Here is a 56,390-nt window from a genome sequence, read left to right on the forward strand (position 1 = left end):
GCCTGCGAGAGCGCCGAGGAGCTGGCCCGGGGCATCAACGCGGTCGAGGCGCGGATCCGCCGCGAGGTGCCGATCGCCCGGGTGATCTACCTGGAGCCCGACATCTACAGCGCCGCGGCGGAGCGGGCGGGCACCGGGCAGGCGGCCGACACGGCCGTGCCGGAGGCCGCGACCACCGACGCGCCGGCGGCCGACGAGGTGGCCGGGCGTTCCGGGGGCTGACCGATGGAGTTGTTGCAGGGGCGGATCCGGGACTACGCCTGGGGCTCGCGGACCGCGATCGCCGCGTTGCAGGGGCGACCGGTGCCGAGCGACGGGCCGGAGGCCGAGCTGTGGCTGGGCGCCCACCCGGGCGCCCCGGCCACGGTGGACCGGGACGGCCGTCCGGTCAGCCTGACCGAGCTACTGGTCGCCGAGCCGGGGCACTGGCTCGGTGAGCGGCTGGTCGGCCGGTTCGGCACCCGGCTGCCGTTCCTGTTGAAGGTGCTGGCCGCGGACGCGCCGCTGAGCCTGCAGGCCCATCCGGATGCCGAGCAGGCGCGGGCCGGGCACGCGGCCGACGTGGGGCGGGTCAACTACGTCGACCCCTACCACAAGCCGGAGCTGCTGGTCGCGCTCTCGGAGTTCGAGGCGCTCTGTGGCTTCCGTGACCCGGCCGAGTCGGCGGCGGCGATCGCCGCGTTCGGCGTACCCGCGCTGGAGCCGGTGGCGGCCGCGCTGCGCACCGGGCCGGCGGGCCTGCGGGAGGCCGTACGCGCGCTGCTGAGCTGGCCGGACGCGGAGCGCGCCGGGCTGGTGGCGGCCGTGTCGGCGGCGGCCGCCGGCTCGACCTCGCCGGACGCGGCGCTGGTGCGGGCGCTGGCCGTCGGCTATCCGGCCGACCCGGGCGTGGTGGTGGCGTTGCTGCTGCACCACGTCCGGCTGGCGCCGGGCGAGGCGATCTGGATGCCGGCCGGCAACCTGCACGCCTACCTGCGCGGCACCGGTGTGGAGATCATGGCGGCCAGCGACAACGTGCTGCGCGGCGGGCTGACCCCGAAGCGGGTCGACGTGGACGAGCTGGTGCGGGTGCTGCGGTTCGAGGTGCTGGCCGACCCGGTGGTGCGGCCGGAGCCGGTCGCGCCCGGCGTGCTGACCTGGCCGGTGCCGGTGGAGGATTTCGCCCTGCACCGGGTGGAGGTGGCCGCCGGGTCGCCGGGGGTGCGGCTGACGCTGCCCGGCCCCCGGGTGGTGCTCTGCCGGTCCGGCAAGCTGACCGTGGACGACGGGGTCGGTGTGGTGACGCTCGGCGCGGGCCAGGCGGCGGTCGGTACGGCCGCGGGCGGCCCGTTGGCGCTCGGCGGGGACGGCGAGGCGTTCGTGGCCACCTGCGGCCTGCGCTGACTGGAGCAAGTCCGACTTTCCCGAAACGCTTGACGGGGCTGTTGCTCAGTGTGACTCTATGGGTACGCAGCGTTGTCGCGACGAAGGTCCGGGGACGCGCGGGGAACCAAACCGGGGGGATGCACGGGGCGGCCGGGCCGTGGGCGGAAAGTCCGCTCACGACCGACCGCCCCGTGCGCTGTCCGCCGCCCGCCCGCCGTCCCCGTGCGCCAACCGGCACCGGGTGAGCGGGCCCACGCGCGTAAGGTGGAAGGCTGCGCAGCACTTCCTTCGACAGGAGCTTCCATGACCAGCACCCTTCCGGCGGCCACCAGCGGCTCGTCGTCCGGCGCCCGGCCGAGCACCCTCGCCGAGGGCGACTACAAGGTGGCGGATCTGTCGCTCGCCGCGTTCGGGCGTAAGGAGATCCGGCTCGCGGAGCACGAGATGCCCGGCCTGATGGCGATCCGGCGCGAGTTCGCCGACGCCCAGCCGCTCGCCGGCGCCCGCATCACCGGCTCGCTGCACATGACCGTCCAGACCGCCGTCCTGATCGAGACCCTGGTCGCGCTCGGCGCGCAGGTCCGGTGGGCGTCCTGCAACATCTTCTCCACTCAGGACCACGCCGCCGCGGCGATCGTGGTCGGCCCCGAGGGCACCCCCGAGGCACCGGCCGGCGTGCCGGTCTACGCCTGGAAGGGCGAGACCCTGCCGGAATACTGGTGGTGCACCGAGCAGGTGCTCGCCTGGCCGGACGGGCAGGGCCCGAACATGATCCTCGACGACGGTGGCGACGCCACCCTGCTCGTGCACAAGGGCGCCGAGTTCGAGAAGGCCGGTGTCGTGCCGCCGGTCGAGTCCGCCGACTCCGAGGAGTACGCCGTCATCCTCGAGCTGCTGCACCGCTCGCTCGGCGAGGACAACCAGCGCTGGACCCGGATCGCCGCCGGCATCAAGGGCGTCACCGAGGAGACCACCACCGGTGTGCACCGGCTCTACGAGATGCACCGCGCCGGCACGCTGCTCTTCCCGGCGATCAACGTCAACGACTCGGTGACCAAGAGCAAGTTCGACAACAAGTACGGCTGCCGCCACTCGCTCATCGACGGCATCAACCGCGCCACCGACGTGCTGATCGGCGGCAAGATGGCCGTGGTCATGGGCTACGGCGACGTGGGCAAGGGCTGTGCCGAGTCGCTGCGTGGCCAGGGCGCCCGCGTCGTGGTGACCGAGGTCGACCCGATCTGCGCGCTCCAGGCGGCGATGGACGGCTACCAGGTCGCCACGCTGGACGACGTGGTCGAGCAGGCGGACATCTTCATCACCGCGACCGGTTGCTTCGACGTCATCACCAACGAGCACATGGCCCGGATGAAGCACCAGGCCATCGTCGGCAACATCGGCCACTTCGACAACGAGATCGACATGGCCGGCCTGGCGAAGCGCAGCGACGTCACCCGGGAGAACATCAAGCCGCAGGTCGACGTGTGGCGCTTCGACGACGGCCACGCGATCATCGTGCTCTCCGAGGGCCGCCTGCTGAACCTGGGCAACGCCACCGGCCACCCGAGCTTCGTGATGTCGAACTCGTTCGCCAACCAGACGATCGCCCAGATCGAGCTGTTCACCAAGACCGACGAATACCCGATCGGTGTCTACGTGCTCCCCAAGCACCTGGACGAGAAGGTCGCCCGGCTGCACCTGGACGCGCTCGGCGCCAAGCTGACCACGCTCACCAAGGAGCAGGCCTCCTACCTGGGCGTCTCGCCGGAGGGCCCGTTCAAGTCGGACCACTACCGCTACTGAGTCCCACTCCCGGAGGGGACCGGGGTCGGCCGTCGCGCGGCCGTCCCGGTCCCTTTCGCGTACGCGGGTGGTCCGGCGGGTGTCGGGCATCGGTCGACCGGGGTGACGTTGTCCTGAACAACTTGACGTCACCCCTGGATCAGGAGGAAGGTATGGCTGCCCTAAGTTAACTGAGGCATGCCTGACCGACTACGGAGTAACCGATGTTCGCCACGTACCTGATCGGCCTGCGGGAGGGCCTGGAAGCGACCCTGGTGGTCAGCATCCTGGTCGCCTTCCTGGTGAAGTCGCAGCGGCGTGACCGTCTGCCCCAGGTCTGGGCCGGTGTCGGCGCGGCCGTGGCGCTCTCCGTCGTCTTCGGCTCGCTGATCCAGTACACCTCCACCTCGCTGCTGCGCACCTCCGAGTCGCGGGAGTTCTTCGAGGCGGTCACCTCGGTCGCGGCCGTGGTCTTCGTGACCTGGATGATCTTCTGGATGCGCAAGGCCGCCCGCTCGATCGCCGGTGAGCTGCGCGGCAAGCTGACCGAGGCGCTGGCCGTCGGATCGCTGGCGGTGGCCGGCATGGCGTTCCTCGCGGTGGTCCGGGAAGGGCTGGAGACCGCGCTGATCTTCTACGCCGCCGCCGAGAGCGTGGCCGGCGGCACCGGCGCCGGCTCGCTGCTCGCCCTGGTCGGCGGCATCGTCACCGCCGTGGTGATCGGCTTCGGGCTCTACCGCAGCGCCCTGAAGATCAACCTGAGCCGGTTCTTCACCTGGACCGGCGCGCTGCTGATCCTGGTCGCCGCCGGCATCCTCAAGTATGGCGTGCACGACTTCCAGGAGGCCGGCGTGCTGCCCGGCCTGAACGACCAGGCCTTCGACATCTCCGCCACGCTGGACCCGAACGCCTGGTACGGCGCGCTGCTCGCCGGCATGTTCAACATCACCGCCGCGCCGACCGTGCTGGAACTGGTCGCCTGGGTGGCGTACGCCGTGCCGGTCCTCGTGCTCTTCCTGCGCAAGCCCACCCAGCCGCCGAAGCCGGCCGCCCAGCCCGTGCGGCCCACCCAGCCGGCTCAGCCCGTCGAGCCGGCCGAGCCCGCCGCGACCCCGGCCGAGCCCGCGCCGGCCGACGCCGCCGTTCCGTCCCCGCGCGCCTGACCGGCCCGTTTCCGAGGAGACCCCGCACCGATGCGTACCACTCGATTCGTCGCGCCCGCCGCCGCCGGGCTGCTCGCCGTCGCCGGACTGGCCGGCTGCGGCGGCGGTGACGACACCGACGCCACGGCCGGTGGGCCGATCGCGGTCAAGGCCACCGACACCGCCTGCGAGGTCGGCAGCACGGAGATCGACGCCGGCCAGGTGACGTTCAGGGTGACCAACACCGGCTCCAAGGTCAACGAGTTCTACGTCTACGCCGCGGGTGACCGGGTCATGGGCGAGGTGGAGAACATCGCGCCGGGGCTCAGCCGCGAGCTGCGGGTCGAACTGCCCGCCGGCACGTACGAGACCGCCTGCAAGCCGGGCATGAGCGGCCGGGGCATCCGGGGCGCGCTGAAGGTCAGCGGCACCGCCGCGAGCGTCGCCCCCGACGCCGCGCTGACCCAGGCCACCGCCAGCTACCAGCGCTACGTGCAGAGCCAGACCGCCGCGCTGCTGACGAAGACCGAGGAGTTCGTGGCCGCGGTCAAGGCCAACGACGTGGCGAAGGCGAAGGCGCTCTACCCGGTGGCCCGCACCTACTGGGAGCGGATCGAACCGGTGGCGGAGAGCTTCGGCGACCTCGACCCGAAGATCGACGGCCGCGAGGAGGTCGTCGAGGAGGGCATGGAGTTCACCGGCTTCCACCGGATCGAGAAGGACCTCTGGACCAGCGGTGACGTGAGCAAGGACGGCCCGATCGCCGACCAGCTCCTGGTCGACGTCAAGGCGATCGTGGCCAGGGCCAACGCCGAGAAGCTCACCCCGCTCCAGCTCGCCAACGGCGCCAAGGCCCTCCTCGACGAGGTCGCCAGCGGCAAGATCACCGGCGAGGAGGAGCGCTACTCGCACACCGACCTGTGGGACTTCAACGCCAACCTGGAGGGCTCGAAGGCGGCCGTCGCCGCGCTCCGCCCCGCCTTGGAGCAGCGCGCGCCCGACCTGGTCAAGCAGCTCGACAGCGAGTTCGCCAACGTCGAGGCGGCGCTCGGCAAGCACCGCGCCGGCGACGGGTGGAAGCTGCACACCCAGCTCAGCAAGGCGGAGCTGAAGGAGCTGTCGGACAGCATCAACGCGCTGGCCGAGCCGGTCAGCAAGGTCGCGGCGGCCGTCGCCCGATGACCACGCCGACCGGTGGCGACGCGACGCGCGAGCCGAACAGCCAGCAGGCCGCTCGGGGGGTCTCCCGTCGACGGGCGATGACCCTGGCCGGTGTCGGGGTGGCCGGCGTCGCCGGTGCGGCCGCCGGCGCCGGCGCGCTGCTCGCCGGTGGCGACCGGGCGTCGGCCACCGAGACGGCGGCCGGGGCGGTCCCGTTCCAGGGCGAGCACCAGGCCGGGATCACCACCCCGGCGCAGGACCGGCTGCACTTCGTCGCGTTCGACGTGGTCACCAAGGACCGGGACCGGTTGGTCGCGATGCTCCAGGAGTGGACCGCCGCCGCGGCCCGGATGACCGCCGGCAAGGACGCCGGGCTGATCGGCGCCGTCGGTGGCATGCCGGAGGCCCCGCCCGACGACACCGGCGAGGCGCTCGGGTTGCCCCCGTCCCAGCTGACCGTCACCGTCGGCTTCGGCGCGTCACTGTTCCGGGACGCCCAGGGCCGGGACCGGTTCGGCATCGCCGACCGGCGGCCCGCCGCACTGGCCGAGCTGCCGCACTTCGCCGGTGACGCGCTCAAGCCGGAGCTGTCCGGCGGCGACATCTGCGTCCAGGCCTGCGCCAACGATCCGCAGGTGGCGGTGCACGCCATCCGCAACCTGGCCCGGATCGGCATGGGCGTGGTCAGCGTCCGCTGGTCGCAGCTCGGCTTCGGGCGAACCTCGTCGACCTCACGGGACCAGGCGACGCCGCGCAACCTGTTCGGGTTCAAGGACGGCACCGCCAACCTCAAGGCCGAGGACGCCGGCCTGCTGCGCGAGCAGCTCTGGGTGCAGCCCGGCGACGGCCCGGACTGGATGGCCGGCGGGTCCTACCTGGTCACCCGCAAGATCCGGATGCTGATCGAGACCTGGGACCGCAGCCCGCTGGCCGAGCAGGAGATGATCACCGGCCGGACCAAGGGCAGCGGCGCGCCGCTGGGCAAGCGCGACGAGTTCGACGAGCCGGACTTCGCCGCGAAGGGCGACGACGGTCAACCGGTCATCGCGGAGAACGCCCACGTGCGGCTCGCCCACCCCGACCAGAACGACGGCGCCCGGCTGCTGCGGCGCGGCTACAACTTCGTGGACGGCTCCGACGGGCTGGGCCGGCTCGACGCCGGGCTGTTCTTCATCGCCTACCAGCGGGACCCGCGCAAGCAGTTCGTGCCGATCCAGACCCGGCTGGCCCGCAACGACGCGATGAACGAATACCTGCGGCACGTCTCCAGCGGCCTGTTCGCCTGCCCGCCGGGCGTGCGCGACGCGGCCGACTGGTGGGGGCGCGCGCTGTTCTCCTGAGCCGGCTCAGCGGCGTACCGGAGAGGGCCCGGCGGGTTCCGGGGCGGCGCGCCGCAGTGCGGCCGGAGGCGGCGTGGCCGGTGCCGGGGCCAGCTCCGGCCAGAGCGTCGCGGTCACCGCGCGGGCGCGACCCAGCCGGTACGCCGACCGGCGCGCCCGCTCGGCCAGCACGGCGGTCAGGTACGCCCACTCCGGCGCGGCCCACGGCGGCGGCGGCGACGTCACCGCGGCGACCTCCGCCCACAGCTCCCGGCCCAGCCGGACCCGGTCCGGCGCGGCGAGCTGGTGCAGCCGGTCCAGGTACTGCCGGACGGCCAGCGCCAGCGCGTCGTCCACCCGGGTCAGGTCGAGCGTGCCCGCCCAGCCGATCAGCGGCGGCGCGGCCGGCGGCAGCGGCCGCCACACCCCGGTGGCCCGGGTGTGCACCACCAGCGTGCCGGCCACCAGGTCACCCAGTCGCCGGCCGCGCGGGTCGGTGAGCATCACCGTCACGCTCGCCGCCCAGCTCAGCAACGGCAGCACCAGGCCGGGCCACTCCACCGCGACCCCGACCAGGGCCCGGGTCAGCGACTGTCCCACCCCGACCGGGCCGCCGTCGGCGCGGACCACCCGCAGGCCCACCGCCAGCTTGCCCACCGTCCGGCCGCCGACGAACCGCTCCATCACCACCGGATAGCCGACCAGCACCAGCACCACGAGCACGACCTGGAGCCCGCCGGCCAGGGCGGCGTCCACCACGTCCCGGGGGAGGGTGAGCACCAGCAGCGACAGCGCCGCACCGAGCACCAGCGCGAGGCCGACCTGGACGACCAGGTCGATCAGCAGGGCGAGCACCCGCGAGCCCAGCCGGGCCACCCGGACGTCCAGCTCCACCGCCTCGCCGCTGACCAGACCGGCGTCGGCCCACCGGGGCGGTGGGGGAGGTTGCGCGCGCACCCCGACAGTGAACACCATGGACGCCTCACGGGGGAGGACGAGTGGATCTCGACGCGTACGTGGCGGAGCACGGCGCCGAGTGGCGGCGGCTGGAGCAGTTGACCGGCCGGCGTCGCCTGGACGCCGCCGAGGTCGACGAGCTGGTCGGGCTCTACCAGCGCACCGCCACCCACCTCTCCGCGGTCCGCAGCCGGGCCCCCGAGCCGGCGCTGGTGGGGCGCCTGTCCCACCTGGTCCTCGCGGCCCGCGCCCGGATCACCGGCCGCCCCCGGCCCTCCTGGGCGGCGCTGCGCCGGTTCCTGCTGGCCGACCTGCCGGCCGCGCTCTACCGGGCCTGGCCCTGGTGGTGCGGCGTCGCCACCGGGTTCAGCGCGCTGACCGTCTTCCTCATCTGGTTCGTCGCCGGCCACCCGGACACCGCCGCCGCGTTCGTCGGCGCCGAGTCGGCCCGGCAGCTCGTCGACTCCGGCTTCGCCGGCTACTACACCGAGTTCGCCGCGCCGACGTTCGCGTTCCACCTGTGGACGCACAACGCCTGGCTGGCCGCCCAGTGCCTGGCCGCCGGCGTGCTGGTGGTGCCGGTGTTCTGGCTGCTGTGGCAGAACGCGCTGAACATCGGCGTGGTGGGCGGTGTGATGGTCGCCTACGGCCGGGCGGACGTCTTCTTCGGGATGATCACACCGCACGGGTTGCTGGAGCTGACCGGCATCTACGTCGCCGCCGGGGTCGGGCTGCGGACCGCCTGGGCCTGGATCGCCCCGCCCGCGCACCTCGGGCGCGGCCGGGCGGTCACCGAGGCGGGCCGGGCCGCCATCGTGGTCGCCGCCGGGCTGGTCGGGCTCTTCGCCGTCTCCGCGCTGCTGGAGGCGTTCGTCACCCCGGCGCCGCTGCCGATGCCGGTCCGGGTGGCGGTCGGCGCCGCGGTGTGGGCGGCGTTCCTGGCGTACGCGCTGGTGCTGGGGCGGCGGGCGGTCAGAGCTGGCCGAGGGACTTGAGCCGCAGGTAGGTGTCGGCGACGGTGGGGGCGAGCCGGTCGGCGGCCACGTCCACCACGGTCACCCCGTGCCGGGACAGGGCGGCGCGCACCCGGTCCCGTTCGGCGAGCGCGCGCCAGGCCGCAGCGGCCGTGTACGGGTCGTCCGGGCCGGTCGGGGTGGCCGTGGTGAGCCCGGTCAGCACCGGGTCGTGGGTGGCCGCCAGCACCACCCGGTGCCGGGCGGCCAGCCGGGGCAGCACCGGGAGCAGTCCCTCCCGCAGCGCCCCCGCGTCCAGCGCGGTGAAGAGCACCACCAGGCTGCGCTGCCGTTCCCGGCGCAGCACCTCCGCGGCGATCAGCTCGAAGTCGGTCTCGACCAGCGCCGGCTGGAGCGGCGCCATCGCCTCGACCAGCCGGGGGAGCAGCGCCGGTCGGCCGCTGCCGGTCACCCGGGCGCGCACCGCGGTGTCCACGGCGAGCAGGTCCACCCGGTCGCCGGCCCGGGCGGCCAGCGCGGTCAGCAGCAGCGCCGCGTCGATCGCGGTGTCCAGCCGGGGCTCGTCGCCGAGCCGGACCGCCGAGGTGCGGCCGGTGTCCAGCACGCAGACCAGCCGCCGGTCGCGCTCCGGTCGCCAGGTGCGGACGAGCACGTCGGCGCGGCGGGCGCTGGCCCGCCAGTCGATCGACCGCACGTCGTCGCCGACGGCGTACTCGCGCAGGGTGTCGAACTCGGTGCCGTGCCCGCGCCCCCGGGTCACCTGGACGCCGTCGATGATCCGGAGCCGGGCCAGCTTCTCCGGCAGGTGCTTGCGGGAGTCGAACCGGGGCAGCACCCGCAGCGTCCACGGCGGCGTGGCGGGACGTTCGGCGCGCTGCCGGAAGCCCAGGCGCATCGGCCCGAGCGAGCGTACGGTCAGCGCCACCGCCGGCCGGTCGCCGCGCCGGGTCGGGGTGAGGCGGACCGGCAGCGTGGCCGTGGCGCCCGGCGCGACGGTGAGCACCCGGCCCGGGGACAGCTCGGGCCGCGCCCCGGCGGAGGGCACCCACGCGTCGCGTACCTGGGCGTGCACCGCCGCGTCGGTGGGGTTGGTCAGGTGCAGGGTGACCGTGGCGGTGCCGCCGAGCCGGACGGTCCGGTCGCCGGTGCGGGTCACGGTGAGGGCGTGCGGCGAGGCCGCGAGGAGCCGGTCGACGGCGACCAGCAGCAGCACCGCCGCGGTCAGCACGGCGACGCCGAGGAACGGGGCCGGCCAGACCGGCAGCGTCGCCGCGCCCGCGGCGAGCAGCAGACCCGCCCGCCAGGTCATCGCGGGGTCGGCACGGTGGCCAGCACCGAGTCCAGCACGGCGTCCACGGTGACGCCCTCCAGCTCCACCTCCGGGCGCGGGCGCAGCCGGTGCCGCAGCGTGGGCCGGGCCACCGCCTTCACGTCGTCCGGCGTGACGTGGTCCCGTCCGGCCAGCCAGGACCACGCCTTCGCGGTGGCGAGCAGCGCGGTGGCGCCCCGGGGCGAGGCGCCCAGCTCCAGGGCCGGGGCGACCCGGGTGGCGCGGCAGAGGTCCACGATGTAGCCGAGGACCGGCTCGGCCACGTGCACGGCGTGCGCCTCCGCCCGGGCGGCGGCCAGGTCGGCCGCGCCGGCAACCGGGCGTACGCCGGCCGCACGCAGGTCGCGCGGGTCGAAGCCGGCGTGGTGCGCGCGCAGCACGCCCAGTTCCTCGTCCCGTTCCGGCAGCGGCACGGTCAGCTTGAGCAGGAAGCGGTCGAGTTGCGCCTCGGGCAGCGGGTAGGTGCCCTCGTACTCGACCGGGTTCTGGGTCGCCGCCACGATGAACGGCTCGGGCAGCGGGCGGCGCCCGCCCTCGACCGAGACCTGCCGCTCCTCCATCACCTCCAGCAGCGCCGACTGCGTCTTGGGCGGGGTGCGGTTGATCTCGTCGGCGAGGAGCAGGTTGGTGAAGACCGGCCCCTCCCGGAACGTGAACGCGGCGGTACGCGGGTCGAAGATCAGCGAGCCGGTGACGTCGCCGGGCATCAGGTCGGGGGTGAACTGCACCCGCTTGGAGTCCAGGTCGAGCGCGGTGGCCAGGGTGCGCACCAGCAGCGTCTTGGCCACGCCCGGCACGCCCTCCAGCAGCACGTGCCCCCGGCACAGCAGCGCGATCACCAGGCCGGTCACCACGGCGTCCTGGCCGACGACGGCCTTGGCCACCTCGGCGCGCAGCCGGTGCAGGGCGGCCCGCGCCTCGGACGGGGCGGTGGGCGACGCGGCGGCGATGACGGGTCCGGTCACCGGGGTTCTCCTTCGCTCGGATGCGGGGCCAGGGTACGGGTGAGCGTGTCCAGGTCGCGGCTCAGCGCCAGCAGCTCCCGGTCGTCGCCCGGCTCGGGGCCGTACAGCAGGTCGGTCACGTTCTCCGGGTCGCCGCCGACGGCGGTGGCGATCCGGGTCGCCACCTCGTCGTCCGGCGTGTCGGGCGGCAGGTTGAGCCGGGGCATGAGGCGGTCCAGGGCGGCCCGGCGCAGCGTTGCGGCGACGGTGTCCCGGGCGCCCGCCCGGCGGTAGAGCCGGGCCCGGCCGCGCACGGTCTCGGCGGACCGGACGGTCACCGGCAGCGGCTCGGCCACCGGCGGCCCGAGCCGGCGGGCCCGCCAGATCACCACCAGCAGTCCGGCCACCGCGAGCTGCACCAGGATTGCCCAGAACCACTGCGGGAAGGCGCCCCAGAGCGGGTTGTCGCGATGCGGCGGGTCGGCCCGGTCGGGACGCTGGGTCCGCTCGGGGCCGCCACCGGTCGGTGGCGCGCCGGTCTCACGCTCCCCGGGCACGCGCGACCGCGCCGGCGCCGGCGCCGGGCCGGGCAGGTCCAGCCAGACCAGCGGGCGACCGCCGCCGAGCAGGCCGGTGGCGAGGTCCTCGTTGCCCCACTCGGCGATCCGGTCGTTGCGGAACGGGTCGCTGGCCCCCACCAGCACCACCTCGGTGCCGCTGGGGATCCGGAGGAGCGCGCCGCCGTAGCAGCGGTCGGCGCTCTCCGGCCCGGCGTACCGCTGATGGTCGACGGCGGCGGTGCCGGCGCGGAGCGCCTCGGGCAGCCGGCAGGTCTCGTCGTCGCCGTCCGGCGGCACCGCGCGGGTGGCCCAGCGGCGGGTGGTCGGCTCGGCCGGGGCGTGCAGCTCGACCAGGACCCGGCGGGACGGATCGACCAGCACCAGCCGGCTGCCGGGGGGCAGCGCGGTCAGGCCGGCGAGCGTGTCCGGGTGGACCAGGTCCGGGGCGGGCACGAACAGCGTGCCGGGCGCCGCGCGGGCGGTGCGCAGCGCGGCCTCGACGTCGGTCTCCCGGCGCACCGGCACCCCCTGCGCGCGCAGCGCCTCGGCGAGCCGGCTGCCGCCGTCGTCGCCGGTGGCGACGGGGGAGAGGAAGCCGCGCTCGTCCGGGTCGGGTTGGTCCACCGCGTGCAGCACCAGGGTGGCGACGATCAGCAGGACGGCCAGCCCGAGCGGGACGAGGAGGCGGTGCCGCCGGCGTGGCGGCGCGGTCGGGGCGGTGGGCCGTTCCGGGGCCCGGGTGTCGGTCACCGCTCCTCCTCGCCGGTCAGCTCGCGGCGCAGGTCCGCGGCGAGGTCGCGCATCCGGTGGTCGTGGGTGGCGGTGGCCGGGCGCTGGGCGTACCAGAGGTCGGAGAAGATCGTGCCGGCGGCGTGCAGGGTGGGCCGGACCGTCGGCCGGACCCGGGCCGCGGCCTCGGTCAGCTCGGTGACGGTCAGCCCGGCCTGTGGCTCCACCAGCCGTCGGGTGATCAGGAGCCGGACCATCTCCCGCAGCCGTTCCCGGACCGCCTCGGCGTACCGGCCCTCGGCGGCCAGCCGGTCGGCCAGCCCGGCGTCGGCGGCCGGCGCGGGTGGCGCGGCCCGGGGGGTGGGCACGCGCGCCGCCGGCAGGTCCGGCCGGCGGCGGGCGCGGCGGCGCGGGCGGACCCGGCGGAGTCGGGGCAGCCGGAGCCGCCACCGCAGCCGGGGCAGCCGGAACCGGGGCACTGTCGGCCGGGGCAGCCGGCGGGGCACCCAGGTCGGGAAGTAGTACCAGGCCAGCGCCGCCACCAGCGCGGCGGCCAGCAGGATCAGCACGACCAGCGGCAGGGCGACGACGTCACCGAGCGCGGCGACCGCCTCGGTCCACCACCGGCTCACCGCGGGGCCGCCAGCAGCACGGGCTCGGGTACGCCGGCCGGCGCCCGGGAGAGCCGGATGTCCAGCCCCTCGGTGCGCATCCGGGTCTCCAGGTGCAGCACCGCGTCCAGGCAGGCCAGCGCCGGGTAGGCGAGCGCGTTCACCGCGACCTGGGCGGCCACGGCCAGTGGCAGCGCCCACGCCGACACGTCGAACAGGCCCAGCAGACCGAGCCCGTACGGGACGCCCAGCCCGATGCCGACGCGGACCAGCCACCAGCCGAGGTAGCCGAGCAACCGGATGCCGGCGGCGCGCCCGCCGAGCCGCCCGGCCAGCCGGACCGCCCGCCCCGCCGCCCGGTGCGCCGGCACCCCGTCCAGCACCAGCGCCGGCACCACCAGACCGAGCAGCCCGTAGGCCACGAACCAGGCCGGTCCGGCCAGCCCGGCGGCGCCGACGGCGAGCCCGACCGCGGCCGCCGCCAGCAGGGTCGCGCCCGGACGGGCCGCGCGGAGCACCTCGGCCGGGCCGGGGCGACGGCCCAGCAGCGCGGCCGCCCCGCCGCGCGCGGCCGGGTTGCCCAGCAGCGCGACGATCGCCGCCTCGGTGCCGGCGCCGACCGCGAGCAGCAGCCAGTACCAGCCGAGGCGTTGCTGGTCGGTGGGCCACCAGCCGGGCGGGTGGACGTCGGCCAGCGTCCGCAACGGGTACAGCAGGGCCTGCTCGGCCAGGGCCAGCGCCACGGCGAGCGGGAGCAGCACCCGGGCCTGGTCGCGCAGCAGCAGCACGGCGGCGTCGAGCAGCTCGCCGACGGTCAGCGGGCGGCGCGGGAGCACCGCGATCGGGCCGGCGTCGGGCACGCGTACTCCTGGGCGGGCAGGGTAGAGGTGGCGGGCGACGCGGCGCCCGGGGGATCATGGTTGCACGACGGGTCGGCATCCGGTTGACCCGTCCGCCGCGGCACGCCACGCGGGGCGGCCACGCCGTCGGCTGTGGTGCGCGGGCCCGCTCGGCGCTACCGTGCCGGTGAAGACGCCGAACCCTCCGAACGAACGGGGATGGAACGATAAACCCCATGAGAGCCCGGGTACTCGTGGTCGACGACGACCCCGCCCTCGCCGAGATGCTCGGCATCGTGCTGCGCAGCGAGGGCTTCGTGCCGTCCTTCGTCGCGGACGGAGAACGGGCACTGGCCGCGTTCCGCGACAGCCGGCCCGACATCGTCCTGCTCGACCTGATGCTGCCCGGCATGAGCGGCATCGACGTGGCCCGCGCGATCCGGTCCGAGTCCGGCGTGCCCATCGTGATGCTGACCGCCAAGAGCGACACCGTCGACGTGGTGCTGGGGCTGGAGTCCGGCGCCGACGACTACGTGGTCAAGCCGTTCAAGCCCAAGGAGCTGGTGGCCCGGATGCGGGCCCGGCTGCGCCGCGGCGAGGACGTCGCGCCGGAGCTGCTGACCATCGGGCCGCCGGGCAACCAGATCACCATCGACGTGCCGGCCCACACGGTCAGCCGGGACGGCGAGGAGGTGAAGCTGACGCCGCTGGAGTTCGACCTGCTGGTCGCGCTCGCCCGCAAGCCGCGCCAGGTCTTCACCCGCGAGGTGCTGCTGGAGCAGGTGTGGGGCTACCGGCACGCGGCCGACACCCGCCTGGTCAACGTGCACGTGCAGCGGCTCCGGGCCAAGATCGAGCCGGATCCGGAGCGACCCGAAATCATCCTGACCGTCCGGGGCGTGGGCTACAAGGCGGGCACCGGATAGCCTGGTCAGCACTGTGGTGACCACCCCGCTGCCCGACCCGCCGACCGCGCCCCGCCGGCCATCCGCCGCGTGGGCGCTGTGGCGCGTCGTGGCCGGCCGGTCGACGCGGTTCGCCGCCGGTGTGCACCAGGCCTGGCGGCGGTCGCTCCAGGTCCGCGTGGTCACCATCACACTCGTGGCGTCGAGTCTGCTGGTGGGCGGTTTCGCCTACCTGATCGCCGACAAGATCACCAACATCCTGCTGGAGAACGCCGAGACCGACGTGCGGGCCCGGCTGAGCAACGGCAGCGAATACGCGGCGAAGCAGTTCAACCTCTACAGCCAGCCGCAGGAGGCGCAGCTCCAGGACAGCATCGATGGCACGGTCAACTACCTGGCCGGCGGTGACCCGGCGCAGACCAGCGGGGTGGTGGTGGCGATCACCGCCGACAACTTCGCCGAGTTCATCGAGCCGCGCACCTCACCGGACGTGCCGGTGCGCGCGTTGATCAGCGACGAGCTGCGCGCCACCGTGGCGTCGTCCGGCAAGGTCGCCCACCAGATCCGCACCGGCACGCTCGGCGGCGAGCGGACGAAATACCTGGTCTACGGCTCCCCGGTGCCGACCCGGTTCGGGCAGGTCGAGCTCTACTACCTCGTACCGCTGGCCCGGCAGGACAGCACGGCGGCCGACGCCCGGGCCACGGTGGTCGCCACCGGGGTCGCGCTGGTGCTCCTGCTCGGCCTGCTGGCGGCCCTGGTCACCCGCCTGGTGGTGACCCCGGTCCGGGTGGCCGCGCGCACCGCCCAGCGCCTCTCCGCCGGCCTGCTCGACCAGCGCATGGTGGTCTCCGGCGAGGACGACCTGGCCCTGCTCGCCGCCTCGTTCAACCAGATGGCGACCAACCTGCAACGGCAGATCCTCCGGCTGGAGGAGATGTCGCGGCTGCAACGCCGGTTCACCTCGGACGTCTCGCACGAGCTGCGCACCCCGTTGACCACGGTCCGGATGGCGGCCGATTTGATCTTCGCGGAGCGGGACGAGTTCGACCCGGCGGTGGCGCGCAGCGCCGAGCTGCTCCAGGCCGAGCTGGACCGGTTCGAGGAGCTGCTCACCGACCTGCTGGAGATCAGCCGGTTCGACGCCGGCTTCGCGGTGCTGGACAGCGAGCCGACCGACCTGGTGCCGGTGGTGCACCGGGTGACCGAGCGGCTGGCCGGGCTGGCCGAGCGGGTGGGGGTGACCATCGAGCTGGAGCTGCCGGACACGCCGGTGATCGCCGAGGTCGACCCGCGCCGGGTCGAGCGGGTGCTGCGCAACCTGGTCGGCAACGCGGTCGAGCACGGCGAGGCCAAGCCGGTGCGGATCACCCTGGGCATGGACCAGAGCGCGGTGGCGATCACGGTCCGGGACCACGGCGTCGGCCTCAAGCCGGGCGAGGAGAAGCTGGTCTTCAACCGGTTCTGGCGCGCCGACCCGTCCCGGGCCCGGCAGACCGGGGGCACCGGCCTGGGCCTGTCGATCAGCCTGGAGGACGCCCGGCTGCACGGCGGCTGGCTGGAGGCGTGGGGCGCGCCGGGGCAGGGCGCGCAGTTCCGCCTCACCCTGCCGGCCCGGGCCGGGGACCGGCTCACCACCTCACCGCTGCGGCTGGTGCCGGCCGACGTCACCCTGCCGTTCGGCGGCCCGCGCGACGGTGGCCTGCTCGCCATCGGCCCGGGCAGTGGCGCCGGGGCGTTGGCCATCGGCCCCGCCGACGCCGACCGAGCAGAGGTGAACCCGTGAGAAGCAAGTTCTCCCTCAGACGGCGGGTGCTGGCTCTGCTGCTGGGTGGCGTGCTGCTGCCGGCCGGGCTGACCGGCTGCGGGATCCCGAACGAGACCGAGGTCCAGGTCGACGGCTCGGGTCCGGCCGCCGAGGCGGGCGCCTCCAACGGCAGCCCTGCGCGGCCGCCCAGCCCCGAAGACAGCGACGAGCCCGGTCCGTTCATCGAGAACTACCTGCGAGCGGCCGCCGCCGGCGAGCGTGAGCAGGCGTACGCCCGGGCCAAGGAGTTCATCGCCCAGGAGGCGAAGAGCCTGCTCCCGGAGAAGCAGAAGAGCAGCGAGATCGGCCTGACCGTGGTGCGACTCCGCGAGAAGCTCGAGGTCACCCCGCCGAACAACCAGGGCACCAGCGTGGTGACCGTCAAGGTGCAGCAGGTCGGCGTGCTGCGGGCCAACGGCGTCCTGGCGCCGCCGGAGGCCAGCGAGACCGAGTACGTGTTCCAGCTTCGCCGGGCCGATCCGACCGGGTCCGGGCTGCTGCTCACCGCCGTACCGAACGTGCTGCTGGTCAGCGACAGTGCGCTGGGGAAGTACTACCTGCCGCACACCATCTACTTCTGGAACGCGGACCAGTCCCGGCTGGTGCCCGATCTGCGTTACCTGCCCTCGTCGGTGCCGACCGAGCGGTTGGTCACCGAGGTGGTGAGATGGCTGACCGGCGACCCGTCCGACTGGCTGGAGACCGGCGTGACCGGGTTGCCCGACGGCACCCGTCCGATCAACAACGCCACCGGCGCCGACGGGCGCTGGGAGGTCAACCTCACGATGCCGGGGGCCGACGACAAGAAACTCGGCCTGCTCGCCACCCAGCTCGCCTGGTCGCTGCCCGATCTGAGTGGGCAGCTCGACTTGAAGATCCAGAACCAGAAGCGGCGCACCGTCGACCTCCAGCAGGAGCGGACGGCGCACGCCGCGTACCCGGCCGGCGGCGTCCCGGCGCGCTTCAGTGTGTACGACGGCGCGATCCGCCCGCTGGCCATCGGCAACGAGCCGCGGGCCGCCGTCCCGCTGGCACCCGCGGACAACCGGAACGTGGCCTCCGCGGCGCTCGCGTACGCCGGCGACGGGACGCGGGCCGCGCTGGTGGTCACCGGTGCGGACCGGCGGCAGCGGCTGCGGGTCGGCTTCGGCGCGGCCCCGGTCACCGGGCTGGCCACCAGCGCCCGGTCCTACCGTGCCATCAGCCGGCCCACCTGGCTCCGCTCGTCGGATCAGAACCGCCCGTCCGGCCTGGTGGCCGCGGACGGCAAGCTCTACCGCTTCGACGGTGCGGCCGCGATGAGCGAGGTTCCCCTGGCCGTCCCCGGTCCGGTGGTGGCGGTCGCCGGGTCCCTCGACGGTCACCGGATCGCCCTCGTCAGCGGGGGCGCCCTCTACGTGGCCGCGGTGAGCGTCGACGGCGGCGTGGTGGTGGGCCAGCCGCGTCCGTTGGCGACCGAGCTCACCGGCGTCACGGCGGTGGACTGGCTGCTGGAGAACGACCTGGTCCTGGCCGGTAACGAGCCGGACCTCCGGCCGGCGATCCACCAGCTCAGTGTCGACGGCGGCCGGGAGATCGCACTCAAGCGGGACATCGGCGCCGAGGTGTCCCAGTTGGCCGCGTACCCGGGCGCGTCAACGGGCGGACCACCGTCGCAGTCGTACATGTACGAGGCGAACCGGGCGGCCTTCCGGAACAACCCGTTCGACATCATCAAGCCGGAACAGGTGCTGGACGTGCCGGCGGGCAGCCGGGCGACCAACCCCACGGCGCCCTTCTTCCTCTACTGAGGGCTACCGGTGCCGGACGTGGGCGGGCTCTGGGCGGACCTGACCGACCTGGTGCTGCCCGCCGGGTGCGCCGGCTGCGCGGCGCGCTCCCCGGGGCTGCGACAGGGCTTCTGCCCGCGCTGTGTGGACGAGTTGGAGTCGTTGCGTCCCGCGCCGACCCGCCCCGATCCGGCCCCACCGGACCTGCCGCCCTGTGTCGCCCTCGGGCCGTACGGCGGCGCGTTGCGCGAGGGGCTGCTGGCGTACAAGGAACGGGGTCGGCACGGGCTGGCCCGGCCGCTGGGGGCGTTGCTGGCCGAGGTGGTCGCCGAGGCCGTGGGGCCGCCCGGCCCGGTGACGCTGGTGGCGGTGCCGGACACCGCCCGCGCGGCCCGGGCCCGCTACGGCGACCACCTGGAGCGGCTGGCCCGCCCGGCGGCCGCCCGGCTCCGCGCGGCCGGCTGGCCGGTCCGGGTGCTGCGGCCGTTGCGGGCGCTGCCGCGCCCGGACTCGGTGGCGCTGGACAGCGCCGGTCGGGCGGCCGCGGCGGACGCCGCGTTCCGGCTGCGGCGTACGGTCCCCGCGGTCGGCGCCGTGGTGCTGCTCGACGACATCGTCACCACCGGGGCAACGCTCGCGGCGGTGAGCCGGATATTGCACCGCGCGGGAATGACGCCAAAGGCCGCGGCGGTGCTCGCCGCAACGCAAAAGCGGCGGCTTCGGTGACGCTTCGTGTATCCGTTTCACCCCATGGTGTATGAGCTGTTAAATTTCGCGACCGCCTTCGGCAACCGGGGGTGACGGGTGGCCGAACAGGAGTTAGCGTTTCGGTGTCGGGGGTAGTGAGGATGCCAACCTTCCCCCGGCACTGGAAGGAGGCGTAGCCGTACACCACCGGTGGACGCCGAGCGGGGCCCTCCCCGGGTGCGTCGACCGGAAGATCCGGACCGAACGACCGTCCGAACAAGGGAGGTCACGTGGACATCGTGGTCAAGGGCCGTAACGTCGAAGTGCCGGACCATTACCGGGTGCACGTAGCCGAGAAGCTCGCGAAGATCGAACGCTACGACCACAAACTCATTCGCGTGGACGTCGAGTTGTTCCACGAGCGCAATCCGCGCCAGGCCGACCACTGCCAGCGGGTGGAGATCACCTGCGTCACGCGGGGTCCGGTGATCCGGGCCGAGGCCTGCACGAACGACTTCTACAGCGCGCTCGACGCCGCCATCGCCAAGCTGGACACCCGGTTCCGCCGGGCGGCCGACCGCCGCCGGGTGCACCGCGGGCGGCACGCGCCGCTCTCCGTGGCCGCCGCGACCGCCGGTCTTCCGGTGGCCGACCTGGACGGGCCCGGCCTGGCGGTGCTGAACGGCCACGGTGCGGCCACCGCCGTCGCTGACCGTCCGGACGAGAGCGACTTCGAGGAACCCGACGACCAGCCGTGGCACATCGCCCGGGAGAAGGTCCACCCCGCAGAACCGATGACCGTCGACGACGCGCTGTTCCAGATGGAACTCGTCGGGCACGACTTCTACCTGTTCCAGGACAAGGAGTCCGGCCGCCCGAGTGTGGTCTACCGCCGGCGCGCGTACGACTACGGCATCATCTCGCTCGGCACCTGACCCCTTGACCCGGACGAGTGGGGCTCCGCGCTCGTGGGGCCCCACTCACTCTCCGTCCGTAGCCAGCCGACCGAAGATCACCGAATCGGTACGGGTACCGCCCGCGCCGGGCAGTCGCCCGCGCAACAGCCCCTCCCGCCGGAAGCCGGCGCGTTCCAGCACCCGCTGGGAGGCGACGTTCTCCGGCCGGGTGCCGGCCCAGAGCCGGGCCACGCCGACGTCGAACGCCCATCCGGAGACCAGCCGCACCGTCCGGGCGGCCAGCCCGCGCCCCCGCGCCTCGGGCAGCAGGCTGTAGCCCAGCATGGCCTGACCGGTCGCCGGCTCGTCGTGGACGAGGGCGCAGCCGCCGACGAACGCGCCGGTCACCGCGTCGAGGATCGCCAGGTCGGCGGAGGCGCCGGCCAGCCAGTGGCTGGCCGCCAGCCGGCAGCGACGGGCGATCACCTCCCGCTCCGGCGGCTCCGGCGGCACCCGGTTGGCCACCACCTCCGGCAGCGTGTGCAGGCGGTGCAGCGCGTCCGTGTCCGCCGGTTCCACGCGGCGCACCGTCACCACGCCGTCGGTGAGCCGGCCGTCGGGCAGGTCCGGCAGCAGGCGGGCGGTCGGCCCGGGCGGGTCGTCGGCCAGCCGCACCCAGGCGACCAGATCCTGACGGACGCCGTCGACGCCCGCGCCCGCCGCCCGGCGCACCCCCTCGTGCCGGTAGCCGCAGGCCAGCGCGATGCGCTGGCTCGGCACGTTCTCCGCGCGGGTGAGCAACTCCAGCCGGCCCGCCCCGGCCGCGAACGCCTGCTCACTCAGCAGCCGGGTGGCGGCGGTCGCCACGCCCCGGCCGCGTGCCGACGGGCCCACCCAGTAACCGATCTCGTACGTCGCCCGCTCCGCGCTGAGCCGGGTCAGGCCGATGCTGCCGAGCAGCCGGTCGGTGGCCGGGTCGGCGATCGTGTAGGCGGCTCCGCCGGCCGCCCGGGCCGCCGGTGCGCCCTCGGTGATCCACCACCGGGCGGCGTCGGCGTCGTACGGGTCGGGCAGGAAGGGCATGAACCGGCGGGACTCCGGGTCGGTCAGGCCGGCCACCGTGCCGGGTACGTCGGCCGGAGCGCACGGCCGCAGCCGTACCCCGTACCCCTCGATCGTCTCCGGGGTCATGCCAGGTCTCCCGCCAGCAGCCCGCCGACCCACACGTCGTGCCGCTCGCCGCGGTGCTGGACGCCGCCGCGCAGCGTGCCCTCGACGGTGAAGCCGGCCTTCTCGGCCGCCCGGCGGGACGCGGTGTTGCCCACGTTGGCCCGCCACTCGACCCGGGCCAGGCCGAGCGTGGTGAAACCCCAGGCGCAGACCGCGGTGAGCGCGGCCGGCAGGTAGCCCCGACCCCGCGCGTGTGGGGCGGTCATGAAGCCGACGTCGGCCACCAGCGGGTCGCCAGGGAGGATCCGCAGGTCGAGCGAGGCGACGTAGCGGTCCTCCGGGTCGGCCACCGCGAACGTCGCGGCGGTGCCGCGCGCCCACGCCGGGCGCACCAGGTCGCGCAGGAAGCTCTCGGGGTGTTCGGGCCGGTAGGGGTGCGGCACCGTGGTCCAGCGCACGGTCTGCTCGTCCTGGCAGGTGCGGGTGACCTCGGCCAGGTCCCGCTCCTCCAGCGCGCGCAGCCGCAGCTCGGTGTCGCCGGCGGTGGCGAACAGGACGGGCTGTGGGCGGCCGAAGACCGCCGCCCTGCGGGCCTGGAGCGTGTCCGGGCCGTACGGGACGGGGTCACCGGGCGCGGCCAGCTCGGCCGGGAGCAGGGAGCCGATCCACCCCTCCGGCCGGCCGCCCCGGGCCGGGTGGGCCAGCCGCAGCTCGCCCTCGATCCGGAAGCCGGCGCGCAGCGCGACCAGCCGGGACGCGTGGTTGCCGAGCTCGGCCTGCCAGGTGATCCGGCGCAGCTTGAGCGCGTCGAAGGCCCACCGGGCCACCGCCCGGACGGCGCGGACCGCGACGCCCCGCCCGCGGGCCCACGGCGCGGTCCAGTAGCCCACCTCACCCGAGTCGAGCGCCTGGTCGACGGAGACCAGGCCGCACGAGGCGAGCAGCTCGCCGGTGGCGGCGTCGCAGACCGCGAACGGCGCCCCGGTGCCGTCCGCCCAGGCGGTGGCGCTGATCGTGGTCACGAATGCGACGGCGTGTTCGGGCAGGTACGGGCGAGGTACGGTGGTCCAGCGCTGAATGTCCGGATCCTGGCAGGCGCGGTGCACAGCGTCGGCGTCCCCGGCCCGCCAGGGGCGTAGCAACAGCCCGTCCTCGATGATCTCCACCGGCTCCATCCGAGCCATCGTGCCGGATCGTTCGCCGACGGCGTAACCCGATTAGCGGCCCCCGGCGTGCGGTCGCGGCGTTATGTCGGGTTCGCTGACCCGGACCGCCGCCACCAGTGACCATCGCCGCGCCGGAGCGCCTACGATGGTTCGAGACCGTCTAGGGGAGCGTTGATCCGTGTCGATTCTGGAAAAGGTCCTTCGCGCCGGCGAGGGCCGCATGGTGCGTCGGCTGAAGGCCATCGCGGCTGCCGTCAACTCGATCGAGGACGACTACGTCAACCTCAGCGACGACGAGCTGCGCGGCATGACCGACCAGTTCAAGGAGCGGCTTGAGGATGGCGAGACCCTCGACGACCTCCTGCCGGAGGCGTTCGCGGTGTGCCGGGAGGCCGCCTCGCGGGTGCTCGGCCAGCGGCCCTACGACGTCCAGGTGATGGGCGGCGCGGCACTGCACTTCGGCAACATCGCCGAGATGAAGACCGGTGAGGGCAAGACGCTCACCTCGGTCATGCCGGTCTACCTGAACGCGCTCGCCGGCAAGGGCGTGCACGTGATCACGGTGAACGACTACCTGGCCGAGCGCGACGCCGCCTGGATGGGCCGGGTGCACGAGTTCCTCGGGCTCACCGTCGGCGTGGTGCTGCCGAACCGGCCCGCCACCGAGCACCGCGCGGCCTACGAGTGCGACATCACCTACGGCACCAACAACGAGTTCGGCTTCGACTACCTGCGCGACAACATGGCCTGGTCGAAGGAGGAGCTGGTCCAGCGCGGCCACTTCTTCGCCGTGGTGGACGAGGTCGACTCGATCCTCATCGACGAGGCCCGCACCCCGCTGATCATCTCCGGCCCGGCCGAGCACTCCGCCCGGTGGTACCAGGAGTTCGCGTCCGTGGTGGCCCGCCTCCAGCCCGGCACCGACGGCGAGGGCGACTACGAGGTCGACTACGCCAAGCGCACCATCGCGATCACCGAGCGCGGCGTGGCCAGGGTCGAGGACCGGCTCGGCATCGACAACCTCTACGAGTCGGTCAACACGCCGCTGGTCGGCTACCTGAACAACGCGATCAAGGCCAAGGAGCTCTACAAGCGCGACAAGGACTACATCGTCAGCGACGGCGAGGTCCTGATCGTCGACGAGTTCACCGGCCGGATCCTGCACGGCCGGCGCTACAACGAGGGCATGCACCAGGCGATCGAGGCCAAGGAGGGGGTGGAGATCAAGCAGGAGAACCAGACCCTGGCCACGATCACCCTCCAGAACTACTTCCGCCTCTACGAGAAGCTCTCCGGCATGACCGGCACCGCCCAGACCGAGGCGGGCGAGTTCAACAAGGTCTACAAGGTCGGCGTCGTGACCATCCCGACGCACCGGCCGATGGTCCGGCTCGACCGGCCCGACGTCATCTACAAGACCGAGAAGGCCAAGTTCAACGCCGTCGTCGAGGACATCGCGGAGCGGCACGAGCAGGGCCAGCCGGTGCTGGTCGGCACCGTCTCGGTGGAGAACTCCGAGATCCTGTCGCACATGCTGCGCCGCCGCGGCATCCCGCACTCGGTGTTGAACGCGAAGTTCCACGCCAAGGAGGCGGAGATCGTCGCCCAGGCCGGGCGCAAGGGCGCGGTCACGGTCGCCACCAACATGGCCGGCCGGGGCACCGACATCCTGCTCGGCGGCAACGCCGAGTTCCTCGCCGCCAACGAACTCCGCCAGCGCGGTCTCGACCCGGTCGAGCAGCCGGAGGAGTACGCCAAGGCGATGGAGGAGATCCTCCCGACCTGGAAGCAGGCCTGCGACGTCGAGGCGGAGGAGGTGGCCGCCGCCGGCGGGCTCTACGTGCTCGGCACCGAGCGGCACGAGTCCCGCCGGATCGACAACCAGCTGCGCGGTCGTGCCGGCCGGCAGGGCGACCCGGGCGAGTCCCGGTTCTACCTGTCCCTCCAGGACGAGCTGATGAAGCGGTTCCGGGCCGGCGCCGTCGAGGCGGTCATGGACCGCTTCAACATCCCGGAGGACGTGCCCATCGAGTCGAAGATGGTCACCCGCCAGATCAAGAGCGCGCAGGCCCAGATCGAGGGCCAGAACGCCGAGATCCGGAAGAACGTCCTCAAGTACGACGAGGTGCTCAACAAGCAGCGCCAGGTGATCTACGCCGAGCGCCTGCGGGTGCTCAACGGCGAGGACCTGTCCGACCAGGTCCGCAACATGATCGACGACGTGATCGGCGCGTACGTGGTCGGCGCGACCAGCGACGGCTACGCCGAGGACTGGGACCTCGACCAGCTCTGGTCCAGCCTGAAGCAGCTCTACCCGGTGGGCGTCACGGTCGAGGAGCTGGAGGAGGAGGTCGGCTCCCGGGCCGGTCTCGACCAGGACTTCCTGCTCGCCCGCCTCAAGGAGGACGCGCACTCCGCGTACGACCGGCGGGAGGAGAGCCTCGGCGAGGAGGCGGTGCGCCAGCTCGAGCGGATGGTCCTGCTCCAGGTGATCGACCGCAAGTGGCGCGAGCACCTCTACGAGATGGACTACCTCCAGGAGGGCATCAGCCTGCGGGCGTACGCCCAGCGCGACCCGGTCATCGAGTACCAGCGCGAGGGCTTCGACATGTTCGCCACCATGATGGACGGCATCAAGGAGGAGACGGTCGGCTTCCTCTACAACCTGGACGTGCAGGTCGAGGAGGCGGAGCCGGAGGCCGAGGAGGTCCAGCTGCTGGAGAAGCCGGTGGAGATCCGGGCCAAGGGCCTCAACCGCGCGCCGCAGCAGCAGGGCCTGCAATACTCGGCGCCCGCCGTGGACGGCGAGGCCGGTCGAGGTGCGCCGGTGATCGAGCGCGCCGAGCAGCAGGCCCCGGCGCTGGGCATCGGCGAGCGGACGTCCGAGCGCCCGGCCGCCTCGGCGCCGCGCCGGACCCCGGCCGCGGCCGGCGGAGCGAGCGGTCAGGCGATGGCCTCCAGCACCGCCCGGCGGGCGACCCCGGGCCAGGTGGACGGTGGTGAGGGCCCGTCCCGTAACGCGCCCTGCCCGTGCGGTTCCGGCCGTAAGTACAAGCGCTGCCACGGTTCGCCCAACGGCGGCAACTGACCCAGATAGCCCGACGGGCCCCGGCCACCGGCCGGGGCCTGTCGGCGTCTCACCCCGTCCGGATCGACGACGTGGTGAGAGTCAGAGGACGTCCAGCACGAGGCAGAGCCAGTTGCCGCGCCGGTGTTCCAGGCGCACGGCGACCGCCCAGCTGGTGCCGCCGGCGCCGGTGAACACGGCGGTGGCCTCCACCGCGCCGGCCCGTGGCTCACAGATCCGCAGGCGGCGCAGGTGCAGGGCGGGCCGGGCGCTGCGGCGGCGGACCGGGGTCACCCGGCGGGCCGCCCGGGTCAGCTCCGCGGAGACCTGGGCGGCGGCCTCGGGCAGGCAGAGTGGCCGGAGTTGCCCGGGGGGCCGGAAGCCGTTGACGATCTCCAGGAACGTGCGGACGAACCGGTGGGCCGCTCGGGCGGCCTCGGGCGTGGCGGTGGCGGGAGCGGGCGGTGGCCCGACGGGCGGGCGTCCGAGGCCGTCCCCGCTCGCGGTGGTGTCGCGGTGCGGGGCGCCCTCTCCGGAGGTCGGGGAATGGTGCGTGCCGCCCTCGCCCGGGGTGGTGCGGAGCGCGCCGGAGGTCAGCCAGCGGGGCCAGCCGGGACCGTGGTCGGGGGCGCGCCCGGCGGGTCGCCCGAGGTCGCCGGGGCGTCGGTCGATCAGGTCGAGGGCGAGCTGACCGGTGTGGCCCCAGGCCGGATCCTCGTCCGTGCAGGGCGGGTCGAGTGGCGGGGCGGGCCGGAGGCGAACCGGTGGACGTGGTGACCGGGGACGGCGGGAGTCGACCATGTCAGCCCTCGAATCCTTGCGTTTGCCTTCGTTTGCCTGCGATAGAACCTCATCTTCCGGCACCGGAGTCGGGCGCGTCAATGGCCTACGGTCAGCGTGGGATCACTCCGCGTCGCGCTCACCCAGCGGGTTCCCGCGCACCCACTCGGCGGTCTCGGCGTACTTGCGCTCGATGTACTCCTCCAACCGCGCCCGCTCCACCCGCCACTGACCCCGTCCGCCGATCTTGATGGCGGGCAGCTCTCCGCTGCGGACCATGTGGTAGACCTGCGAGTCCGAGACGTTCAGCTCGGCGGCGACGTCGGACAGCAGCAGGAACCTCGACTCCACGGTGACTCCCGGGGTTGTTTTCGTTTGCGTCAGTTTGCCATCACCGGCGGACGTTCCCGAGTCCCGCTTCGGCGGACACACCGGCGGAAGGCTTCGCCCGGGCGGGTGCCGGGTGTATGACGGTCACGGCGTACGGCATGATCGGCGCCCGGAGCCGGCGTGTGCCGGCCGGCGGCCTGAGTGCGGGGGAGAGACCGGTGACCGACGAGCTTGTCCGGGTGTACCTGCCGGCGACCGTGCCGATGCTCGGCCGGCTGCGGGACGAGGGCCTGTCCGCCGAGGCGGCGCACGCGGTCACCCCCGAGCTGCGCGAGTGGTACGCCGAGGGCGACGAGGAGGAGCTGGAGTACGTCGCCTTCACCCGGGCCGCCCAGGACGCGCTGCTCCTGCTGCGTGCCGACGCCGGCGCTCCCCGTCGGCGCGTGGTGGTCTCGGTGGACCTGCCCGCCCGGGCGGTCGGTCGGGCCGGCGGCGAGCTGGGCTCCAGCGTGGTGGGGCTGGCCGGCCCGGTGCCGGTCAGGTCGGTGGCCGCGATCCACGTGGACGGCGCGGAGGCGGTCGAGGACGTGACCGCGGCCGTGGCGGTGGTGGCCGAGGCGCAGGCCGGCGACCCCGACGCCCAGTTCACCGTCGACGGCGTCGAGGACCACGAGCTGGAGTGGTACGACGTGACCGAGCTGGACCTGCTGCTGCGCGAGGTCGGCTGAGGCCGGCCGGCTCAGGAGGCCGGCTCGTCCTCCTCCTCGACCGGGCGCGGGCCGAGCGTGCGTCCGAAGACGATGAGCGTGGTCAGCGCGCCCACGAAGAGCACCCAGATGCCGTTGTCCACCCGCGACGTGCCGAGCGCCGTCTGCGCCACCTGGTCGGCCTCGCTGAGCGCGGCGGCCAGGTCGAGCAGCCCCCGCCCGCCGATCCGGATGATCACCTCGGTGAGCAGCAGGAGCAGCCCGGCGCCGGCGCCGGCCACCAGGTACGCCGGCCAGCGCAGCGGCGCGGCCGCGCCGTGCCGACGCTCCGCGCGGCGGCGGGACCAGGCCAGGTAGAGGTAGGCCACCAGCCCGGCGACCAGCCCGGCGAGCAGCGACTCGGTGCGGGACACCCACTTGGCGGCGTCCAGCACCGACTGCTGGGTCTCGCCGGCGCCGAACAGATCGGAGAGCGGATCCCGGGCCCGGCTGAACAGCACCACGAAGACCTGCGCGGCGAGCGTGGCGGCGGCGATCGCGGCCACCACCCGGGCCTGCCGCGCCCCGGCCGCCGCGCCGCCGATGATCGCGGCGGCGGCCGTGGTGCCGGCGATCGTGTTGGTGGTGGCGTTGTCCGCGTACGTGAGGTTGATCGCCACCGCGGCGACGAGCCCGACCAGCAGGCCGGCGCCGACGGTGGCCAGGAAGCGCAGGGTGGCGCGGGCCAGCCGGTTGGTGGCGGCCAGCGCGACCGTGGCGCCGGTGACCAGCGCCGCGGTGATCACGCCCGGGAGCGCGTACGCGGAGAGGCTGATCGCGGTGACCCCGGCGGCGGTCGAGGTGATCGCCTCCCGGGTGGACCAGAGCATGGCCGCCAGCCAGGCGATCGAGAGCAGGGCCAGCGGCAGCGCGCCCGACGCGTACTCGGGTCGCCCGACCGCGGGGGCCACGTCGACGACCTCGGGCTGGTCCGGCTCCGCGGCCGTGGAGCTGCCGGGCTGGTTGCTCATCGTCTCCCTTTCGACGGACGCCGGATCGGCCGCGCCGGGCCGGGCGGGTCACCGGTCATCCAGCGTACGCGGCGCGGCGCGCCCTCCCGGACGGGCGGGCCGCGCGCCCCGGCGCATGTCACCCCGGCCGACTGGCGGGTGCCGACGGGGCGCGGGGGTGGGCCGAGACTGCCGATGAATCGTCGACCGCGCGCGATCTGTGCCGACGTTTCGTCGGTTCCGGGCGGGAATGGACCGACGGTCCGAAGAGGGGGAGTCCGTCCGGTGTTCGGTGCCGCACCCGGGGAGCCCGGGTCGGCGACGGCGTCGCATGAAACAATCGGCCCAGGTCCCGCCGCCGCGACCGGTCCACCACGCGGTGTCCGGCGCCGGCCGCCCGGCCGCGCTCGCGGGGCCGGTTTCGCCACCGCCGTCGAGATCGCACAGGAGCCTGTGATGGACGCCGTGTTCTCCGTACCCGAGCCGCGCAACGAGCCGGTCCACACCTACGAGCCCGGCAGCGCCGACCGGGAGCGGCTCCAGCGGCGGCTGGCCGAACTGGCCGCCGACCGGATCGAGCTGCCGATGACCATCGCCGGTGAGCAGCGGATGGCCGGCGGCGCGTCGATCGACGTGGTGCAGCCGCACAAGCACGCGCACGTGCTCGGCGTCACCGGGCACGCCACCCACGACGACGCGCGGGCCGCGGTCCGGGCCGCCAAGGACGCCGCGCCGATGTGGCGGGCGCTGCCGTTCGAGGAGCGGGCCGCGATCTTCCTGCGCGCCGCCGACCTGCTCGCCGGCCCCTGGCGGGACACGCTCAACGCGGCCACCATGCTCGGCCAGTCCAAGACCGCGGTCCAGGCCGAGATCGACGCCGCCTGCGAGCTGATCGACTTCCTCCGGTTCAACGTCCACTTCGCCCGCCGGCTCCTGGCCGAGCAGCCGATGTCCTCGTCCGGCGTGTGGAACCGCTTCGACCACCGGCCCCTGGAGGGCTTCGTCTACGCGGTCACCCCGTTCAACTTCACCGCGATCGCCGGCAACCTGCCGTCCGCCCCGGCCATGCTCGGCAACACGGTGGTCTGGAAGCCGGGCCCGACCCAGCAGTTCGCCGCGCACTTCACGATGCGCCTGTTCGAGGCCGCCGGCCTGCCGCCCGGTGTGATCAACATGGTCACCGGCCGGGGCGAGGAGGTCTCCGACGTGGTGCTCGCCGACTCGGACCTGGCCGGCATCCACTTCACCGGCTCCACCAAGGTCTTCCAGCACCTGTGGAAGACCGTCGGCGACAACATCGCCCGCTACCGGGGCTACCCGCGCCTGGTCGGCGAGACCGGCGGCAAGGACTTCGTGGTCGCGCACACCAGCGCCGACGTGGACGCGCTGCACACCGCGCTGATCCGGGGCGCCTACGAGTACCAGGGCCAGAAGTGCTCGGCCGCCTCGCGGGCCTACGTCCCCCGGTCGCTGTGGGAGGGCGGGCTGCGGGACCGGCTCGCCGCCACCGCGGAGTCGCTGACCTACGGCGACGTGACCGACTTCAGCAACTTCGGCGGCGCGGTCATCGACGACAAGGCGTTCGGCCGGCACACCGCCGCGCTGGAGCTGATCAAGGGCGACGACAGCTGCAAGATCCTGGCCGGGGGCACCGCCGACGACTCGGTCGGCTGGTTCGTCCGGCCGACGCTGTTCGAGTGCTCCGACGCCGCGCACGAGACCTTCACCACGGAATACTTCGGCCCGATCCTCGGCGTGCACGTCTTCGACGACGCCCGCTTCGACGACGTGGTCGCCCAGGCCGAGTCGATCGCGCCGTACGCGCTGACCGGGTCGATCTTCGCGAACGACCGCCGGGTGGTCGACCAGGTGGCGGAGAAGATGCGGTACGCGGCGGGCAACTTCTACATCAACGACAAGCCGACCGGCGCGGTGGTCGGGCAGCAGCCGTTCGGCGGCGCCCGGGCCAGCGGCACCAACGACAAGGCGGGCTCCTGGCACAACCTGGTCCGCTGGACGTCGCCGCGGACGATCAAGGAGACCTTCGTCCCGCCGACCGACCACACCTACCCGCACATGGGCTGAGGCGTCCGGAGAGGCCCGTCGGAGACGTGGGGCGGGCCTCTTCCTTACCCGACAGTGCACATCGGACCCGCCATCGGGTGGCGAAAACGGCAAATCCTGGACGCCAGAGCCGACAAAGTGGCAGCTTAGAGGGCATGGCGGAATCCGGAGTCAACCCGACGGCGGCGGCCCTGCTGGGCCTGCTGCACGACGGCCCGATGACTGGCGGCCAGTTGATGGCCGCCGCCGAGCGCCGGCTGGCGCCGTACTGGTCGATGACCCGCAGTCAGGTCTACCGGGAGCTTCCCGTCCTGGCCGAGAAGGGTCTGGTGCGGCTCGGCAAGCCCGGGCCGCGGATGAGCCAGCCGTACGCGCTGACGGCGGCCGGGAAACGGACATTCTCCCGCTGGCTGGCGGAGAATCCCGGCAAGGACACCATCCGTAACCCGATAGCGCTACGGATGGCGTTCGGCAACCTGCACTCGTCGAGCCAGCTCAAGAACCTGTACGCCTCGGCGAACGAGTACCACACCGAGGCGCTGGCGGCGGTGCGGGAGCAGGTCAAGAACGCCAAGAAGGAGGGCGACAACTACGACGCCAGCGCGCTGGAGTTCGCGGTCGCCTACCACAGGGCGGCGCTCTCCTGGCTGAAGACCGCGCCGGTCGGCTGACCACCTGCAACAGGTTGACGGGCCCACGCAGTAGTGTTGTCTGTCGTGACCGCTGCCGATTACGCCGAACAGCTCAAGGAACTCGACGCCACGCTGCGCAACATCGAGGCCGTGCTCGACCTCGACAAGCTGCGCGAGCAGAAGGCCCGCCTGGAGCAGGAGGCCTCCGCGCCCGACCTGTGGGACGACCAGGCCAAGGCGCAGCAGGTGACGTCGCAGCTGTCGTACGTCAACGGTGAGATCACCAAGCTGGGCGACCTGCGCTCCCGGCTCGACGACGCCGGGGTGCTGCTGGAGCTGGCCCAGGCGGAGTCCGACCCGGGCGCGCTCACCGAGGTCGAGTCGGAGATCACCGGGCTGACCAAGGCCATCGAGGAGATGGAGGTCCGCACCCTGCTCTCCGGCGAGTACGACTCCCGGGAGGCGCTGGTCGCCATCCGGGCCGGCGCCGGCGGCGTGGACGCGGCGGACTTCGCCGAGATGCTGCTGCGGATGTACCTGCGCTGGGCGGAGCGCCACGGCTACCCGACGGAGGTCTACGAGACCTCCTACGCCGAGGAGGCGGGCCTGAAGTCCGCCACGTTCACCGTGAAGGTGCCCTACGCCTACGGCACGCTCAGCGTGGAGTCCGGCACCCACCGGCTGGTGCGGATCAGCCCGTTCGACAACCAGGGCCGCCGGCAGACCAGCTTCGCCGGGGTCGAGGTGCTGCCGGTGGTGGAACAGACCGACCACATCGACATCCCCGAGAACGAGATGCGGATCGACGTCTACCGGTCCTCCGGCCCGGGTGGCCAGTCGGTCAACACCACCGACTCGGCGGTCCGGATCACCCACATCCCGACCGGCATCGTGGTCACCTGCCAGAACGAGAAGTCCCAGCTGCAGAACAAGGCGTCCGCGCTGCGGGTGCTCCAGGCCCGGCTGCTGGAGCGCAAGCGGCAGGAGGAGCAGGCCAAGATGGCGGGCCTGAAGACCGACGCCGCCGGCTCGTGGGGCGACCAGATGCGGTCGTACGTCCTGCACCCGTATCAGATGGTGAAGGATCTGCGTACCGAACAGGAGACGGGCAATCCGTCCTCGGTCTTCGACGGCGAGCTGGACAGCTTCATCGAGGCGGGAATCCGCTGGCGGAAGCAGCAGCAGCTCTCCGCTGACGGTGCGTGATCACGGTCGGACGCAGCGCGTCATCGATCTCGGTCTGACCGGGTAAATCGATGACGCGCACCGCATCCACGGGGCGGGGGGCTTGGCTCTGCGGTTACACCGCGTAGACTCTCGACCCGTGATTCAGCTTGAGCAAGTGACGAAGACGTACCCGAAGGCGTCCCGGCCTTCGCTCGACAACGTGTCCGTCTCGATCGAGAAGGGCGAGTTCGTCTTCTTCATCGGTCCATCCGGCTCCGGCAAGTCCACCATCATCAAGTTGCTGCTGCACGAGGTCACGCCCAACAAGGGTCGCGTCGTCGTCAACGGCAAGGACGTCACGTCGATGCGTTCCTGGAAGCGACCCCACTTCCGGCGTTCCATCGGCTGTGTCTTCCAGGACTTCCGGCTGCTGCCGAACCGCACCGCGTACGAGAACGTGGCGTTCGCGCTGGAGGTGATCGGCAAGACGAAGGCGGTGGCCCGTCGGGTCGTGCCGGAGGTGCTGGAGCTGGTCGGTCTCGGCGGCAAGGAGCACCGCTACCCGCACGAGCTGTCCGGCGGCGAGCAGCAGCGTGTCGCGGTGGCCCGGGCGTTCGTGAACCGGCCGCTGATCCTGTTGGCCGACGAGCCCACCGGAAACCTGGACCCGGACACCTCGATCGAGATCATGCGCCTCCTGGACCGGATCAACCGCACCGGCACGACCGTCGTGATGGTCACGCACGACTCCAACATCGTGAACCAGATGCGGCGCCGGGTGATCGAGATCGAGAGCGGCCGCATCGTGCGCGACCAGGCCCGCGGCGTCTACGGCTGAGCCGCTGACGATCCGTAGACCCTGACGACGAACACCTCAGCCGGAGAGCCGGAGGAATATCCCGATGCGGATGAAGTACGTCCTGTCCGAGGTACTGGTCGGACTGTGGCGCAACGTCACCATGACGGTCGCCATGATCATCACCATGGCGGTGTCGCTGTTCATGCTGGGCGGCAGCGGCCTTCTGTACCAGAAGGTCGGCGACATGAAGGATCTCTACTACGAGAACGTCCAGGTCTCGATCTTCCTGAAGACCGACGTCCAGGAGCAGCAGCGGACCGATCTGGAGACCAAGCTCAAGGCGGACCCGCTGGTCAAGGACGTCACGTACGTCAACAAGGACGAGGCGTACAAGCGCTTCCAGCAGATGTACGCCGACGCGCCCGACCTGGTCAACGCGGTCAAGGCCGACCAGCTGCCGGAGTCGTTCCGGATCACGCTGAACGACCCGCAGCAGTACAAGCAGATCTACGACCAGTACAAGACCGCCGAGGGCATCGACACGATCGTCGACCAGAGCAAGCTGCTGGACAAGGTCTTCGGCGTGCTCACCGGCATCCAGAACGGCGCGCTCGCCCTCGCCATCGTGATGGCCGCCGCCGCCCTGCTGCTGGTCGCGAACACCATCCAGGTGGCCGCCTACAGCAAGCGGCGTGAGGTCGCGGTCATGAAGCTGGTCGGCGCGTCCAACTGGTTCATCCAGGCGCCGTTCGTGCTGGAGGCGGTGGTGGCCGGCCTGATCGGCTCCATCCTCGGCCTGCTCGCGCTGATCGGCGTGAAGACGGTGGCGGCCGGCAGCTCGATGGCCGCGCTGGAGGGGCTGATCACCCCGATCTCCTGGTCCGAGATCTTCCTGACCTTCCCGCTGATGGCCGCCGTCGGTGGCCTGGTCAGCGCGATCACCGCCTGGGTCACGCTCCGCTTCTACCTGCGGGTCTAGTTTCGGTACGGCTCTCTCCAAGGGCCCTCCCGCGCCGGAATAAACGGCGCGGGAGGGCCCTTGTGGTTCCGGTAGCATGATCTCCGCTCGCCGGCCGGTGGCCGGGAGCCGATCAGGAAGGGGGTGGCGCCGATGCCACGGGAAAAGGGTCGCAAGGTGGTCGCCTCCAACAAGAAGGCGCGGCACGACTACGCCATCCTCGACACCTACGAGGCGGGCATGGCGTTGACCGGCACCGAGGTCAAGTCGCTGCGCGCCGGGCGGGCGTCGCTGGTCGACGCGTTCGCCCAGGAGAGCGGCGGCGAGCTCTACCTGCACGGCATGCACATCCCGGAGTACACCCAGGGCACCTGGACCAACCACGAGCCCCGGCGCACCCGCAAGCTGCTGCTCAACCGGCTGGAGATCGACCGGCTGATCGGCAAGACCCGCGAGGGCGGGCTGACCGTCGTGCCGTTGCAGGTCTACTTCTCGGACGGCTGGGCCAAGGTCGAGATCGCCCTGGCCAAGGGCAAGAAGTCGTACGACAAGCGGCAGGACCTCGCCAAGCGGGACGCCGACCGGGAGATCCGGCGCGTCGCGGGTCGGCGCGGCAAGGGCATGGGCGACTGATTTGTCGGCTTTGTCCGGGCCGGCGCGCCCGGGCCGGGGCTCGGGATGAAACCCGTTGCGGCAGGCGTTAGGCTTGTCAGTGCCACCAGCACGGTGGCCTGTCGAGGGGGTGACTGGTTTCGACTTCGTACGCAGCGACAGGGGAAGCGAGCCGAGGAAGCCGACGTCGTCTCGAGAATCGGTCGTCGGAAACCAATAAGCGCCAAGAACAATCGCGCTGACTTCGCTCTCGCCGCCTGAGGCGAGTAGCAAGTCTGTCGGCCTGGGAGCGCCTTCGACCCAGTTAGCCGGCATCAGCTAGAAGGCTGGCCAATCGGACCCGGTCGCGGGGTCCGTGCGGCGAGATCAATCAGCGACTGGGCCCGTCACACCAACTTGCTCGCGTGAGCGGTGGGGCCGAGTAGAGGCACAGCGAGCTGCGCTCGGAGAAGCCCTGACAAACCGGCGAAGGACCCGGGTTCGATTCCCGGCACCTCCACCACCTTGACCTGTGCGCCCCGGTCCTCCCGGACCGGGGCGCACAGTCGTCTCCGCCCCCCGGCTGGTGCCGGTGGGCTCCCTGGGACGGATGGGGCGAATGAGGCGTCGCCGGTGGCTGGACAGGACGCGCCGGCCGGGTTCACCATCGCGGTATGCGATAGCACCGCAGGCCGGGAGGTGCCCCATGGTCACCAGTCCGATCCAGCAGCCGACCACCGTGCTCGGCCGGGCGTTGGCGGCGACCGGGGAGCCCCGCTGGCGGGAGCGGTTGATCGTCCATCTCGGTCCGGTCCGGCAGGGCTTCACCGAGCACGTCCGGATCACCGAGGGCCCGGCCGGCCGCTACGCCGACCTGCTGCGCACCGCGCCCCGGCTGCACCGGGGCGTACGTCTGCTGGTGGACGAGCACGCCGCGATCGTCGCGGCGCTGGCCGCGCTCCAGCACGCCGTCGGGTCGTCCGCCGTCTCCGCCGAGGAGGTGCGGGAGCAGGCCGGCAACCTGCTCCGCGTGCTCGACCGGCACCGGCGGCGCGGCGCGGACCTGCTCTGGGAGGCGTACCAGGCCGACCTGGGCGGTGGGGACTGACCGGGAACCGGCCGGGAGGTGGCGTCGTCCAATCCGCATGCGCCGATCGCTCGCCCTGCTCGGGCTGCCGTTGCTGGTCCTCGCCGGGTGCGCCACGCCCGACTCCGGTCCGGGTGGCACCACGTCCGCCGAGCCGGGCGCGACGACGTCCGCCGTGCGGAACCAGCACCCGGCGTTCGACCGGCGGGCGCGGGAGGTGGCCGCGCGCTGGCGCCCCGACCCGAGGTGGCGCACCGGGTACGTCCCGCTCCAGGACGCCACCGTCCTCGTCGGCGACCCGAGCTTCACCGCGGAGACGGAGCTGGCGTTCGCCTCCGGCTGGTACCGGGACCAGATCCCCCTGCCGACCGCCGTCCCGCCGGACGGCTCGATCCGCTTCCCCGACGGCGAGCTGCGGGTGCCGCTGGTCAGCGCGGTCGACGCGTACGCCCAGCTGGACCAGGGCGATCCGCCGCCGTGCGACGGCCGACCGCGCGAGCCGCGGCTGGGTAAGCCCGGCTGGCCGGAGCCCGGTGGCCCGACCGCCGAGCCGGGCCCGGACGACCCGGTGTCGACCACCGCGCCGACCCCGTGCGTGCCGCTCACCGTGACCGCGGTCCGCCTGGGCAGCGCGCCGGTGTGGACCAGCCGGGGCGCGGCCGACGTGCCCGCCTGGCTGTTCACGGTGGAGGAGCTGGCCGTACCCGTCGCCCGGCTCGCGGTCGCGCCCCACGCGGTCGGCACCGTCGGTGGCGGCGCGGCGGACACCCTGCCGTTGCCGGCCGGCCTCGTCGCGGCCCAGGAGCTGCGGGCGGTGGACGGGAACCGCCTCGACTACGTGGTCGGCGTCGGCGCCTGCGACGGCGCGCCCACCCCGCTGGTGCGGGAGGGCCCGGACGCGGTGGTGGTCGGCGGCTCCGTCGTCCCCGCCACCGGGGTCTGCACCATGCAGCTCGTGCAGAAGTCGGTGAGCGTCACGCTCTCCGCGCCGCTGGGCGGCCGGGCCGTGCTGGACGTCGGCACCGGCGCCCCACTGGTCGCGCGGCCCGGCTGAGGTCACAGGATCCGGGGCACCTCGGTGCTGATCGGCACCGGCAGCACCGTGGGGCGGTCGGCGGCGAGCGCGGCGGACAGCGCCGAGCCGAGCGCGTCCACCGACGTCACCACCTCGGCGGCGCAGCCGTAGCCGCGCGCCACCGCCGTCACGTCCAGCCCGGGCAGGTCCAGCGCCGGCACGCCCGGGGTGTGCTTCAGCTCGGCGAACGCCTTGAGGATCGCGTACTGCTGGTTCACCGGGACCACCACGGCCAGCGGCAGGCGCAGCCGCGCCGCGGTCCAGAGCGCCTGCACCGAGTAGTGCACCGAGCCGTCGCCGACCACCGCCACCACCGGGCGGCCGCGCCCGGTGTCCCGCTCCGCGAGCGCGAGGCCCACCGCGGCCGGCAGCCCGAACCCGAGGCCGCCGCTGGCCATGGTGAAGTACGAGCGGGGCCGGTCGACCCGCAGCCGCCGGCGCAACGCGGCCAGGTTGGACGGTGACTCCTGCACCAGCACCCCGTCCGCCGGCCAGGCCGCGGCCAGGGCCGCGAACAGCGCGTCGGCGGTGGGCGGCTCGCTGGGCTCGGGCGGCGCGGGCTGTTCCCGGGGCGGCGGTGCGGGCCGGCCGACCGGCGGCAGCACCTCGATCAGCGCCGTCATGGTCAGGCCGGGATCGCCGAGCAGGCTCTCCCCGACCGGGGCCCGGGCCGCCTCGTCGGGGTCGTCGGTGACGTGCAGCAGCCGGGCGTCACCGGGCAGGTAGTCGCCGGGCACGTGCGGGTAGTAGCGGAACACCGGAGCGCCGACCACCAGCACCGTGTCGTGGCCGCGCAGCGCCTCCGACAGCGGCCCGATCGCGTACGGGAGCACGCCCCGGAAGTGCGGGTGGCGCTCGGGGAAGACGGCCCGCTCCGGCGCCGGGGCGGCCCACACCGGGGCGGCCAGCCGCTCGGCCAGCGCGACGGCGGCCGGCCAGGCGTCGGCCCGGTCCACCGCCGCGCCGAGCACCAGCACCGGGGCGCGGGCGTCGGCCAGCGTGTCGGCGAAGCCGCGCAGCCGGTCCGGGTCCGGCGCGATGCGGGTGGCGACGGTCCGCACCTGCGGCGGCGGGTCGGCGGTCCGGTCCCAGTCGTCCATCGGCAGGGAGAGGAACACCGGCCCGGCGGGCGGCTGCACCGCCGAGGCGTACGCCCGCATGAAGGCCGCGGGGAGGTCCTGCGCGCGGGCCGGCTCGTGGGCCCACTTGACGTACGGCTGGGCCAGCTCGACCGCCCGCGGGCTGGCCAGCCGGGGTTCGATCAGCAGCATCTCCCGGGTCTGCTGGCCCGCGCTGACGATCAGCGGGGTCCGGTTGTGCCAGGCGGTCACCAGGTTGCCCATGCCGTTGCCGGTGCCCGGCGCGGTGTGCAGGTTGACGTGGGCGGGCCGGCCGGTGCCCTGCGCGTAGCCGTCGGCCATGGCGACCGCCGACGCCTCCTGGAGCGCGTGCACGTAGTGGAAGTCGGCGGGGAAGTCCTGGAGGAACGGCTCCTCGGTCGAGCCGGGGTTGCCGAAGACGGTGGTCATCCCGAGCGCGCGCAGCAGGTCGTAGGTCGCCTCGCGCACCGTCGCCATCGCCGGCTGCCTCCGTCCCGGGCCGGGCCGCCTCCCGACCCACCGAATCTAGCGGGCGGAAGCCGACTTTTCGGGCGCTTCGCCGGGGCTCAGGGCAGTGGGAACGGCAGCGTGATCCCGTCCAGCGCGCCACCGCACGGGCAGTCCCGCTCGGCCGGCAGCGCGGCGACCGCGTCCAGCAGCAGCCCACGCAGCCGGTCGGTGTTCTCCGCGAAGACCCGGAACACCTCCTCCTGGGTGACCGACTCGCCCGCCTCGACGCCGGCGTCCAGGTCGGTGACCAAGGCGATCGACGTGTAGCAGAGGGCCAGCTCGCGGGCGAGCACCGCCTCCGGGTGGCCGGTCATGTTCACCACCGTGCCGCCGATCGAGGCGAACCAGCGCGACTCCGCCCGGGTCGAGAAGCGCGGGCCCTCGACCACCACCACCGTCCCCCCGTCCACCGCCGGCACGCCTTGACCGGCCGCCGCGTCCAGCAGCGTCCGCCGCCCGGCCGGGCAGTACGGGTCGGCGAACGACACGTGCACCGCGCCCCGGTCGTAGTAGGTCTGCACCCGTCCGCTGGTGCGGTCGACGAGCTGGTCCGGCACCACGAACGTGCCCGGCCCCAACTCCGGCCGGAGGCCGCCGACCGCGCACGGCGCCAGCACCTGGCGTACGCCCAGGGAACGCAACGCCCAGAGGTTGGCCCGGTAGGGGATCCGGTGCGGCGGGTGCCGGTGGTCGCGCCCGTGCCGGGGGAGGAACGCCACCCGGCGACCGCCCACCTCGGCCACCGTGATCGGGTCCGACGGCGCGCCGTACGGGGTGTCCACCACATGCTCCACCCCGTCCAGCAGGGCGTAGAGACCCGACCCGCCGATCACCGCCAGTTCGGCCTCCGCCGTCATCCGGCCCTCCCTCGATCCGTCGCGATCACCCGCCGGTCAGACCTTAGCCAGCGGGCGGGGCGCAGGCTATGGTGCCTGACATGGCGTTGACAGCGTGGACGGTCGACGGCGTCGGGCCCGCGCGGGCGCACGGCTGACGGGTGTCGGACATGCAGGGTGAGGGGCAGGCGATCGGTGGCCGAGCCATGGAGTCGATGACCGGACGGCTGCTGGTCGCGACACCCGTGCTCAAGGATCCGAACTTCGACCGCACCGTCGTGCTGCTGGTCGCCCACGAGCCCGGCGGCGCCCTCGGCGTGGTGCTCAACCGGGCCACCGAAGTTCCGGTGGCCGACGTGCTGGGCGACTGGAGCGACCTGGCGCGGGAGCCGGCGGTGCTCTTCGAGGGCGGCCCGGTCCAGCCCGACTCGGCCATCTGCCTGGCCCGGATGCGCCACCCGGTCAAGCCGGTCAAGGGCTTCCACCGGGTCTCCGGCGCGGTCGGCACCATCGACCTCTCGGTCGACCCGGCGAAGCTGCGGGACGCCGTCGGCGGGATCCGGGTCTTCGCCGGCTACTCCGGCTGGGGCGCCGGGCAGTTGGAGCGCGAGATCGAGGAGGGGTCCTGGTTCGTGCTCGACGCGCTCCCCGGCGACGCCTTCGTCGACCGCCCCGACGATCTCTGGCCGATGGTGCTGCGGCGGCAGGGCGGCATGATGGCCGCGGTGGCCCACTTCCCGCCCGACGTGGCGCTGAACTGACCGGGCCCGGGGGTGACCCCCCGCGAGATGACCATGCCGAACGGCGTGTGTATAGTTCTTCCCGTGCCCGGGCGACCGGGGACGACCGCAAGGGGCCGTGGCGCAGCTGGTAGCGCACCACACTGGCAGTGTGGGGGTCAGGGGTTCGAGTCCCCTCGGCTCCACCTTGTGTTTGTGCAGGTCAAGCGGCACTTCTCATCGAGAGGTGCCGCTTTTCTCGATCTTTTGGTCACAGATTTCGTCACGGCTGCGCCCCACACCCCACCCGGGCGACACGATCGACCACCGGTTCCGGGCCGCGCCTTACCTGGTACAGATTGCATCTGTCCGGTTCTGGGCGCGTCGTCCTCACCACTTGTGTGCGGGTCTTGACGCCGAGAGATGGTGATCTTAGCGTCCTCGATCACTTGGCTCGTGGATGCGGGGGCGGGACCCGGCTGCCGCCCCGGCCCTGGGTGGGGGCGGCAGGTCCGCGCAAAGTCGTCGACCCATGGATGGTGAGAGGGCGGTGGGCTGCGCGCGCATCTGCGTCCTCCCACGGATCTCGCCATCGCGGACTGTGCCTGGCCACAGATGCGCCGACGAATGTACTAGCGTCGAGGGAGTGAGGAACCGCGCTGCGAGGTACGAGCCACTGACGGTGGCGCGCCTGGGTGCTTTGCTCGTCGGGTCCGACGAGACGCGACGATGGCGGCTGGTGGCGGAGTTTCTCGAGGAGTACCGCTGGGAACCAGCCGAGAAACGCACCGTGCTGCTGGACCAGGAACCAACGCCTACCGGTGACGAGCGTTGGGATGTATTCCTCGCGGCACTGACGGAGCACTTGGCGGCCAGTGACGGGCGGGGTGCGCCGTCATGGGTCGAGACCCGGTCGCTCCGGCGGTTCTGGTTCCCCTTCAACACCCGTGCCGCTCGGGTCGACGCGGTGGTGCACGCGCCGGCAGCGTTCCGTCGTCGGGGCGTGTACGTGTCGGCGCAGGAGTTGAACGTCGCGTGAGCCTTGATGATCCACTGCTGGACCGCTCGGCGATCGAGGATGCCTTCCGCCGACTCGGGGACCGGCTGGCGAGGCGGGGCGTCGTGGCGGACCTCTACATCTTCGGCGGGGCGGCCATGGCACTCGCCTACGACTCCCGGCGGGCCACTCGGGACATCGACGCCGTGTTCCAACCCCATGGCATCGTGCTCGACGAGGCTCGTGCGGTAGCCGATGAACTCGGCCTGCCGCACTGGTGGCTCAACGAGCAGGCGAGCGCCTATGTCGCTCCGGGAGGCGACGCGACGGCTCCGCGCGTGTTCGACCACCCGGGCCTGCGCGTGGCGGCGGCCTCTCCGGAACATCTGTTGGCCATGAAGGTGCTTGCTGCACGGCGGCGGGACGCCGAGGACATCCGCTTCCTGGTCAACCATCTCGGGTTGACCAGCACGGAGCAGGTCCTCGCTCTGTGTGCGGAGATCTTCCCGGAGGAGGAGGTCCCTGGCCGGGCAAGACTCGTGCTCGACGACGTCTTCGACGACTCGTAGCTCTGCCATCGTGCTTCGAACGCCGTACGGGAACTGCGTGGACCCGACTGCGTCGGCTCGTCGGCGATCGTCGCGGTGTGGTTTGCACGGCGGTGCCTCCGGTCCACCCTTGAGCCGACTCGGTCGGGGGTGCCCCAGTTTTGACTGATGGACGCGTGGAGCGCAGAACTATCCGTCGCTCCGATCTGCTCCCGTATGTTGTCGGTGCACTGCTGGCTCCGATCTTTCCGATCGCGATGGTTGTGCACACGGTGGCGCGTGAGCAGCCCGGGTATGGGCTTGCTCTGTCGCTGGCGATTTCTGTCGGTGGACTGTGCATCGCCTACCTTGCAGGACCAGCCGCTACGTTCACCGTGCTGCCAACGTCCATCCGGGTGGCAAATCCATTCATTCGATTTGAGGTGCCTAGGCATCTATTCGAAGGGTTCGACTTGTTGGAGACCGTTTCCGTGCGCCTGCTGGTGCAGGGAAGTGAACCAATAACGGTCCAAGCGGCCCTCCCTGGGCTCAGCACCGCGCACAGCAGAAAGCGCCTACTGCGCGGTCTGTATGGTCTGCAGGGCTGCATTGATGATATTCCTCCCCGGCCATCCTGCGGAGGTATTTCGAAGCGCATGAGGCTGGGAAACATTGCCGCAGCAACGTCGGCGCTGGCAGCATTTTTCGGGGCCGCCTGGTATGTGGTCGCAAACGCCGCCTTGGGGTAGAGGTCGTAGCGGGTCCTCGGCGTGAGATGGCCGTTTGAAAAAAAACTTGATCTGATACGTGCGAGGTTCCCCCGGTAGCTGGCCGATGCGAACCAAGACACGAGGAGGGCCGGTAGTGGAGAGCCCGTTCGGCCGGCGAGAGGTGAAGCTGGTCCTCTGGGTTGTCCTGGGCACCCTTCTCGTCGGCGCAGGTATCCTGCTCACTGTTCGGCTGCGCGAGGCGATCGACGAGCGGGTTCGCGTCGGCGCCGAGACGACAGGCGAAGTGGTCCACATCGAACGGTTCAGGATCACGCGTTCGTTCTCCGCCAACAGGCTGACGGTGGACTACACGTTCGACGGCGTGCGGCACCGGGAGCGGTTCTCCAGCGAACTCGACGAGAGTGAGTTCCGCGTCGGGGAGTTGCTCGACGTACGCGTCGACCGGACGGATCCGACCCGGGCTGCCACGCCCGACGGGTATGCGACGGAGGATCTGCTCCTGCAGGTGCCGACCCTCCTGGAAGGCCTCGGCATCGTCGTGATCTTGATCTCGCTCGCGTTGATCAGAACAGCCCCCCGGCGCGATTAGGTTGGCGGGTGGAACTCGACTGCCGCCCCGGCCCTGGGTCGGGGCGGCAGGTCCGCGCGGAGTCGTCGACTCATGGCAGGTTTCGGTACGGTTCGGGCCTGGCCGTGATGAGACTCAGTCGCCGGCACGGCCGGTGAGCGCCAGGGCCCAGCAGAACGCCGCGAACCCGCCCGTGCTCGCCAGCGCGCGGACCACGTTCCCGGTGACCCAGGTGGCCTCGAAGCGCGCCCGTACGGCACCGGGGTCGCCGAGCCGGTCCGCCGGTCCGGCCGCCGCCAGCGCGTCGTTCAACGGGACGTTGACGGCGACCGTGATGCCGACCGCCACCAGGTAGAGGACGAGCCCGGCGATGATCCACGGCAGCGCCGGGCGGGCCGTGCCCCGCCAGGCCAGCACCGCCGACAGGGCGGCGAGCAGCGGCGTGCCGAGGAACGCCAGCAGGAACCAGCCGTTGACGATGGTCACGTTGATCCGCTGCATCGCGTCCACGAACGTGCGGTCGTCCGCGCCCCGCAGCGCCGGCATCACGGCGTAGGCGAACGCGGCGAAGAGCCCGGCCATCAGCCCGGCCCCGACGGTGGCCCCGACCAGCGTCAGGTGCTGTACGAGTCGCATGTGCCCAGTCAACCGCCGCCCGGTGAGACGGCACATGGCCAGGACGCGCGAATGTGTGTGTAATCGTCTTCGTGGACGCCGTTGCCGGACTGCTCGACGGCCCCCGGGCCCGGGGCGCCTTCCTGCTCCGTTCGATCCTCACACCGCCCTGGTCGATGCTGGTCCGGGACGAGGCGCCGCTCACCGTGGTCGCGGTGGTCCGTGGTGACGCCTGGGTCGCGCCGGAGCAGGCCGAGACCGCGCGGCTCGGCGCCGGGGACGTGGCGATCGTGCGCGGCCCCGGTCCCTATCTCGTCGCCGACGACCCGGCCACGCCGCCCCAGGTGGTGATCCTCCCGGGCCAGCGCTGCACCACGCCGGACGGGCGCGAGCTGTTCGGGACGACCGGGCTCGGCGTCCGCACCTGGGGCAACGGTCCGGACGGCCCGACGATGTTGCTCACCGGCACGTACGCGGTGCAGGGAGCGGTCGGCCGGCGGCTGTCGGACGCGCTGCCCCCGCTGGCGGTCGTTCCGCGTGACTCCTGGGACACACCGCTGGTCCCGCTGCTGGCCGCCGAGATCGTGAAGGACGAGCCGGGCCAGGCGGCGGTGCTGGACCGCCTGCTCGACCTGCTGCTCATCGCCGCGCTGCGGGAGTGGTTCGCCCGGCCGGGCGCGGCGGCACCCGCCTGGTACCGGGCACACGCCGATCCGGTGGTCGGCCGGGCCCTGCGGGCGCTGCACCACGACCCCGCCCGACCGTGGACCGTGGCGGTGCTGGCCACCGAGGCCGGGATCTCCCGGGCGGTCCTGGCCCGGCGGTTCACCGCGCTGGTCGGCGAACCGCCCATGTCGTACCTCACCGGGTGGCGGCTGGCGCTCGCGGCCGACCTGCTCCGCGAGCCGGGCGCCACCGTCGGGGCGGTGGCCCGCCGGGTCGGCTACGGCAGTTCCTTCGCGCTGAGCGCCGCGTTCAAGCGCCGGTACGGCGTGAGCCCTCGCCGGCACGTGGACGCGCCTACCATGGCCGGATGACGGTCGACCTGTTCGCCGGCGTCCCGGTCCGCGACCGCGCGGTGGCCACCGCCTGGTACGACCGGCTGCTCGGCGGTCCGCCGGCGTTCCTGCCCAACGACACCGAGGCGGTCTGGGAACTCGCCGAGCACCGCTACCTCTACGTCGACGTGCGGCCGGAGCACGCCGGGCACGCCATGCACACCGTCTTCGTCGACGACCTCGACGCCCGTCTGGCCGGGATCGCGGCCCGCGGACTGACGCCGGCCGACGAGGAGACCTACGACAACGGCGTCCGCAAGGTCGTCTTCCGGGACCCGGACGGCAACGAGATCGGCTTCGGCGGGGGGCCGGCCTGACCGACCTGCCGGGCGGGTGTGAGCTGCCCGACAGGGCCCCTGTTCATCCGGCGGTCGGTGGGTCGCCCCGCCGTGCCCGCGGCGGTACCGTCTCCCCGGGCCCGTCGGTCGGCCCTCGTACGGATGAGGGAGGGCGGGGTGCGGGATCGGGTCGGGCGCACGGTCGACGACGGCAGCGGCCTGCTCCCGTCCGACGTCCTGCGCCGTACCGGCGCCGAGGTGGCGGTCCTCGTCCTGCTCGACCCCGCCGGCACGCAGCTGGACCTGATCTACTCCGTCGGCATGGTGCCCGAGCTGGCCGAGACCTGGGCCCGTTTCCCGCTTGCCGCGCCGGTCGGCATCTCCCGCGCCGCCCGCACCGGTGAGGTGGTGGAGGCGGGGTCGTTCCGGGAGCGGCTGATCCGCTTCCCGGCGACCGCGAGCCTGCCCACTGCCGACGTCGAGGGCCTGGTGGCCGCACCGCTGTGGCACCCGGACGGCGACGGGACGGTCGTCGGCGCGCTCAGTCTCGGCTTCCGGGGCCACGTGCCGCCGGGCACGGTGGAGGCGGCGACCGGCCTCGCCGCGTACGCCGCCGGGCGGGTGCGCGCGGCCGGGCTGCGGCACGGTGCCCACGTGCCGGTCGCCGAGGAGCCCGGACCACCCGGCCCGTCGCCGGTGGCCACCCTCGGGCACGGCCCGGCGGTGTCCGCCATCGACCAGGCGTTGCTGGAGACGATCCTGCTCCACCTGCCGGTCGGGGTCAGCGTGCTGGACCGGGACCTGCGCTTCGTCATGGCCAACCAGCGGGCCGCCGAGATCAACGGACGGCCGGCCGCCGAGCACCCCGGCCGGCACCTGCGCGAGGTGCTGCCGGAGCTGCCCGAGTCGTTCGCCGAGCAGCTCCGGCAGGTGATCGAGACCGGACGTCCGCTGGTCAACCTGGACGTCGTCGGTCCCACCCCGGGACGACCCGGCCGGCGGCGGTGGCGGGGCAGCTACTACCCGGTGCACGGGTCCACACCGGTGGGCCCGGTCGGCATCGCGGCCGTCTTCGACGAGGTGCCCGACGAGGCGACGGTCGGCGTCGAGCAGCTCACCGCGGACCGGGCCACCATGCTCACCGCCCTCGAAACGCTGGTGGAGAACGCGCCGGTCGGGGTGGCCCTGCTCGACACCGACCTGCGCTACCTCAAGATCAACCCTGTCCTCGCGGCGTGGAACGGTCGCCCGGTCGGCGACCACCTCGGCCGCCGGGTGCCCGACCTGTTCCCCGAGCTGGGTCCGGTCGTCGAGCCGCTGATGCGGGAGGTCGCCGAGACCGGCGCGGTCCGGGACGTCGAGGTGGTACGCGCCGGCCGGACGTACCTGAGCAGTTTCTTCGCGGTGCCGGGCGGCGGCGGGCGGGCCGGCGCGGTGGCCGTCCTCATCACCGACGTCACCTCGCGGCGGCGCGAGGAACGGCGGGCCCGCCGGGTGCAGGAGTTCACCGCCGCGCTCTCCCAGGCGGTCTCCGTGGCCGAGGTGGTCGCGGCGGTCCGGGACGGCGCCGGTCCGGCGGCCGAGGCGACCGTCGCGGCCGTCGCGCTCCTCGACGAGGCGGGCCGGCAGATCCGTTTCCCGCCCACCGGCCAGGAGCCGCCGTCGCGGTGGAAGGCGGTCGGGCGGGACGCCGTTCACCCGATCGCGGCCACCTTCCGGGCCGACGAACCCAGCTTCTTCCCGGAGCTCGAACCTCTCCTCGACCGGTTCCCCGACGCCGCCGACGCGATCCGGAACAGTCCCCACCGGTCGTGGGCGATGGTGCCGCTGCGCGGACGGGGGACCGCCGCCGGGGTGCTCGTCTTCGGGTACGCCGAACCGCAGGAGTTCGAGCCGGCGCGACGGGACTTCCTGGTCACCCTGGCCGGTCTGGCCGGGCAGGCGCTCGCCCGGGCGCAGCTCTACGAGCGGGAGCACGCCACCGCCGTACGCCTGCAACGCAGCCTCCTGCCGTCGCGGCTGCCGGCGGTGCCCGGAGCCGAGCTGGCGGCGGTCTACCTGGCCGGCGACGCGGTGGGGGTCGGCGGCGACTTCTACGACGTGTTCCCGGTCGACGGTGCCGCCGGCCGGGAGTGGGTCCTCGTGGTCGGCGACGTCGCCGGCCGGGGCGTGGACGCCGCCTCCGTCACCGGCCTGGCCCGGCACACGCTGCGGATCACCGCGGCGCTGGCGGAGCCCGCCACGGCCCTGCGCCAACTGCACGCCCGGCTCCGGACCGACCCGGACGTGGACCGGTTCCTCAGCGTGGTGTGCGGGCGGCTGCGGCTGCGCGACGGCGGTGCCGACCTGGACGTGGCCTCCGGCGGCCACCCGCCCGCGCTGGTCCGCCGGGCCGACGGGCGGGTCGAGGTGATCACCGTGCCGGGCGTGCTGCTGGGCGCCTTCCCCGAGGTGCGGCTCGGGCGGCGGTCGGTCGCCCTCGAGGCCGGCGACACCGTGCTGTTCTACACCGACGGGGTGATCGAGGCGCGCGGGCCGGGCGGGCTCTTCGGCGAGGAACGCCTGGTGGAGCTGCTGCGCGACGCGCCGGACAGCACACCGCGGCAGCTGGTGGAGCTGGTGCGCGACGGGGTGGCCGCCTACCAGAGCGGCCCGGTCGCCGACGACATCGCGATCCTGGCGCTGCGCGTCGGCGGCTGAGGAGGGGCCACGTGGGCCCCTCCCCGCCCCCACCGCTCAGCGCGCCCGGTACGCCTTCGGCAGCCGCATGCCCCGCTCGGCCATGAGCTGCCGGACCCGGTTCGGATAGTCGGTGATGACGCCGTCCACGCCGAGGTCCATCAGCGCCGCCACGGTCGGCATGTCGTCGCAGGTCCACGGCACGACCTTCAACCCGCGTGCGTGCGCGTCCGCGACCATCTTCCGGTCCGGGTAGAACCGGAAGGCCGGGTCGGCGATCGTGCCGTTCTGCGGGAACCCGTAGTTCGGCGAGAGCGTGGTGACGCCCGGGATCGCGTCGGCGGCCCGGACGAAGTCGCCGCCGAAGTCGTCCACGTCCAGCCCGCCCAGCCACGGCGACGCGCCCGGCTTGCCGACCTGGAGGAAGTCGTAGTTGGTCAGCGCCACCAGCGGCCAGCGCGGCGCGAGCCGGTGCATCACCCGCAGCGCTCCCCAGTCGAACGACTGGATGGTGACCTGCCGCTCGATGCCCGAGCGCCGGATCTCCTCGAAGACCCGCCGGACGAACAGCTCACGCGGCGCGGTCTGCTCGGGCGCCCCCGCCTCCACCTTGGTCTCGATGTTGAGCGTGATCCCGTGGGCCCGGTAGCGCTTCACCAGGTCGAGCACGTCGCGCAGCTCCGCCATCCGGGCGCCGGCGACCTGCTCCTGCTCCGGGAAGCCGGGCAGCTGCTGGTAGCCGCAGTCCATGGTCCTGATCTGCGCCAGGGTCAGGTCCTTGACGTACTTCCCGACGTACGGGTACGCCGGGTCGCCCGGACGCACCGGCGCGGTGTCCCGGCACTTCTGCGCGCTGACCTGGCGGTCGTGCGTGACGACGACCTTCTCGTCCCGGGTGACCTGGGTGTCCAGCTCCAGCGTGGTGACGCCGAGGCGCATCGCCTTGGCGAAGCCGGCCAGCGTCTCCTCGGTGGTCATGCCGATGCCACCGCGGTGGGCCTGCAGGTCGAAGTGGGTCCGCTGCGGCGGGACGCCGGGACGGTCGGCCGGCGTCGCGTGGGCGGCCGCCGGCACGGCCAGCGCCGCGCCGGTGACCAGTGCCGTCAGCACCTGACGGACGGACATGGAGGAACCTCCGCTACCTCGGTTGACGTTCGCGCAGCCGAAGGTAGGCGCGGAGACGGTGGCGGCCGTGGCGGCGAGGTGAGGGGCGGGTGAACGGTCGCGGGCGAGGCGGTCCGTGCCGGTGGCCGGGGCCGCGGCGTTCGCGGCCCGGCCACCGGGGACGTCAGCGGGGTCGGCGGGTCTTCGGCAGGTCGAACTGGTCCGCCCGGCGGCAGTCCTTCGGCCCGCCGACCGCCGTCGGCCCGACCCGGTCCAACGCCTGGCGGGCCCGCTGGCGGCCGAGGTTCCAGGCGTACCAGGGGTCGCGCTGGTCGAGCTCGTCGGCGATCCAGCTCAGCGTGCAGCGGCGCACCGGGTCGGGCAGCCGGGTGAGCGCGGGTGTGGCGTCGGCGGACAGCGCCCGCAGGTACCAGGCGTCGATCTTGCCGGTCTGCTCGTACCGGAGCGTGTTGCGCCGGGCGGCGTAGTCCTCCGGGTTCAGCACCGCCAGGCCGAGCAGCATCGCCACGGCCAGTGCCACGGTGGCGCCGGGGATCCACCGGCCCCGCCAGCGCACGCCCGCCGCCAGGATCATCAGGAAGACCGCGCCGAGCAGCAGCTCGAACGCCATCACGAAGATCCGCTCACCGGTGAAGCTGTAGACCTTCTGGTAGGTCCACATCCGGGACAGCGCGGACACCACGATCACCACGCTGAGCGCGCTGAGCAGCCCGAGCAGCACGCGCAGCAGGACGCGTTCGACCGGCCGCTCCCGGCCGGCCCAGCGGCCCACCCCGGCGAGCACCGCCACCGTCAGCAGCGTGACGAAGAGCAGCTGCCAGAAGCCGCTGCGGGCGTACTCGGCGTAGCTCAGTCCGGCGACCTTCTGCACGTGCCGCTCGCCGCCGAAGAGCACGGTGAACTGCACCACCACGAAGCCGGCGAAGAGCAGCGTCAGCGCCCCGATCGCCGGGGCCCACTCCAGCAGGCCGAGCCGGCGCTCACCCTCCCGGTCCACGGTGGACAGGTCGGGCGGTGCGGTCAGCGTGTAGACGGCGGCGACCGCGATCAGCCCACCCACCGCGGCGAGGAAGAGCCAGCCGACCACCGTACCGAGGTCGACCTCGGGCACGAGCGTGCCCAACGCCTCGGAGAACGCCGCGTCGGCCGACGCGAGCAGGCTGCCGAAGACCACCAGCACGACCAGGGTGGCGACCACCGACACGGTGACCTTGCGGACCGTCGTCGCCTCCGGCGAGGCGCTGACGTGCCGGCGCACCCAGGGCAGGCCGCGCAGCGCCGCGAACGGCGTGGCGACGAGGCCGAACAGGATCGAGCGGACCAACCGGCCGCCGGCGATCGCGAGCGTGGCGCAGCCCAGCGCGCCGAGCACGCAGAACGTCACCAGCCACCAGGCGTTGCGGACCGCCGGCACGGCGATCAGGGCCAGGGCCGCCAACGCCCAACCGAGGCGGATCAGCCGGTCGGCGCGGGGCAGTTCGGCGGTCTTCGTGCGAACCGCGAGCAGCACCGCGACGGTGAGCGTCAGCCAGCCCAGGAACCAGCCGATGCCGACCCGGCCGAGCGGCACGAAGACCGCGCTGCCCAGCGCGGCGGCGAGCACCGCGAGCGGCACGGCCCGGCCGGTGGCCGGCTTCGGACCGGGCCACCGGGCGCCCAGGAACGAGGTGCGGGGCCCCCGGGGTCGGGGAGCCCAGCTCTGCGGCGGCGGGTAGGTGCCCCAGGGGCGCATGTCCTGGTACGGCGGCGCGGCGGGCGGGTGCGGGCCGGGGCCGGCCGGTGCCACCGCGGTGCCGGGGCCGACCGGCGCGGGCTGCGGCGGGGCCTGGCCCGCCGGCCCGGCGGCGGTCACCGCGGACGGGGAGGGCTGCACGGCCGTGACCACCGGGGGCGACGCCGTGGTGTGCGAGCCCGTGGCGGCCCCGGACGTCGCCGTCGCCGGTCGACGCGCCGGGTCGGTGTCCGCCGCGACCAGGACCGGACCACCGTCGGCCTCGTTTGCCGCACCCGAACCATCGTCGGCCTTGACGGCCGCACCCGGACCGTCCTCGGCCGGACCGGTCGCGGCCTCCACGGTCGGTGGACCGGCCTGGGCGGGCACGCCGGTGGCCGGCTGACCGGCCGCCGGCACCAGCGGCACGAACAGCGCGTAGCCCTGGGTGCCGGCCGGCACGGTGACCGGGATCGCCCAGGCGGGCTGCCCCTCCGCGCCGGGCCACGGCACCGGCGGCGGCGCGCCCTCCATCGTGGGCAGCACCAGCAGGTACGGCTGGGGTGCGGGCGGGACGTCGCCCGCCGGGGACCCGTCCGCCGGGGCGGCGCGGGGCGGTTCGGGGGGCTGTGCCGGCTCGGGCAAGGCTCGCTCCTTGATCACAGGGTGTCGTCACTGTAGGGCCGGCCCGGGCCGCGCCGCCGCCCCGATTGTCCGTTCGGACAGCCGAGCCTGACCGGTCGGGGTGTCGACGCGGATCGAACCTTTGCCGCCTCCCGCCCGTACCAGTGCGCGGGAGGTCGATCACATGGACACACGTCGCGCGCTCGCCGCGCTCGCCGCCGTCGCCGCGACGCTGCTGTCCACCGCCGTACCGGCGAGCGCCCACGGGGCGCCGACCAGCCCGATGAGCCGGGCGGCGGCCTGCGGTCCGGAGGGTGGCCGGGCACAGACACCGGCCTGCCGCGCCGCGATCGCCGCCGGCGCGGCGGTACGCGAGTGGGACAACATCCGGGTGGCCCGGATCGACGGGCGGGACCGGGAACGCATCCCGGACGGGGAGCTGTGCAGTGGCGGGCTCTCCGCGTACCGGGGACTGGACCTGCCCCGCAGCGACTGGCCCGCCACCACGCTCACGGCCGGGGCCCGGCACACGTTCCGCTATCGCACCACCATCCCGCACGAGGGCACGTTCCGGTTCTACGTGACCACCCGGTCGTACGCCCCGGACCGGCGTCTGACCTGGGCGGACGTCGAGGAGAAGCCGTTCCTGGAAGTCACCGACCCGCCGATCCGGGCCGGCGCGTACGAGATGCCGGGACGGTTGCCGACCGGGCGCACGGGCCGGCACCTGATCTACGTGATCTGGCAGAACTCGAGCACCCAGGACACCTACTACTCCTGCTCCGACGTGATCTTCCGGGCCGCCGCGAGCGGCTCCGGGAGCCGGGGCAAGCCGTCGGCGAGCGCGGCGGCCCCGCGTACCCTCGCCGTGCCGGCGACCGGCGACGAGCCGGCGGCGGGGGTGCCGGTGGCGGCGGTGACCGACACCGACCCGCTCTCCCGGCCGCTGGTCATCGGCGCGGCGGCGGTGGTCACCGCGCTGCTGGCGACAGTGGTCGGCCTGCGGCTGCGACGGGCCGGCGGCCCGCCGCCCGGGCGGCCGTGCGGGGTGCGCAACCACCGCGCCGGGCGGCGTCGGATCTGGTGAGCCTCAGTCGAGCAGCTGCTCGATCTCGGCCAGGTCCTCGCCGGCCAGGTCGAGGTTGTCCAGCGCGGCGACGTTGCCCTCCAACTGGGCGGGGCTGCTGGCGCCGACGATGAGGCTGGTCATGCGCGGGTCGCGCAGCGCCCACGCCAGGGCGAGCTGGGCCAGCGTCTGACCCCGCCGCTCGGCCACCGCGGCGAGCCCGCGCACGGTCGCCATCCGCGCCTCGTCCAGGTCGCTCTCGTTGAGGAACACGCTGGTCCGCACGCGCGAGTCGGCCGGGATGCCGCCCAGGTAGCGGTCGGTGAGCAGGCCCTGGGCCAGCGGGCTGTAGGCGATGCAGCCGGCGCCCACCTGGGCCAGCGTGTCGAGCAGGCCGTCGGACTCGGTCCAACGGTTGAGCATCGAGTACGACGGCTGGTTGATCAGCAGCGGAGTGCCCAGGTCACGGAGGATCTCGGCAGCCCGGGCGGTCTGCGCCGAGTCGTAGTTGGAGATGCCGACGTAGAGCGCCTTGCCGGACCGGACGACGGCGTCCAGCGCGCCCATCGTCTCCTCCAGCGGGGTGTCCGGGTCGAACCGGTGCGAGTAGAAGATGTCGACGTGGTCCAGGCCCATCCGGCGCAGCGACTGGTCCAGCGACGAGATCAGGTACTTGCGGGAGCCCCACTCGCCGTACGGGCCGGGCCACATCAGGTAGCCGGCCTTGGTGGAGACGACCAGCTCGTCGCGGTACGGCTTCAGGTCGGTGGCGAGCAGCCGACCGAAGTTCTCCTCCGCCGACCCCGGCGGCGGGCCGTAGTTGTTGGCCAGGTCGAAGTGGGTGATGCCGAGGTCGAACGCGCGGCGGACGATGTCGCGCTGCCGCTCGAAGGGCCGGTCCGGCCCGAAGTTGTGCCACAGGCCGAGGGAGATGACGGGCAGCCGGAGCCCACTGCGGCCGCTGCGCCGGTAGCGCATCGATTCGTAACGGTCGTCGCTGGCGAGGTAGGTCACCTGATCATTCTGCCGCCACCGGCGAACACGCGTGCGGTCACGGCGGCGCGGGTAGCGTCGGATCCATGCGTTTCGTGCGGCTCGACACCCCCAAGCCCATCTCCAGGATCGGCCTCGGCACGTGGCAGTTCGGCTCCCGCGAGTGGGGCTACGGCCCCGACTACGAGCGCCGGGCGGCCGAGATCGTGCGGCGGGCGCTCGACCTCGGGGTCACCCTCTTCGACACCGCCGAGCTCTACGGCTTCGGCCGCAGCGAGCGGATCCTCGGGGCCGCGCTCGGCGACGACCGGGCGAAGGTCGTGGTGGCCAGCAAGATCTTCCCGCTGCTCCCGGTCGCCCCGGTGGTGCAGCAGCGTGCGGTCGCCTCCGCCGCCCGGCTCGGCGTCGACGGCATCGACCTCTACCAGGTGCACCAGCCCAACCCGGTGGTCGCCGACACCACCACCATGAGCGGCATGCGCACGCTCCAGGACGTCGGCCTGGTCGGCGAGGTGGGCGTCAGCAACTACGACCTGCGCCGGTGGCGGTTCGCCGAGGCCGCGCTGGGCCGCCGGGTGCTGAGCAACCAGGTCCGCTACAGCATGATCGACCGCGGCCCCGAGGAGGACCTGATCCCGTACGCGGAGCAGGCCGGCCGGATCGTCATCGCGTACAGCCCGCTGGCCCAGGGCTTCCTCTCCGGCCGCTACGACGCCGCCAACCCGCCGGCCGGGGCGGTGCGCCGGGCCAACCCGTACTTCCTGCCGGAGAACCTGGCGCGCGGCACCGAGCTGATCGCCACGCTGCGCGAGGTGGCCGACGCGCACGACGCCACGCCGAGCCAGATCGCGCTGGCGTACGTGCTGCGGCACCCGAACGTGGTCGCCATCCCCGGCGCGTCCGGAGTGGAGCAGATGGAACGCAACGCGGCCGCCGCCGAGATCGACCTGACCGACGACGAGTACGCCGCGCTGGCCACCGCCGCGCGCGCGTTCCGCCCGGTCACCGGCCTGGCCGCCGTACCGAAGATGATCCGCGCCCGACTGGGGAAGTGACCGCATGGACGACATCACCGCACTGATCCTGGACGACCACGCCGCCTTCCGGCGCGGCTTCGCCCGGCTCGACGACGCCCGCGACCCGGCCGAGATGCTGGCGATCTGGGAGGCGCTCGCGCTGCACCTGGACATCCACGCGGAGGCCGAGGAGGCGATCCTCTACCCGCACCTGGTCAAGCACGGCGACGACGGCGAGGACGAGACCGCCGACGCCATCGGCGACCACAACAAGATCCGCGACGCGGTCGCCGAGTCGAAGCGGCACGAGGTCGGCTCGGACGCCTGGTGGGCGGCGGTGGGCACGGCCCGCAAGGAGAACAGCGAGCACCTGGCCGAGGAGGAGGACGAGGCGCTGCCCGACTTCCGCCGGCACGCGAGCGTGGAACTGCGGGCCGAGCTGGGGGCACGGTGGCTCACCTTCTACGGCGAGCACAAGAACGGTCGGAACCTGCGCTTCCACGACAAGGACCCGGAGGCCTACGTCCGCGACCACCGCTGAGGACATCTCCCCGGCGCGGGGGAGTCGCGGGCCGGCCGGCGGCGGGACAATGACCCGGTGACGGTCCGGGGTGTCCTCGCGCCGCTGGTGCGCGGCAGCACCTGGCGGCGCGCCGTGTTCCTGCTGCTCGGCGGCGTGCTCGCGCTGCCGTACGCGCTGCTGGCGGTGGCGTTCGCCCAGCTGCTGACCAGCAGCGGGGTGCCGCGTCCGCCCGGCGTCGGGCTGCTGCTGGTCGGCGTCGGGCTCGCGGTGGTGCCGGTGTTCCTGGCCGGCAGCCGGGCGCTGGAGATCGCCGCCGCCCGCGCGCTGCTCGCGGTCGACCTGCCGGAACCCGCCCCCGGCCACCGGATCGACCGGGAGACCCGGCTGCGCGCCGCGCTCTGGATCGCGCTGCACCTGACCACCGGCGCGACGGTGCTGTTCGCCGCGATCAGCGCGTTCCCGATGGCGCTGGTCTTCGTCGCCGGCCTGGCCGGGCTCGACGTCGGCGCGGTGTCGGACGAGCCGCTCGGCCCGTTCGACCCGGCCCGCCCGGTGACCGCCGGCCTGGCCGGCGCCGCCGTGCTGGTCGCGCTCGGCTACGCGGTGGCCGGGTTGGGCGCGCTCGCCGCCTCGATGGCCCCGGTTCTGCTCGGCCCGGCCCAGGCCGAGCGGATCGCCGCGCTGGAGGCCCGCGCGGTCCGCCTGGCCGAACGCAACCGGCTGGCCCGGGAACTGCACGACTCGGTCGGGCACGCGCTGACCGTGGCGACGCTCCAGGCCGGCGCCGCCCGGGAACTGCTCGACACCGACCCCGAGTTCAGCCGGCGGGCGCTGCGGGCCATCGAGGAGACCAGCCGCCGGGCCATGGACGACCTCGACCACGTGCTCGGGCTGCTCCGCGAGACCGACGCCGGGCCGACGCCCGCGCCGAACGCCCCGCAACCCACGCTGGTCGGGCTGGACCGGCTGGTCACCGCCGCCCGGGCCGCCGGGCTGGTCGTCGAGTCCCGGGTCGACGGGGCGCTGGACGCGCTGCCCGCCGTGGTGTCCCGCGAGGGCTACCGGATCGTCCAGGAGGGGCTGACCAACGCCGCCCGGCACGGCCGGGGACCGGTGACGCTGCGGGTCGCCGTACCCCCACAGGGGTTGGAGATCGAGCTGGTCAACGCCGTGCGTGGCACCACCGGGCCGACCGGCGGCGGGCGCGGGCTGGACGGCATGCGGGAGCGGGTGCTGCTGCTCGGCGGGCACCTCGACGCCGGCCCGCGCGGCGACCGCTGGCGGGTCCGGGCCACCCTGCCCGCGCCCAGGGAGGAGCCCGGGTGACCATCGACGTGTTGATCGTCGACGACGACGAGCTGATCCGGGTCGGCCTGCGGGCCATCGTGGACGCGCAGGCGGACCTGCGCGTCGTCGGCGAGGCGGCGGACGGGGCCGAGGTGCCGCCGCTGGTGGCGAAGCTGCGCCCGGCCGTGGTGCTGATGGACGTGCGGATGCCGGCCATCGACGGCATCCAGGCCACCCGCCGGCTGCTCGCCGCCTCCGCCGACCCGCCCCGGGTGCTGGTGGTCACCACGTTCGCCAACGACGAGTACGTCTACGAGGCGCTGCGCGCCGGGGCGAGCGGCTTCCTGCTCAAACGGGCCCGGCCGGCCGAGGTGGTGGAGGCGATCCGGGTGGTGGCGGCCGGCGAGTCGCTGCTCTTCCCGGCCGCGATCCGGCAGCTCGTCGGCGCGTACGGGCGGCGCGGCGGGGACCGGCTGCACGCCGCGCGGCTGACCGACCGGGAGGCCGAGGTGCTGCGGCTGATGGCGGCCGGGCTGTCCAATCCGGAGATCGCCGCCCACCTGGTGGTCGGCGTCGAGACGGTGAAGACACACGTCGGGAACGTGCTGGCCAAGCTCGGGGTGCGGGACCGGACGCAGGCGGTCGTCGCCGCCTACGAGTCCGGTTTCGTCGTCCCGGCCGGCTGACCCGGTCCCTCCCCCGGGGGAGCGGGTCCACCCCGGCGCGGGAGGGTTCCGGCGGCCGTCCGGCCGAGGCTGAGACGCATGAACCCGCCACTTCGTGATCGACTCGACCCGGTCGCTCCGCTCGCCGCCGCCTGGCTCGGCGGCTGGGGAGTGCTCGCCCTGGTGTCCACGCTGACCGGCGCCGGCTACCCCTTCGGCGCGAACGACCCGCACGGCGGCGACGCCGCCGGCCTGCTCCGACTGGTGCCGGTCTCCGTCGGCCCGCCGCTGTTCGCGGCGGTGCTGCTGACCGCCGCGGTCGCCGCCCTGGCCATGACCGGCACGAGCATCCGCCCGTCCCGGCCGCTGCGCACCCTGATCACCGGGTACGCGGCGACCGTCG

52 protein-coding genes, 1 tRNA gene and 1 other RNA gene (2 of these 54 running past the window's edge) are annotated in these 56,390 nt (G+C 73.6%); 37 read left to right on the forward strand and 17 right to left on the reverse strand.

Annotated elements, in window-relative coordinates; translation table 11 throughout:
- The 6 genes from ACN27B_RS14805 to efeB all read left to right on the forward strand — a co-directional run.
- Nucleotides 1–222: the end of a cation diffusion facilitator family transporter gene (locus tag ACN27B_RS14805; RefSeq protein WP_099162474.1), read on the forward strand. Its footprint begins 798 nt before the window's first position; 222 of the gene's 1,020 nt are visible here — the last part of the coding sequence; its start codon lies off the left edge, out of view; it ends in the stop codon at nt 220–222.
- Nucleotides 223–225: 3 nt separating this feature from the next.
- The gene (gene manA / locus ACN27B_RS14810) at nt 226–1,383 is read left to right on the forward strand and encodes a mannose-6-phosphate isomerase, class I (RefSeq protein WP_422745482.1); all 1,158 of its coding nucleotides are present in this window, start codon (nt 226–228) and stop codon (nt 1,381–1,383) included.
- A 285-nt stretch (nt 1,384–1,668) separates the two neighbouring features.
- Nucleotides 1,669–3,168 (forward strand): adenosylhomocysteinase, encoded by a 1,500-nt coding sequence (ahcY, locus tag ACN27B_RS14815; protein ID WP_099162472.1) that lies wholly within the window; start codon nt 1,669–1,671, stop codon nt 3,166–3,168.
- 203 nt (nt 3,169–3,371) lie between these two features.
- Nucleotides 3,372–4,310 (forward strand): iron uptake transporter permease EfeU, encoded by a 939-nt coding sequence (gene efeU, locus ACN27B_RS14820; RefSeq protein WP_422745484.1) that lies wholly within the window; start codon nt 3,372–3,374, stop codon nt 4,308–4,310.
- Between the two features lie 30 nt (nt 4,311–4,340).
- Nucleotides 4,341–5,471, forward strand: a complete 1,131-nt coding sequence (efeO, locus tag ACN27B_RS14825; RefSeq protein ID WP_422745486.1) for an iron uptake system protein EfeO — start codon at nt 4,341–4,343, stop codon at nt 5,469–5,471.
- A complete protein-coding gene (gene efeB / locus ACN27B_RS14830) occupies nt 5,468–6,790 on the forward strand; it encodes an iron uptake transporter deferrochelatase/peroxidase subunit (RefSeq protein WP_099162469.1) in 1,323 nt (440 codons plus the stop codon). Before efeO ends, efeB begins: the two co-directional genes overlap by 4 nt.
- A 6-nt stretch (nt 6,791–6,796) precedes the next feature.
- Here the strand turns inward: efeB and ACN27B_RS14835 are convergent, their stop codons facing one another.
- Nucleotides 6,797–7,744, reverse strand: coding sequence for an RDD family protein (locus ACN27B_RS14835; protein ID WP_099162468.1), 948 nt, complete (start codon nt 7,742–7,744; stop codon nt 6,797–6,799).
- A 23-nt stretch (nt 7,745–7,767) separates the two neighbouring features.
- Here ACN27B_RS14835 and ACN27B_RS14840 point away from each other — a divergent pair, with 23 nt between their 5' ends.
- On the forward strand, nt 7,768–8,721 hold the full coding sequence (locus tag ACN27B_RS14840; RefSeq protein WP_422745489.1) for a stage II sporulation protein M: 954 nt from the start codon (nt 7,768–7,770) through the stop codon (nt 8,719–8,721).
- Here ACN27B_RS14840 and ACN27B_RS14845 read toward each other — a convergent pair.
- From ACN27B_RS14845 to ACN27B_RS14865, 5 genes are read right to left on the reverse strand one after another with little or no spacing between them, the layout of a single operon-like run.
- Nucleotides 8,699–10,009 carry a DUF58 domain-containing protein gene (locus ACN27B_RS14845; RefSeq protein ID WP_422745491.1) on the reverse strand — a complete coding sequence of 437 codons (1,311 nt, stop codon included), beginning with the start codon at nt 10,007–10,009 and terminating at the stop codon, nt 8,699–8,701. The two genes, ACN27B_RS14840 and ACN27B_RS14845, sit on opposite strands and share 23 nt — an antisense overlap.
- Nucleotides 10,006–10,995 carry an AAA family ATPase gene (locus ACN27B_RS14850; protein ID WP_091581603.1) on the reverse strand — a complete coding sequence of 330 codons (990 nt, stop codon included), beginning with the start codon at nt 10,993–10,995 and terminating at the stop codon, nt 10,006–10,008. The genes ACN27B_RS14845 and ACN27B_RS14850 overlap by 4 nt, the downstream gene beginning before the upstream one ends.
- Entirely contained in the window at nt 10,992–12,284 is a 1,293-nt protein-coding gene (locus tag ACN27B_RS14855) for a DUF4350 domain-containing protein (protein ID WP_422745493.1), read from the reverse strand. Before ACN27B_RS14855 ends, ACN27B_RS14850 begins: the two co-directional genes overlap by 4 nt.
- Nucleotides 12,281–12,895 carry a DUF4129 domain-containing protein gene (locus ACN27B_RS14860; RefSeq protein ID WP_422745495.1) on the reverse strand — a complete coding sequence of 205 codons (615 nt, stop codon included), beginning with the start codon at nt 12,893–12,895 and terminating at the stop codon, nt 12,281–12,283. Before ACN27B_RS14860 ends, ACN27B_RS14855 begins: the two co-directional genes overlap by 4 nt.
- A complete protein-coding gene (locus tag ACN27B_RS14865) occupies nt 12,892–13,734 on the reverse strand; it encodes a hypothetical protein (RefSeq protein ID WP_099162463.1) in 843 nt (280 codons plus the stop codon). The genes ACN27B_RS14860 and ACN27B_RS14865 overlap by 4 nt, the downstream gene beginning before the upstream one ends.
- A gap of 215 nt (nt 13,735–13,949) precedes the next feature.
- On the opposite strand from ACN27B_RS14865, the gene mtrA reads away from it, so the two are divergent.
- The 5 genes from mtrA (at nt 13,950) to hpf (ending at nt 19,816) form a co-directional block, all read left to right on the forward strand.
- Nucleotides 13,950–14,639, forward strand: a complete 690-nt coding sequence (mtrA, locus tag ACN27B_RS14870; RefSeq protein WP_091581585.1) for an MtrAB system response regulator MtrA — start codon at nt 13,950–13,952, stop codon at nt 14,637–14,639.
- A gap of 13 nt (nt 14,640–14,652) precedes the next feature.
- Complete coding sequence (mtrB, locus tag ACN27B_RS14875; protein WP_422745500.1) at nt 14,653–16,404, forward strand: MtrAB system histidine kinase MtrB; 1,752 nt, start codon at nt 14,653–14,655, stop codon at nt 16,402–16,404.
- The gene (locus ACN27B_RS14880) at nt 16,401–18,215 is read left to right on the forward strand and encodes an LpqB family beta-propeller domain-containing protein (RefSeq protein WP_099162461.1); all 1,815 of its coding nucleotides are present in this window, start codon (nt 16,401–16,403) and stop codon (nt 18,213–18,215) included. Before mtrB ends, ACN27B_RS14880 begins: the two co-directional genes overlap by 4 nt.
- Before the next feature lie 9 nt (nt 18,216–18,224).
- Nucleotides 18,225–18,920 (forward strand): ComF family protein, encoded by a 696-nt coding sequence (locus ACN27B_RS14885; RefSeq protein WP_099162460.1) that lies wholly within the window; start codon nt 18,225–18,227, stop codon nt 18,918–18,920.
- Nucleotides 18,921–19,171: 251 nt separating this feature from the next.
- A complete protein-coding gene (hpf, locus tag ACN27B_RS14890; protein WP_091581574.1) occupies nt 19,172–19,816 on the forward strand; it encodes a ribosome hibernation-promoting factor, HPF/YfiA family in 645 nt (214 codons plus the stop codon).
- A gap of 45 nt (nt 19,817–19,861) precedes the next feature.
- Here hpf and ACN27B_RS14895 read toward each other — a convergent pair whose 3' ends face one another.
- The gene (locus ACN27B_RS14895; RefSeq protein WP_099162459.1) at nt 19,862–20,968 is read right to left on the reverse strand and encodes a GNAT family N-acetyltransferase; all 1,107 of its coding nucleotides are present in this window, start codon (nt 20,966–20,968) and stop codon (nt 19,862–19,864) included.
- A complete protein-coding gene (locus ACN27B_RS14900; protein ID WP_422745504.1) occupies nt 20,965–22,122 on the reverse strand; it encodes a GNAT family N-acetyltransferase in 1,158 nt (385 codons plus the stop codon). The genes ACN27B_RS14895 and ACN27B_RS14900 overlap by 4 nt, the downstream gene beginning before the upstream one ends.
- Before the next feature lie 169 nt (nt 22,123–22,291).
- Here ACN27B_RS14900 and secA point away from each other — a divergent pair, with 169 nt between their 5' ends.
- Complete coding sequence (secA, locus tag ACN27B_RS14905; protein ID WP_099162457.1) at nt 22,292–25,201, forward strand: preprotein translocase subunit SecA; 2,910 nt, start codon at nt 22,292–22,294, stop codon at nt 25,199–25,201.
- Nucleotides 25,202–25,282: 81 nt separating this feature from the next.
- Here secA and ACN27B_RS14910 read toward each other — a convergent pair whose 3' ends face one another.
- Both ACN27B_RS14910 and ACN27B_RS14915 read right to left on the reverse strand, forming a co-directional pair.
- Nucleotides 25,283–25,981 (reverse strand): Rv3235 family protein, encoded by a 699-nt coding sequence (locus ACN27B_RS14910; protein ID WP_422745506.1) that lies wholly within the window; start codon nt 25,979–25,981, stop codon nt 25,283–25,285.
- Nucleotides 25,982–26,083: 102 nt separating this feature from the next.
- The gene (locus tag ACN27B_RS14915; RefSeq protein WP_099162455.1) at nt 26,084–26,311 is read right to left on the reverse strand and encodes a helix-turn-helix domain-containing protein; all 228 of its coding nucleotides are present in this window, start codon (nt 26,309–26,311) and stop codon (nt 26,084–26,086) included.
- A gap of 197 nt (nt 26,312–26,508) precedes the next feature.
- On the opposite strand from ACN27B_RS14915, the gene ACN27B_RS14920 reads away from it, so the two are divergent.
- Nucleotides 26,509–27,018, forward strand: a complete 510-nt coding sequence (locus ACN27B_RS14920; protein ID WP_099164767.1) for a DUF6912 family protein — start codon at nt 26,509–26,511, stop codon at nt 27,016–27,018.
- Between the two features lie 11 nt (nt 27,019–27,029).
- Here ACN27B_RS14920 and ACN27B_RS14925 read toward each other — a convergent pair whose 3' ends face one another.
- Nucleotides 27,030–28,007, reverse strand: a complete 978-nt coding sequence (locus ACN27B_RS14925) for a hypothetical protein (protein WP_422745509.1) — start codon at nt 28,005–28,007, stop codon at nt 27,030–27,032.
- A 435-nt stretch (nt 28,008–28,442) separates the two neighbouring features.
- Between ACN27B_RS14925 and pruA the strand changes: the two genes are divergently transcribed.
- The 9 genes from pruA to ACN27B_RS14970 all read left to right on the forward strand — a co-directional run bounded on the left by pruA (nt 28,443) and on the right by ACN27B_RS14970 (nt 36,338).
- On the forward strand, nt 28,443–30,071 hold the full coding sequence (gene pruA / locus ACN27B_RS14930) for an L-glutamate gamma-semialdehyde dehydrogenase (protein ID WP_422745511.1): 1,629 nt from the start codon (nt 28,443–28,445) through the stop codon (nt 30,069–30,071).
- Nucleotides 30,072–30,205: 134 nt separating this feature from the next.
- Nucleotides 30,206–30,721, forward strand: a complete 516-nt coding sequence (locus ACN27B_RS14935; RefSeq protein ID WP_091581545.1) for a PadR family transcriptional regulator — start codon at nt 30,206–30,208, stop codon at nt 30,719–30,721.
- A 45-nt stretch (nt 30,722–30,766) separates the two neighbouring features.
- Nucleotides 30,767–31,888, forward strand: a complete 1,122-nt coding sequence (gene prfB, locus ACN27B_RS14940) for a peptide chain release factor 2 (protein ID WP_099162452.1) — start codon at nt 30,767–30,769, stop codon at nt 31,886–31,888.
- A gap of 118 nt (nt 31,889–32,006) precedes the next feature.
- Nucleotides 32,007–32,687 (forward strand): cell division ATP-binding protein FtsE, encoded by a 681-nt coding sequence (gene ftsE, locus ACN27B_RS14945; RefSeq protein ID WP_013284225.1) that lies wholly within the window; start codon nt 32,007–32,009, stop codon nt 32,685–32,687.
- A gap of 64 nt (nt 32,688–32,751) precedes the next feature.
- The gene (gene ftsX, locus ACN27B_RS14950) at nt 32,752–33,627 is read left to right on the forward strand and encodes a permease-like cell division protein FtsX (RefSeq protein ID WP_396754554.1); all 876 of its coding nucleotides are present in this window, start codon (nt 32,752–32,754) and stop codon (nt 33,625–33,627) included.
- Between the two features lie 132 nt (nt 33,628–33,759).
- Entirely contained in the window at nt 33,760–34,239 is a 480-nt protein-coding gene (gene smpB / locus ACN27B_RS14955; protein WP_099164766.1) for an SsrA-binding protein SmpB, read from the forward strand.
- Between the two features lie 105 nt (nt 34,240–34,344).
- Nucleotides 34,345–34,720: a transfer-messenger RNA gene (ssrA, locus tag ACN27B_RS14960) on the forward strand.
- 183 nt (nt 34,721–34,903) lie between these two features.
- On the forward strand, nt 34,904–35,305 hold the full coding sequence (locus tag ACN27B_RS14965) for a hypothetical protein (protein ID WP_099162450.1): 402 nt from the start codon (nt 34,904–34,906) through the stop codon (nt 35,303–35,305).
- A 37-nt stretch (nt 35,306–35,342) separates the two neighbouring features.
- Nucleotides 35,343–36,338, forward strand: a complete 996-nt coding sequence (locus ACN27B_RS14970) for a hypothetical protein (RefSeq protein ID WP_422745515.1) — start codon at nt 35,343–35,345, stop codon at nt 36,336–36,338.
- A gap of 2 nt (nt 36,339–36,340) precedes the next feature.
- Here ACN27B_RS14970 and mdlC read toward each other — a convergent pair whose 3' ends face one another.
- Together mdlC and ACN27B_RS14980 are read right to left on the reverse strand one after the other, a co-directional pair.
- On the reverse strand, nt 36,341–37,936 hold the full coding sequence (mdlC, locus tag ACN27B_RS14975; protein ID WP_422745517.1) for a benzoylformate decarboxylase: 1,596 nt from the start codon (nt 37,934–37,936) through the stop codon (nt 36,341–36,343).
- A gap of 89 nt (nt 37,937–38,025) precedes the next feature.
- Nucleotides 38,026–38,826, reverse strand: coding sequence for an S-methyl-5'-thioadenosine phosphorylase (locus ACN27B_RS14980; RefSeq protein WP_357621960.1), 801 nt, complete (start codon nt 38,824–38,826; stop codon nt 38,026–38,028).
- A 149-nt stretch (nt 38,827–38,975) separates the two neighbouring features.
- Between ACN27B_RS14980 and ACN27B_RS14985 the strand changes: the two genes are divergently transcribed.
- From ACN27B_RS14985 to ACN27B_RS15005, 5 genes are all read left to right on the forward strand, one after another.
- Nucleotides 38,976–39,566 (forward strand): YqgE/AlgH family protein, encoded by a 591-nt coding sequence (locus ACN27B_RS14985; protein WP_091584149.1) that lies wholly within the window; start codon nt 38,976–38,978, stop codon nt 39,564–39,566.
- A 91-nt stretch (nt 39,567–39,657) separates the two neighbouring features.
- A tRNA-Ala gene (locus tag ACN27B_RS14990) sits at nt 39,658–39,730 on the forward strand.
- A gap of 533 nt (nt 39,731–40,263) precedes the next feature.
- Complete coding sequence (locus ACN27B_RS14995; RefSeq protein ID WP_396822449.1) at nt 40,264–40,563, forward strand: hypothetical protein; 300 nt, start codon at nt 40,264–40,266, stop codon at nt 40,561–40,563.
- The gene (locus tag ACN27B_RS15000; RefSeq protein ID WP_396822450.1) at nt 40,560–41,090 is read left to right on the forward strand and encodes a DUF6036 family nucleotidyltransferase; all 531 of its coding nucleotides are present in this window, start codon (nt 40,560–40,562) and stop codon (nt 41,088–41,090) included. The genes ACN27B_RS14995 and ACN27B_RS15000 overlap by 4 nt, the downstream gene beginning before the upstream one ends.
- An 822-nt stretch (nt 41,091–41,912) precedes the next feature.
- On the forward strand, nt 41,913–42,368 hold the full coding sequence (locus ACN27B_RS15005) for a DUF3592 domain-containing protein (protein ID WP_422745520.1): 456 nt from the start codon (nt 41,913–41,915) through the stop codon (nt 42,366–42,368).
- 114 nt (nt 42,369–42,482) lie between these two features.
- Here the strand turns inward: ACN27B_RS15005 and ACN27B_RS15010 are convergent, their stop codons facing one another.
- Nucleotides 42,483–42,983, reverse strand: a complete 501-nt coding sequence (locus tag ACN27B_RS15010; protein WP_422745522.1) for a DUF1772 domain-containing protein — start codon at nt 42,981–42,983, stop codon at nt 42,483–42,485.
- A 71-nt stretch (nt 42,984–43,054) separates the two neighbouring features.
- Between ACN27B_RS15010 and ACN27B_RS15015 the strand changes: the two genes are divergently transcribed.
- The 3 genes from ACN27B_RS15015 to ACN27B_RS15025 all read left to right on the forward strand — a co-directional run bounded on the left by ACN27B_RS15015 (nt 43,055) and on the right by ACN27B_RS15025 (nt 46,998).
- Nucleotides 43,055–43,999, forward strand: a complete 945-nt coding sequence (locus ACN27B_RS15015) for an AraC family transcriptional regulator (RefSeq protein ID WP_281590770.1) — start codon at nt 43,055–43,057, stop codon at nt 43,997–43,999.
- Nucleotides 43,996–44,337: a VOC family protein gene (locus ACN27B_RS15020; protein ID WP_099162442.1), complete on the forward strand. Its 342-nt coding sequence runs from the start codon at nt 43,996–43,998 to the stop codon at nt 44,335–44,337. The genes ACN27B_RS15015 and ACN27B_RS15020 overlap by 4 nt, the downstream gene beginning before the upstream one ends.
- A 138-nt stretch (nt 44,338–44,475) precedes the next feature.
- On the forward strand, nt 44,476–46,998 hold the full coding sequence (locus ACN27B_RS15025; protein ID WP_422745525.1) for a SpoIIE family protein phosphatase: 2,523 nt from the start codon (nt 44,476–44,478) through the stop codon (nt 46,996–46,998).
- A gap of 36 nt (nt 46,999–47,034) precedes the next feature.
- Here the strand turns inward: ACN27B_RS15025 and ACN27B_RS15030 are convergent, their stop codons facing one another.
- A complete protein-coding gene (locus ACN27B_RS15030) occupies nt 47,035–48,102 on the reverse strand; it encodes a glycerophosphodiester phosphodiesterase family protein (RefSeq protein ID WP_281590772.1) in 1,068 nt (355 codons plus the stop codon).
- A gap of 163 nt (nt 48,103–48,265) precedes the next feature.
- On the reverse strand, nt 48,266–50,458 hold the full coding sequence (locus tag ACN27B_RS15035; protein ID WP_422745527.1) for a DUF4153 domain-containing protein: 2,193 nt from the start codon (nt 50,456–50,458) through the stop codon (nt 48,266–48,268).
- A 163-nt stretch (nt 50,459–50,621) separates the two neighbouring features.
- Between ACN27B_RS15035 and ACN27B_RS15040 the strand changes: the two genes are divergently transcribed.
- Nucleotides 50,622–51,524: a lytic polysaccharide monooxygenase auxiliary activity family 9 protein gene (locus ACN27B_RS15040; RefSeq protein WP_099162439.1), complete on the forward strand. Its 903-nt coding sequence runs from the start codon at nt 50,622–50,624 to the stop codon at nt 51,522–51,524.
- Nucleotides 51,525–51,527: 3 nt separating this feature from the next.
- Here ACN27B_RS15040 and mgrA read toward each other — a convergent pair whose 3' ends face one another.
- Nucleotides 51,528–52,517: an L-glyceraldehyde 3-phosphate reductase gene (mgrA, locus tag ACN27B_RS15045; protein ID WP_422745530.1), complete on the reverse strand. Its 990-nt coding sequence runs from the start codon at nt 52,515–52,517 to the stop codon at nt 51,528–51,530.
- Between the two features lie 65 nt (nt 52,518–52,582).
- Here mgrA and ACN27B_RS15050 point away from each other — a divergent pair, with 65 nt between their 5' ends.
- From ACN27B_RS15050 to ACN27B_RS15070, 5 genes are all read left to right on the forward strand, one after another.
- Nucleotides 52,583–53,551, forward strand: coding sequence for an aldo/keto reductase (locus ACN27B_RS15050; RefSeq protein ID WP_099162437.1), 969 nt, complete (start codon nt 52,583–52,585; stop codon nt 53,549–53,551).
- Between the two features lie 4 nt (nt 53,552–53,555).
- Nucleotides 53,556–54,053, forward strand: coding sequence for a hemerythrin domain-containing protein (locus ACN27B_RS15055; RefSeq protein ID WP_091581503.1), 498 nt, complete (start codon nt 53,556–53,558; stop codon nt 54,051–54,053).
- A gap of 57 nt (nt 54,054–54,110) precedes the next feature.
- Complete coding sequence (locus tag ACN27B_RS15060) at nt 54,111–55,361, forward strand: sensor histidine kinase (protein ID WP_099162436.1); 1,251 nt, start codon at nt 54,111–54,113, stop codon at nt 55,359–55,361.
- Nucleotides 55,358–56,008 carry a response regulator gene (locus ACN27B_RS15065; protein ID WP_099162435.1) on the forward strand — a complete coding sequence of 217 codons (651 nt, stop codon included), beginning with the start codon at nt 55,358–55,360 and terminating at the stop codon, nt 56,006–56,008. The genes ACN27B_RS15060 and ACN27B_RS15065 overlap by 4 nt, the downstream gene beginning before the upstream one ends.
- 78 nt (nt 56,009–56,086) lie before the next feature.
- Nucleotides 56,087–56,390, forward strand: partial view of a hypothetical protein gene (locus ACN27B_RS15070; protein WP_422745533.1) — the 5' end (the start) only. 707 nt of this gene lie beyond the right edge of the window; only the first 304 of its 1,011 coding nucleotides appear in the window; it begins with the start codon at nt 56,087–56,089; its stop codon lies off the right edge, out of view.

Origin of the sequence: Micromonospora sp. WMMD754 (genome assembly GCF_049315235.1) — a bacterium.
GTDB lineage: Bacteria > Actinomycetota > Actinomycetes > Mycobacteriales > Micromonosporaceae > Micromonospora > Micromonospora sediminicola.

Excerpts from the sequence above, each read along its gene's own strand:
- manA (WP_422745482.1), top strand. The coding sequence starts at position 226 with ATGGAGTTGTTGCAGGGGCGGATCCGGGACTACGCCTGGGGCTCGCGG.
- ahcY (WP_099162472.1), top strand. The coding sequence starts at position 1,669 with ATGACCAGCACCCTTCCGGCGGCCACCAGCGGCTCGTCGTCCGGCGCC.
- efeU (WP_422745484.1), top strand. The coding sequence starts at position 3,372 with ATGTTCGCCACGTACCTGATCGGCCTGCGGGAGGGCCTGGAAGCGACC.
- efeO (WP_422745486.1), top strand. The coding sequence starts at position 4,341 with ATGCGTACCACTCGATTCGTCGCGCCCGCCGCCGCCGGGCTGCTCGCC.
- efeB (WP_099162469.1), top strand. The coding sequence starts at position 5,468 with ATGACCACGCCGACCGGTGGCGACGCGACGCGCGAGCCGAACAGCCAG.
- ACN27B_RS14835 (WP_099162468.1), bottom strand. The coding sequence starts at position 7,744 with ATGGTGTTCACTGTCGGGGTGCGCGCGCAACCTCCCCCACCGCCCCGG.
- ACN27B_RS14845 (WP_422745491.1), bottom strand. The coding sequence starts at position 10,009 with ATGACCTGGCGGGCGGGTCTGCTGCTCGCCGCGGGCGCGGCGACGCTG.
- mtrA (WP_091581585.1), top strand. The coding sequence starts at position 13,950 with ATGAGAGCCCGGGTACTCGTGGTCGACGACGACCCCGCCCTCGCCGAG.
- ACN27B_RS14895 (WP_099162459.1), bottom strand. The coding sequence starts at position 20,968 with ATGACCCCGGAGACGATCGAGGGGTACGGGGTACGGCTGCGGCCGTGC.
- ACN27B_RS14900 (WP_422745504.1), bottom strand. The coding sequence starts at position 22,122 with ATGGAGCCGGTGGAGATCATCGAGGACGGGCTGTTGCTACGCCCCTGG.
- ACN27B_RS14910 (WP_422745506.1), bottom strand. The coding sequence starts at position 25,981 with ATGGTCGACTCCCGCCGTCCCCGGTCACCACGTCCACCGGTTCGCCTC.
- ACN27B_RS14925 (WP_422745509.1), bottom strand. The coding sequence starts at position 28,007 with ATGAGCAACCAGCCCGGCAGCTCCACGGCCGCGGAGCCGGACCAGCCC.
- pruA (WP_422745511.1), top strand. The coding sequence starts at position 28,443 with ATGGACGCCGTGTTCTCCGTACCCGAGCCGCGCAACGAGCCGGTCCAC.
- ACN27B_RS14935 (WP_091581545.1), top strand. The coding sequence starts at position 30,206 with ATGGCGGAATCCGGAGTCAACCCGACGGCGGCGGCCCTGCTGGGCCTG.
- ftsX (WP_396754554.1), top strand. The coding sequence starts at position 32,752 with ATGCGGATGAAGTACGTCCTGTCCGAGGTACTGGTCGGACTGTGGCGC.
- smpB (WP_099164766.1), top strand. The coding sequence starts at position 33,760 with ATGCCACGGGAAAAGGGTCGCAAGGTGGTCGCCTCCAACAAGAAGGCG.
- ACN27B_RS14965 (WP_099162450.1), top strand. The coding sequence starts at position 34,904 with ATGGTCACCAGTCCGATCCAGCAGCCGACCACCGTGCTCGGCCGGGCG.
- ACN27B_RS14970 (WP_422745515.1), top strand. The coding sequence starts at position 35,343 with ATGCGCCGATCGCTCGCCCTGCTCGGGCTGCCGTTGCTGGTCCTCGCC.
- mdlC (WP_422745517.1), bottom strand. The coding sequence starts at position 37,936 with ATGGCGACGGTGCGCGAGGCGACCTACGACCTGCTGCGCGCGCTCGGG.
- ACN27B_RS14980 (WP_357621960.1), bottom strand. The coding sequence starts at position 38,826 with ATGACGGCGGAGGCCGAACTGGCGGTGATCGGCGGGTCGGGTCTCTAC.
- ACN27B_RS14985 (WP_091584149.1), top strand. The coding sequence starts at position 38,976 with ATGCAGGGTGAGGGGCAGGCGATCGGTGGCCGAGCCATGGAGTCGATG.
- ACN27B_RS15010 (WP_422745522.1), bottom strand. The coding sequence starts at position 42,983 with ATGCGACTCGTACAGCACCTGACGCTGGTCGGGGCCACCGTCGGGGCC.
- ACN27B_RS15020 (WP_099162442.1), top strand. The coding sequence starts at position 43,996 with ATGACGGTCGACCTGTTCGCCGGCGTCCCGGTCCGCGACCGCGCGGTG.
- ACN27B_RS15030 (WP_281590772.1), bottom strand. The coding sequence starts at position 48,102 with ATGTCCGTCCGTCAGGTGCTGACGGCACTGGTCACCGGCGCGGCGCTG.
- ACN27B_RS15040 (WP_099162439.1), top strand. The coding sequence starts at position 50,622 with ATGGACACACGTCGCGCGCTCGCCGCGCTCGCCGCCGTCGCCGCGACG.
- ACN27B_RS15050 (WP_099162437.1), top strand. The coding sequence starts at position 52,583 with ATGCGTTTCGTGCGGCTCGACACCCCCAAGCCCATCTCCAGGATCGGC.
- ACN27B_RS15055 (WP_091581503.1), top strand. The coding sequence starts at position 53,556 with ATGGACGACATCACCGCACTGATCCTGGACGACCACGCCGCCTTCCGG.